The sequence below is a fragment of the Pseudoalteromonas sp. SS15 genome (assembly GCF_049257195.1).
Lineage (GTDB): Bacteria > Pseudomonadota > Gammaproteobacteria > Enterobacterales > Alteromonadaceae > Pseudoalteromonas.
Window position 1 is genome coordinate 173,015 of record NZ_JBMMUD010000001.1, and the last position, 57,671, is coordinate 230,685.

51 protein-coding genes (1 of these 51 cut by a window edge) are annotated in these 57,671 nt (G+C 38.3%); 35 read left to right on the top strand and 16 right to left on the bottom strand.

Annotated elements, in window-relative coordinates; all coding sequences use genetic code 11:
• Positions 1–194 precede the first annotated feature (194 nt).
• Positions 195–2,675 (top strand): prolyl oligopeptidase family serine peptidase, encoded by a 2,481-nt coding sequence (locus tag AAEU28_RS00770; protein ID WP_421962533.1) that lies wholly within the window; start codon positions 195–197, stop codon positions 2,673–2,675.
• 1,322 nt (positions 2,676–3,997) lie between these two features.
• On the opposite strand, the gene AAEU28_RS00775 is transcribed toward AAEU28_RS00770, so the two are convergent.
• A complete protein-coding gene (locus AAEU28_RS00775; RefSeq protein WP_421962534.1) occupies positions 3,998–5,041 on the bottom strand; it encodes an IS110 family transposase in 1,044 nt (347 codons plus the stop codon).
• A gap of 187 nt (positions 5,042–5,228) precedes the next feature.
• Here AAEU28_RS00775 and AAEU28_RS00780 point away from each other — a divergent pair, with 187 nt between their 5' ends.
• From AAEU28_RS00780 to AAEU28_RS00805, 6 genes are all read left to right on the top strand, one after another.
• Positions 5,229–5,588: a hypothetical protein gene (locus AAEU28_RS00780; RefSeq protein ID WP_421962535.1), complete on the top strand. Its 360-nt coding sequence runs from the start codon at positions 5,229–5,231 to the stop codon at positions 5,586–5,588.
• Between the two features lie 299 nt (positions 5,589–5,887).
• Complete coding sequence (locus tag AAEU28_RS00785; RefSeq protein WP_421962536.1) at positions 5,888–7,066, top strand: DUF6602 domain-containing protein; 1,179 nt, start codon at positions 5,888–5,890, stop codon at positions 7,064–7,066.
• Between the two features lie 91 nt (positions 7,067–7,157).
• Positions 7,158–7,583, top strand: a complete 426-nt coding sequence (locus AAEU28_RS00790) for a hypothetical protein (RefSeq protein WP_421962537.1) — start codon at positions 7,158–7,160, stop codon at positions 7,581–7,583.
• Between the two features lie 111 nt (positions 7,584–7,694).
• Positions 7,695–8,126 carry a hypothetical protein gene (locus AAEU28_RS00795; RefSeq protein WP_421962538.1) on the top strand — a complete coding sequence of 144 codons (432 nt, stop codon included), beginning with the start codon at positions 7,695–7,697 and terminating at the stop codon, positions 8,124–8,126.
• Positions 8,127–8,244: 118 nt separating this feature from the next.
• Positions 8,245–8,715, top strand: a complete 471-nt coding sequence (locus AAEU28_RS00800; protein WP_404396302.1) for a hypothetical protein — start codon at positions 8,245–8,247, stop codon at positions 8,713–8,715.
• A gap of 282 nt (positions 8,716–8,997) precedes the next feature.
• Positions 8,998–9,357, top strand: a complete 360-nt coding sequence (locus AAEU28_RS00805; protein WP_421962539.1) for a VOC family protein — start codon at positions 8,998–9,000, stop codon at positions 9,355–9,357.
• 92 nt (positions 9,358–9,449) lie between these two features.
• Here the strand turns inward: AAEU28_RS00805 and AAEU28_RS00810 are convergent, their stop codons facing one another.
• Positions 9,450–10,418, bottom strand: a complete 969-nt coding sequence (locus AAEU28_RS00810; RefSeq protein ID WP_421962540.1) for a dihydrodipicolinate synthase family protein — start codon at positions 10,416–10,418, stop codon at positions 9,450–9,452.
• A 358-nt stretch (positions 10,419–10,776) separates the two neighbouring features.
• Between AAEU28_RS00810 and AAEU28_RS00815 the strand changes: the two genes are divergently transcribed.
• The 4 genes from AAEU28_RS00815 (at position 10,777) to AAEU28_RS00830 (ending at position 12,141) form a co-directional block, all read left to right on the top strand.
• Complete coding sequence (locus tag AAEU28_RS00815) at positions 10,777–11,154, top strand: hypothetical protein (protein ID WP_421962541.1); 378 nt, start codon at positions 10,777–10,779, stop codon at positions 11,152–11,154.
• 22 nt (positions 11,155–11,176) lie between these two features.
• Positions 11,177–11,542 carry a DUF7674 family protein gene (locus tag AAEU28_RS00820; RefSeq protein ID WP_421962542.1) on the top strand — a complete coding sequence of 122 codons (366 nt, stop codon included), beginning with the start codon at positions 11,177–11,179 and terminating at the stop codon, positions 11,540–11,542.
• An 83-nt stretch (positions 11,543–11,625) separates the two neighbouring features.
• Entirely contained in the window at positions 11,626–11,808 is a 183-nt protein-coding gene (gene arfA / locus AAEU28_RS00825; RefSeq protein WP_421962543.1) for an alternative ribosome rescue factor ArfA, read from the top strand.
• A 42-nt stretch (positions 11,809–11,850) separates the two neighbouring features.
• Positions 11,851–12,141, top strand: a complete 291-nt coding sequence (locus tag AAEU28_RS00830) for a YciI family protein (protein WP_421962544.1) — start codon at positions 11,851–11,853, stop codon at positions 12,139–12,141.
• A 44-nt stretch (positions 12,142–12,185) separates the two neighbouring features.
• Here AAEU28_RS00830 and AAEU28_RS00835 read toward each other — a convergent pair whose 3' ends face one another.
• Complete coding sequence (locus AAEU28_RS00835; protein ID WP_421962545.1) at positions 12,186–14,300, bottom strand: winged helix-turn-helix domain-containing protein; 2,115 nt, start codon at positions 14,298–14,300, stop codon at positions 12,186–12,188.
• Between the two features lie 199 nt (positions 14,301–14,499).
• Here AAEU28_RS00835 and AAEU28_RS00840 point away from each other — a divergent pair, with 199 nt between their 5' ends.
• The 3 genes from AAEU28_RS00840 to AAEU28_RS00850 all read left to right on the top strand — a co-directional run bounded on the left by AAEU28_RS00840 (position 14,500) and on the right by AAEU28_RS00850 (position 18,731).
• Positions 14,500–15,684: a serine hydrolase domain-containing protein gene (locus tag AAEU28_RS00840; protein ID WP_421962546.1), complete on the top strand. Its 1,185-nt coding sequence runs from the start codon at positions 14,500–14,502 to the stop codon at positions 15,682–15,684.
• Between the two features lie 178 nt (positions 15,685–15,862).
• Entirely contained in the window at positions 15,863–17,764 is a 1,902-nt protein-coding gene (locus AAEU28_RS00845; RefSeq protein WP_421962547.1) for a S9 family peptidase, read from the top strand.
• 136 nt (positions 17,765–17,900) lie between these two features.
• Positions 17,901–18,731: an alpha/beta hydrolase gene (locus AAEU28_RS00850; RefSeq protein WP_421962548.1), complete on the top strand. Its 831-nt coding sequence runs from the start codon at positions 17,901–17,903 to the stop codon at positions 18,729–18,731.
• A 54-nt stretch (positions 18,732–18,785) separates the two neighbouring features.
• On the opposite strand, the gene rrtA is transcribed toward AAEU28_RS00850, so the two are convergent.
• Positions 18,786–19,382, bottom strand: coding sequence for a rhombosortase (gene rrtA / locus AAEU28_RS00855; protein ID WP_421963086.1), 597 nt, complete (start codon positions 19,380–19,382; stop codon positions 18,786–18,788).
• Between the two features lie 87 nt (positions 19,383–19,469).
• Between rrtA and ggt the strand changes: the two genes are divergently transcribed.
• From ggt to AAEU28_RS00930, 15 genes are all read left to right on the top strand, one after another.
• The gene (gene ggt, locus AAEU28_RS00860; protein WP_421962549.1) at positions 19,470–21,227 is read left to right on the top strand and encodes a gamma-glutamyltransferase; all 1,758 of its coding nucleotides are present in this window, start codon (positions 19,470–19,472) and stop codon (positions 21,225–21,227) included.
• A 166-nt stretch (positions 21,228–21,393) separates the two neighbouring features.
• Positions 21,394–23,088, top strand: a complete 1,695-nt coding sequence (locus AAEU28_RS00865; RefSeq protein WP_421962550.1) for an NAD-dependent malic enzyme — start codon at positions 21,394–21,396, stop codon at positions 23,086–23,088.
• A 288-nt stretch (positions 23,089–23,376) separates the two neighbouring features.
• Positions 23,377–24,189, top strand: a complete 813-nt coding sequence (locus AAEU28_RS00870; protein WP_421962551.1) for an ABC transporter substrate-binding protein — start codon at positions 23,377–23,379, stop codon at positions 24,187–24,189.
• Positions 24,190–24,279: 90 nt separating this feature from the next.
• Positions 24,280–24,984 (top strand): SIMPL domain-containing protein, encoded by a 705-nt coding sequence (locus AAEU28_RS00875; RefSeq protein WP_421962552.1) that lies wholly within the window; start codon positions 24,280–24,282, stop codon positions 24,982–24,984.
• 251 nt (positions 24,985–25,235) lie between these two features.
• On the top strand, positions 25,236–25,889 hold the full coding sequence (locus tag AAEU28_RS00880) for a sulfotransferase (RefSeq protein ID WP_421962553.1): 654 nt from the start codon (positions 25,236–25,238) through the stop codon (positions 25,887–25,889).
• Positions 25,890–25,943: 54 nt separating this feature from the next.
• Positions 25,944–26,516 (top strand): tRNA-(ms[2]io[6]A)-hydroxylase, encoded by a 573-nt coding sequence (locus tag AAEU28_RS00885; protein ID WP_421962554.1) that lies wholly within the window; start codon positions 25,944–25,946, stop codon positions 26,514–26,516.
• A gap of 37 nt (positions 26,517–26,553) precedes the next feature.
• Positions 26,554–27,054 carry a shikimate kinase gene (locus AAEU28_RS00890; RefSeq protein WP_421962555.1) on the top strand — a complete coding sequence of 167 codons (501 nt, stop codon included), beginning with the start codon at positions 26,554–26,556 and terminating at the stop codon, positions 27,052–27,054.
• Positions 27,055–27,265: 211 nt separating this feature from the next.
• Positions 27,266–27,679 carry a LexA family protein gene (locus tag AAEU28_RS00895; protein ID WP_390444718.1) on the top strand — a complete coding sequence of 138 codons (414 nt, stop codon included), beginning with the start codon at positions 27,266–27,268 and terminating at the stop codon, positions 27,677–27,679.
• Positions 27,667–28,926 (top strand): Y-family DNA polymerase, encoded by a 1,260-nt coding sequence (locus tag AAEU28_RS00900; RefSeq protein ID WP_421962556.1) that lies wholly within the window; start codon positions 27,667–27,669, stop codon positions 28,924–28,926. Before AAEU28_RS00895 ends, AAEU28_RS00900 begins: the two co-directional genes overlap by 13 nt.
• An 83-nt stretch (positions 28,927–29,009) precedes the next feature.
• Entirely contained in the window at positions 29,010–29,735 is a 726-nt protein-coding gene (locus AAEU28_RS00905) for a hypothetical protein (RefSeq protein WP_421962557.1), read from the top strand.
• A 298-nt stretch (positions 29,736–30,033) separates the two neighbouring features.
• Positions 30,034–30,417, top strand: coding sequence for a response regulator (locus AAEU28_RS00910; RefSeq protein WP_421962558.1), 384 nt, complete (start codon positions 30,034–30,036; stop codon positions 30,415–30,417).
• A complete protein-coding gene (locus AAEU28_RS00915) occupies positions 30,414–31,316 on the top strand; it encodes an AAA family ATPase (protein ID WP_421962559.1) in 903 nt (300 codons plus the stop codon). Before AAEU28_RS00910 ends, AAEU28_RS00915 begins: the two co-directional genes overlap by 4 nt.
• On the top strand, positions 31,316–32,254 hold the full coding sequence (locus AAEU28_RS00920; protein ID WP_421962560.1) for a DUF58 domain-containing protein: 939 nt from the start codon (positions 31,316–31,318) through the stop codon (positions 32,252–32,254). The genes AAEU28_RS00915 and AAEU28_RS00920 overlap by 1 nt, the downstream gene beginning before the upstream one ends.
• A complete protein-coding gene (locus AAEU28_RS00925; RefSeq protein WP_421962561.1) occupies positions 32,244–34,178 on the top strand; it encodes a transglutaminaseTgpA domain-containing protein in 1,935 nt (644 codons plus the stop codon). The genes AAEU28_RS00920 and AAEU28_RS00925 overlap by 11 nt, the downstream gene beginning before the upstream one ends.
• Before the next feature lies 1 nt (position 34,179).
• Complete coding sequence (locus AAEU28_RS00930) at positions 34,180–35,502, top strand: Na+/H+ antiporter family protein (protein WP_421962562.1); 1,323 nt, start codon at positions 34,180–34,182, stop codon at positions 35,500–35,502.
• Between the two features lie 287 nt (positions 35,503–35,789).
• On the opposite strand, the gene AAEU28_RS00935 is transcribed toward AAEU28_RS00930, so the two are convergent.
• Complete coding sequence (locus tag AAEU28_RS00935) at positions 35,790–36,698, bottom strand: GGDEF domain-containing protein (protein ID WP_421962563.1); 909 nt, start codon at positions 36,696–36,698, stop codon at positions 35,790–35,792.
• A gap of 393 nt (positions 36,699–37,091) precedes the next feature.
• Positions 37,092–38,105 (bottom strand): S66 family peptidase, encoded by a 1,014-nt coding sequence (locus AAEU28_RS00940; RefSeq protein WP_421962564.1) that lies wholly within the window; start codon positions 38,103–38,105, stop codon positions 37,092–37,094.
• A gap of 165 nt (positions 38,106–38,270) precedes the next feature.
• On the opposite strand from AAEU28_RS00940, the gene AAEU28_RS00945 reads away from it, so the two are divergent.
• The 6 genes from AAEU28_RS00945 to AAEU28_RS00970 all read left to right on the top strand — a co-directional run bounded on the left by AAEU28_RS00945 (position 38,271) and on the right by AAEU28_RS00970 (position 45,495).
• Entirely contained in the window at positions 38,271–38,846 is a 576-nt protein-coding gene (locus tag AAEU28_RS00945; RefSeq protein WP_421962565.1) for a PilZ domain-containing protein, read from the top strand.
• Between the two features lie 76 nt (positions 38,847–38,922).
• Positions 38,923–39,966, top strand: a complete 1,044-nt coding sequence (locus tag AAEU28_RS00950) for an agmatine deiminase family protein (protein WP_421962566.1) — start codon at positions 38,923–38,925, stop codon at positions 39,964–39,966.
• Position 39,967: 1 nt separating this feature from the next.
• Positions 39,968–40,855, top strand: coding sequence for a carbon-nitrogen hydrolase (locus AAEU28_RS00955; RefSeq protein WP_421962567.1), 888 nt, complete (start codon positions 39,968–39,970; stop codon positions 40,853–40,855).
• A gap of 63 nt (positions 40,856–40,918) precedes the next feature.
• Complete coding sequence (gene mfd, locus AAEU28_RS00960; protein ID WP_421962568.1) at positions 40,919–44,392, top strand: transcription-repair coupling factor; 3,474 nt, start codon at positions 40,919–40,921, stop codon at positions 44,390–44,392.
• Positions 44,389–45,231, top strand: a complete 843-nt coding sequence (locus AAEU28_RS00965) for a CsiV family protein (protein WP_421962569.1) — start codon at positions 44,389–44,391, stop codon at positions 45,229–45,231. The genes mfd and AAEU28_RS00965 overlap by 4 nt, the downstream gene beginning before the upstream one ends.
• A 15-nt stretch (positions 45,232–45,246) precedes the next feature.
• Positions 45,247–45,495, top strand: coding sequence for an outer membrane protein assembly factor BamE (locus AAEU28_RS00970; RefSeq protein WP_138478836.1), 249 nt, complete (start codon positions 45,247–45,249; stop codon positions 45,493–45,495).
• An 84-nt stretch (positions 45,496–45,579) separates the two neighbouring features.
• Here the strand turns inward: AAEU28_RS00970 and AAEU28_RS00975 are convergent, their stop codons facing one another.
• The 10 genes from AAEU28_RS00975 to AAEU28_RS01020 all read right to left on the bottom strand — a co-directional run.
• Entirely contained in the window at positions 45,580–46,629 is a 1,050-nt protein-coding gene (locus tag AAEU28_RS00975; RefSeq protein WP_421962570.1) for a GGDEF domain-containing protein, read from the bottom strand.
• A 242-nt stretch (positions 46,630–46,871) separates the two neighbouring features.
• Positions 46,872–48,317, bottom strand: coding sequence for a sigma-54-dependent transcriptional regulator (locus AAEU28_RS00980; protein WP_421962571.1), 1,446 nt, complete (start codon positions 48,315–48,317; stop codon positions 46,872–46,874).
• Positions 48,318–48,345: 28 nt separating this feature from the next.
• Positions 48,346–49,836, bottom strand: a complete 1,491-nt coding sequence (locus tag AAEU28_RS00985) for a SpoIIE family protein phosphatase (RefSeq protein WP_421962572.1) — start codon at positions 49,834–49,836, stop codon at positions 48,346–48,348.
• A gap of 7 nt (positions 49,837–49,843) precedes the next feature.
• Positions 49,844–50,551: a tyrosine-protein kinase family protein gene (locus AAEU28_RS00990; protein ID WP_404395077.1), complete on the bottom strand. Its 708-nt coding sequence runs from the start codon at positions 50,549–50,551 to the stop codon at positions 49,844–49,846.
• Complete coding sequence (locus AAEU28_RS00995) at positions 50,548–52,674, bottom strand: SLBB domain-containing protein (RefSeq protein WP_421962573.1); 2,127 nt, start codon at positions 52,672–52,674, stop codon at positions 50,548–50,550. Before AAEU28_RS00995 ends, AAEU28_RS00990 begins: the two co-directional genes overlap by 4 nt.
• Entirely contained in the window at positions 52,661–53,527 is an 867-nt protein-coding gene (locus AAEU28_RS01000) for an OmpA family protein (protein ID WP_421962574.1), read from the bottom strand. Before AAEU28_RS01000 ends, AAEU28_RS00995 begins: the two co-directional genes overlap by 14 nt.
• A gap of 26 nt (positions 53,528–53,553) precedes the next feature.
• Positions 53,554–53,868 carry an STAS domain-containing protein gene (locus AAEU28_RS01005; RefSeq protein ID WP_138478822.1) on the bottom strand — a complete coding sequence of 105 codons (315 nt, stop codon included), beginning with the start codon at positions 53,866–53,868 and terminating at the stop codon, positions 53,554–53,556.
• 253 nt (positions 53,869–54,121) lie between these two features.
• Positions 54,122–55,927 (bottom strand): sugar transferase, encoded by a 1,806-nt coding sequence (locus AAEU28_RS01010; RefSeq protein ID WP_421962575.1) that lies wholly within the window; start codon positions 55,925–55,927, stop codon positions 54,122–54,124.
• A 9-nt stretch (positions 55,928–55,936) separates the two neighbouring features.
• Positions 55,937–57,013: a glycosyltransferase gene (locus AAEU28_RS01015; RefSeq protein ID WP_421962576.1), complete on the bottom strand. Its 1,077-nt coding sequence runs from the start codon at positions 57,011–57,013 to the stop codon at positions 55,937–55,939.
• Positions 57,006–57,671, bottom strand: partial view of a GumC family protein gene (locus AAEU28_RS01020; RefSeq protein WP_421962577.1) — the end only. 828 nt of this gene lie beyond the right edge of the window; only the last 666 of its 1,494 coding nucleotides appear in the window; its start codon lies beyond the right edge, outside the window — the gene reads right to left on this strand; its stop codon occupies positions 57,006–57,008. The genes AAEU28_RS01015 and AAEU28_RS01020 overlap by 8 nt, the downstream gene beginning before the upstream one ends.

Sequence of the window (57,671 nt, forward strand, 5' to 3'; positions counted from 1 at the left end):
TTCATCAACGACTATGTGAGCGCAGAGAGTATTTGGCCAGCATCCTATGCTGGCCTTTTTTATGTTCATAATTCCAATGTTTTTAGTCTAAGAATTACGCACTTCCTTAATTATTGTTATTTTATCTAAAATTATTCGTATTCTATCGTCGCATTTGCTTAAATTGACCTAGTCTAACAAGTTGAAGAATAACTATGATCAAACACTCTCTAATTTCTGCTGCGGTTGCAGCGAGCCTGTTCTTAACAGGTTGTCAAACAACCTCATCGACTGACGCTGTAAAGGCTGAACCAGCTTCAAACTTCGCTCCTGTTGTTGCAACGCCTTTAGATTTTGGTGGTGAGAACATCACATTAAAGCAAGCAATGGCACACCCTGATTGGTTGGGTCGTCAACCTGAGCGCGCATTTTGGGCTGCAGATAGCCAAACTGTGATTTTCAACCGCAAGCAAGCGGGTAATGAATTACGCGATACCTTTGCTGTTACAGCTGGTAAAGCGCCTACGCAAGTTGTATTAAACCAACTTCATACAGTTGGTGCAAAAAACGCGGTTTATTCAAAAGACGGGGCAGTGCAAGCCTATACGTTTGAAGGCAATGTATTCGTTAAGAATATCAAAACGGGCGCAATCAAACAGCTTACACAGAGCTCTGATAGAGCACGCTCTTTGCAGTTTTTAAATTCTGGTGAATTAGCTTATCGCACTGGCAATAGCTTCTTCAGCGTTGATATTAATTCAGGTCTTACTAAAGAGCTTGTTAAATTACATTTAGCTGACAAACCTAAAGGTACGCAAGAGCCATCAACTTACATCGCCAAAGAGCAACACAAGCTGATTGATTTTGTAAAGCTAACGCATAAAAATGCGCTAGATAAAGAACAGCGCAAAGCGCAATTAAATGCTGAAAATGACACAATTGCGTCTAACCAATTTTATCTAGGTAAAGGTAACCGCCTTGTAGAAGCAAGCCTTTCTCCAGAAGGTGACAAACTTATCGCCGTTGTGACAAAGAGCACACCATGGCGCGCTGATACCGACATTATGCCTAACTATGTTTCACAAAACGGTGACATTGAAGCAGTACCTGCTCGTCGTCGCGTAGCTGATTCGAAACCATCTAGCTCAGATGTGATTTTCATTGATATCGCATCTAAAGCACAAACAACTTTAAGTTATGAAACACTACCTGGTTTTGATGAAGACGTTTTAGCTGCTGAAAAAGCTGAAAACGCAAAAGCTGAAGGTAGAACTTACGAATCAAAACGTGAACCACGTCACATTAATTTGATGATGGACTGGGGTTGGGATCAAAGTGCGGTACAGTGGAATACGTCAGGCTCTCAAGTTGCGGTAATGCTTGAAGCATGGGATAACAAAGACCGTTGGATAGCAACCGTTGACTTTGACAATAACGAGTTCAAATCACAACATCGTTTACACGACGATGCATGGGTGAACTACACGTACAATGACTTTGGCTGGATGAACAATTCAGATACTTTGTATTACTTGTCTGAAGAATCAGGTTATAGCCATATTTATACTAAACCTGTAAATGGCAAAGCAAAGCAACTCACTAAAGGTCAATTTGTTGTATCACACCTAACGCTAAGCAAAGATGATTCGCAAATTTACTTTAAGGCGAATGTTAAGCACCCAGGTATTTACGAAGTTTATCGCGTGAATACGCAAACAGCTGAAAAAGTAGCGCTGACAGATTTAGATGGTATGACGGATTATGAATTGAGCCAAGATGAGCAAAAACTATTGCTTAATCACTCAAAGATCATGATGCCTAATGAATTATACGTTGCAGATGCTAAGCCAAATGCACAAGTAACGCGCTTAACCAATACTGTGTCTGACGAGTTCTTAAATAAAAAGTTAATCGCACCAAAAATCGTTGCTGTGCCTTCAAGTCATACAGATCAACCAATCTATGCAAAAGTCTATTACCCGGCTGACTACGTAGAAGGTGAGACTGGCAAAACACGTAAAGCTGTTATTTTCAACCATGGTGCGGGTTACTTACAAAACTCACACATGGGGTGGTCTGGTTACTTCCGTGAGTTTATGTTCCATTCACTGTTAGCAAGCGAAGGCTATGTGGTTATGGATATGGACTATAGAGCGTCTAAAGGTTACGGCCGTGATTGGCGTACAGCCATTTACCGCCAAATGGGCACACCTGAAATTCAAGATTTAGAAGACGGTGTTAAATGGATGGCTGAAAATGTAAATGTTGATACAGGCGCAGTAGGTACCTACGGTGGTTCTTACGGTGGCTTTATGACATTTATGGCACTACTCACAAAGCCTGATTTATTCCAAGCGGGTGCAGCACTTAGACCTGTGTCTGATTGGGCTTATTATAATACGCCATACACGTCTAACATTCTTAACCACCCAGACGTAGACCCGATTGCGTATCGCCGTAGTTCTCCAATTTACTTTGCTGAAGGTTTAGAGAAACCATTACTTATCAACGCACCAATGGTTGATGATAATGTTTTCTTCCAAGACGTAGTTCGACTTGTACAACGTTTTATTGAGCTTGAAAAAGAAAACTTCGAAACAGCAATTTACCCAGTAGAACCGCATGGTTTTAGACAACCAACGGGTTGGTTAGACGAATACCGTCGTATTTATAAGTTGTTTAAAGAGCATCTTTAAAACATAAAATGAATAGTAAGGGCCTTTATAGGCCCTTTTTTATGGAATTAAAAATGTCACTGTTTATTCATACAGTCATTTAATTTTGTCCAATAACATTATTACAGCGCGTTTTGTCCAATTTTCACAGGTGAACAAAATTGGACATTATAAACTCATGTTTACAATGAACTTTTCTTGTGTGAATATTGGGACACGTAATATAGCCCGTTTTGTCGGTATTTATACAGGCACTTTGGGAGAGAATAAGCTGTTAGTTACTAATGGAATTCATCCAGTAAGGAGATAAGGTGAATCTTAAAAAGCACAAATCAGGTTTTCTAGCTGGCTTCATGTCAAGTACAGCACTTCTAGTAAGCGACTTGTTTATTTTTGGTAACTTACAACTAAATCAGTTATCTATTATTTGTTTAAGTTTAGTAAGCATAATTTGTCTTCTCGGTTTTATTTCTTCAATAAAATCAGATGTTCAAAAGGTATCGTAACTAACAAGGCCGTTAAACCAAGGACACAAAACAGCAGGCTTGTGCTCCTTCGTCGCCAATTTTAGCCTGCTATTTTGTGCCGTTTACGGCAAGCGTTATGCGTCACTTTAAATCGCTGTCTTTACAACGGTTTTTGCTTCAAGTCTTTTCTTCAAATCAGCTTTTAGGTACAGTGGCGTAATCAAATTTTATGTTGGTCTTGGCTTTTCGTTTTTCAATTTAAGCTGTGACCAGAAGGGTCATTCACCAGTCGAACGCTTCTTTGCAATTTTGAGTTTGGTGGGTGTTTTTATAAATAACAGTTTGGCTTATTGGTGCAGGCGCAAGCGCTTCTAAATTTGCGTGTCAACGCATAACACATATGAGCCTTAACTCTGTCAATAGGCATTAGTCGTCTTTTTGACCGTTTTTTCATTGACGGTCAAATTCTAAATCAATAAACAAACTCGTTTACTTCGTCTGTCGATGCGGCTGTTAAGCAAGTTGCTTACGGCAAACACATATAGAGGCTCTCTTATCACGATCTCATCGCAGCCTGTTTCTTTTCCATATCCTTGTGGTTTAACAGGGGCACTAGACATGCTTCGGTTAACCTAATCATGGCGCTATTCAAGGTGACTGGTTTAGTAATCTATCCAGTTAGTTTAAGGCTCAAGTCAGGTGTAAGCGACTTTGTTTATTGCATTAATGCACGCGTACTGAGTGTCCAATCAAAGCAAATGGGCTTAGGCGTTTAGGCATATAATGAGGTTAAAGCAATATTGGCTAATAACTCACCCAATTGATTGATACTCAACCTTATATCCAGTTAGACGTTCAGCTCACTCAGTACCGTGACTAACTCTTTAAGAATCGGGCTTCATCGAATACAGTCTCTTTTTTAAGCATGTAATAAACACAGCGGCCAAGCTTATGAGCGAGTGCAGATAACGCTTTGGCTTTACTCATTCGTTTTTGTAATTTTTCAATATACTTATTTGCATTATCACTATGGCGTAGCAGTAAAACGGCGGCTTCAGAGAAAGCCCATTTGAGATGGGCATTACCAATCTTGTTACCTTGTGAGCCATAGATTTTGCCAGCAGATTCAGCTTTACATTTGACTAATCGGCTATACGAAGCGAACTTTTGTACACTTGAGAATCGATTAATATCACCAATCTCATAGATAATGGTGAGTGCTAGGATACGTCCAATTCCATTAATCGTTTGTAAAATATTCAGGTGTACAGGGTTGTGCTGTTTAGCCATTTGCTCGATGTAATGCTCTAAAGGTTTGAGCTCTTTGTGATAGCAGTCGAGTATAGCCATGTCTAAATTAATAGAGCGCTGAACGACTGGATCAGGAAAGTAATAACGCATTTTTTCCCTGTCACAGACATTTTTTAAATTTACATTGTGGGCAGGTAAATTGTACTGACTAGCAGTATTGGCGACATGGGCTTTTAAGTCAGCACCATGGCGAACAATTTTGGTTCTACGTCGTAATAAGTCGCGGGTAGCACGCATTTCTTTGTCATAGACATAAGCGAGAGGGAAGTTACCGCCACGAATGAGTTTGGCAATTTTATAAGAATCAATCTTATCGTTTTTAGCTTTCCCACCATGAATGGCTTTCATGTATAGGGCATGGCCTAGGATGAAGTCGATAGCGTGTTGTTTGCAAAAATCAGCGACCCAATACCAGCAATGCATACATTCTACACCAACAACAATATCTCCGATGTAAGGTTTGATTAAATTAAGAAGAGCGTGAGGGTCATCTTTAATTTTTTTGTGAACAAGAATAAGTCCAGTATTATCAATGATACAGACATAAAGTAGGCGAGCGTGTAAATCGATTCCACAATAATATGGATGCATGTTATTGTAAAAGTTCATTGAGCTTTCTCCTGTAAGGTTGGTTGCCTTTTCAGCGTAACGAATAATCGCGATGCTGGGGAGGAGGCTCAATGAGTATCAAAGTCGTCAACACGGACAAAAAACTGTTGGCTGTTACGCTTCGCTTCACATTTTAGCCAACAATTTTTTGCCGGTTACAACGGCGTTATACGCACTAAGAGTAATCATGGAAGTCAGAGTTAATAACAAAAAAGAAATCCTAAAATCATTTATTGGTTGGTTGCCTTTAGCCTTAGGAGCTACTGTATTCTATGGTATGCTTTTCATATTTATTATTAAGCGGTTACTCACCGAATTTATAGATATCGACCAAGAACTAGCAGGAGAAGTAGGTTTGCTTTTGGGTGTGGTAGTTCTTGTCACCTGTATATACCTTTACCTAAACTGGATAACTAAATCACTTTCATCATATCGACTAGCCATTAGAGGTGAAATCCTGTTAGTAAAAGGAATATCAGGATGGAAAACCCTTGATAAAGAAGTCCCCATCAATTCTATTCAAAAAATATATTGGTGCAAACGCTAGCACTGTAGAAAAATTATCCTTTGGGCACAATGCAGTAAGTGAACAAGTAGCTTCAAGGTTAGTATTTTTTACTCGTGAAGGTAAGTCATTTAAATTAGACTTTGCAGCAAAAGCTTTTGATAATAAATCACTTTTTGACTTCTTAGTCACGATTAAGAGAAATGGTATTGATACCAATGTCGGCGTATAACAAGTGCCTAAACCAAAGGACGCAAAACAGCAGGCTTGCGCTCCTTCATCGCTAATTTTAGCCTGCTATTTCGCGCCGGTTAGGCAAGCGTTAAGCCTCCGAGATAGATATGGATATACGAAAAATATTTGAAGCTATAAGCCTAGAGTTATCGGCAAAATTCCAGAAAACCGTTCAAATAAAGCACAATGGCGGAAAGGGAGATAATAGAGAGGATGCTTTTGTAGACTTTCTTGAAGAGTACTTGCCAAATAAATATGGCGTAGGTCGGGGCGAGGTAATTTCACCTGAAAATGAAATTAGTGGTGAACTAGATATTGTGATCTTCGATAAAGATCATTGCCCTTTGTTTTTAAAATCTGATTCTCACTCCTTATATCCAAGAGAAAGCGTATTCGGTGCTATTAGCATGAAATCGCATCTTGATAGCGATGAGCTCAAAGATGCTTATCATAATATTGCTAGTTTAAAGAAAATAATACCCACAAAGGGGTTTACTAGCTCATCTATACCTGGAATGGATGCAGGGTTAAGCCCTGTGGTTCCTGTCACTGCAATATTTGCTTATGCCGCAAATAGAAGTCTTGAAGCTATAGCGAAACAAGTTAAGAACTTAGATAATGAGCTAGATGATATTAATCTGAGGCCTGATTTTGTTGTTGTTCTCGGGCTTGGCATCGTCGGCCCTAATGGTCAGATAAGAAACAATTTTAACATGTACAATCTGCCACAAGATCGAAATGATCTAGCGCTATTAAGAACAACTGGCAGACATACGCTTCTTCGCTTTTATATGCAACTGCTTGATGAATTAAATTCAATAACACAACCCTCTCTCAATCTTCATTCATATTTTGATATGCCTTCTAGAGTTGGAAAATACAAGGTAAGGAAGCATGATCAGCTAATGATTCAATTTGATGGAGAAGATGAAAAATCTGTTAAGCGGCTTACACTTTCAGCTATTGATAGAATCGTTGAAAACTCAAAAATGGTCACACTAGAACAACATTTCATAAACCATTTGGGTAAGCCACCATTAGGTGCTGAGCAAATATATGATCTAACTACTTGTGTGTATGAATATAACCCCGAGAACAAACCCTCAATGCAACATGCAAATATCCAGTTGAATGAGCATGGACATCCTGTGGGTGATGTAAGTACTTTTCAACCACTTTGGATTGAAATAGATGGAAAGCAATATGCAGTAGATGCAGGCAGTATCAATAAGGATGATTTTGAAGAAAATCCTGATTTCACAGTTACGGAGCTAATGTCGCAATGAGGCTTAACAAGTGCAATCAGCCGGAAAATTTACTCGCTGCGCTCCCAAATTTCCGCTGTTGCGGGCGTTATGAGCCTTATGAGATTTCAGTGTGAAATTTAAATTTGATAAAGCTAGATACAAAGTCGTAGATTCTAAAATTAGCTTAGGTTTATGTCTTTTGGTATTAATCTCTGGCGTTTTAGATCTATTGTTTGGGATGAAATTCCTATTGTTAGGCTTTGTAGTAATACCTTCAGTAGCCTACTGGAGCCACAAAGGTTTGATGTCTGAAACTTATTACGCGTCAAAAGAAGCCGAAGTTGTAGAAATAACAGAGTCAAAAGTTAAAGTACTTAATGAATTAACTGGTTATGAAGTCTCAAGGGAGCTAGCTCAAATTAAAAACGCTCAATATAAAGCTCTCTTTGGTTTCGGTGTTGTAATTATACAGTTCACAACAAGCGAGACTTTCAAGTTTCTTTGCTATAAAAATCCAGAGCAACTATTGGGCCTCTTAAGTAAAAACGGCTCATAACAAATTAATTAAACAATGGACGCAAAACAGCAGGCTTGCGCTCATTCTTCGCTTAGTTTAGCCTGCTATTTTCCGCCGTTTATTAAGGCGTTATATTTCAAGGAGAGATTGGTGAAAATTTTTACTGTCTTTATTCTTTTCTTTAGTTCCTTGCTGCAAGCAAATGATATTGTATTTCTGGGGTCACCTTTTTCAGTAGTCGAAAGCGAAAAGTCATGTGATAAATATGTAGAAAGCGGTATTTGTATGGATGTTGCTTTTGAATTGAAATATAACGTCTACGAATGGTACAACGAAAACCCTGAACCAGAAATTATTGAGTTTATAGGGTTCACTCATTCAAGTGGTTTACCTAAATTCACTTCGTTCAATTTCGCTTTAGTGCACTTGAAAAAGGTAAATGATCATTATTTGGTAAAAGACATAAAGCCTGTGGTTGAATTAACAGACGAGTATATTATTTGTGTAGATAAGCAACTGCCATATTTTAGTGAGTGTATAAATAGGCAATCAGTTGCGAGTTACTTGGATCTCAGCAACTGAAATATAACAAGTTAATTAAACAATGGACGCAAAACAGCAGGCTTGCGCTCATTCTTCGCTTAGTTTAGCCTGCTATTTTTCGCCGTTTATTAAGGCGTTATAAGTACTAGGAGAAATCGTGCATCCAAATAGAAATGCAATTGCATTTGGCGGTCTTGTTGCCACAGTATTATTTTTTGTAATCCTAATTGTCCTAGCGCTTTGGGCGTGGCCAAAGTACAAAGTTTACAAGCTCGAAATGAATGGTATTGCTGCTCTGAAAGAAGCTGAATGGAGTAAGCAAATTCTAATTGAAGAAGCTAAAGCTAGAGAACAGGCAGCTTTAATGCAAGCTAAGGCTCGAGTTACTTTGGCTCAAGCGGAAGGTGAGGCGAAGATAGTCCAGGCCAAAGCTGAAGGACAGGCTGATATTGAACGCGCGAAAGCTGCTGCTGAAGCTAATAAAATTATCGGCGAATCGCTTAAAGGTAACGAAGCTTATCTACGTTATGTTTGGATAAAAGGGCTACAAGATGGTAATGGAGAGCGCATTTACATTCCAACAGAGGCTGGACTCCCAATTTTAGAGGCTGGAAAAGCTGGAAAATAACGTACTTATAACACATATGAACCTTCTCCGGTCAAGTAAGCATAACGATTCTTTTTAGCTGCTTTTAAGCAGCTAATTTGTATCTGCAACTTTATCCTTGAGTGTTTTGGGTTTGATAACTAAATATATATTCTGAAAAACTTGATGCGTTTACCCTAGGGTTTCATAACTAGATGGTTATTATGAGTCTTTATGTATTTTTTCGCACATAAACCTCAACTCAGAGTAAAAACAAAACATTAAAGTTGTTATCTATTTTTTTAACCAAACATAAGGTGAGCTATGAACAGCCCTTTAACACTTTTAGTTGTTAAGAATATTGCGGAGTCACTTCATTTTTACATTGAGACCTTAGGGCTTAAATTACTAGAGCAATACGATGACTGTATTAAATTGAAATCAGGGGCTCATGAAATCATTATGTTTGAAGGCACAAATAAAGCGACTGAATACGCACATGGCTATAATGCAAATTCTACTTTATTATTTACTGTTGATGACTTAGACAGTCGAATTAAAGAGATGAAGTCTTTTGGTGTTCAATTTGTTCATGACTCGCCGAATGAAAATCGTTGGGGAAGATATTCTGCTTTTAAAGATCCATCAGGTATTGTGCATGAGTTATTTCAGCTTCATGTATAACTATGATTGATATAAAAATGTGGTTACCTTGAGGTATCTTTATACTATATAAAAAGCTCCAAAATAGAGCTTTATATATAATTCTATGAGCTTTACTCAGCTAAACCTAGCAATTCAAGTCTTTCTTTAGCCAGCAAATATCTTGCTCTAACATCTTCAATTTGTTCTTGAGTCAATTTCTTTCCAAGTGTGCGTAAACCGCCTTCAGCGTCATTATGGTGAACACCAAAAGCAAACTTTAAGTACTCAAGAAGTAATGGTTGTGCGTCAAGGTATGAGATAGAGTTCATTGCTTGAGAAATTTTGTTCGCTTCTGCCCATTGCCCATTATTTACATACTCTTGCATCGTAACGCTTGCTTTAGGGAAGATACAACCAACACCAGTAATACCACCGCATGCGCCTGCCAGACCTGCGTGTACAGTAACAGTGTCGACACCTGCTAGTACTTTTAATTCTTTGTTTTCTAGCATTAGTGTTTCAATGACTGATACATCAGTGGTTGAGATTTTAAGCGCTGTTACCTCCGGTAAAGCTGCAAGTCTCATTAATAATGAAGTTGACAGAGCATGGTAGCCAGCGGCATCTGGATTATTATATGGCATGATCGTAACCCCAGCTTCTTTAGCTGCAGATGCTGATAACGCGTAATAGTCATACATTTCATCATCTGATGGTGTAGCTTCGGTTTTTGGCGGCATAACCATAACAGTATCAACGCCCACTTTTGCGAGCTCTTTTACGATATCGGCTAATTCTTCTTTTGTTTCTGCCGCTGCACCACTAATTAAAGGTACATTAAATTCTTTGGCTACTTCTGAAAGAGAAGCAAGTAAAGATAAGCGTTGTTCATTTGTTAAGTAGCTATTTTCGCCAAGTGTGCCAGAGCCAACTAAACCGCCCATTCTGGTTCCTGCTTTACCTTCAACTCTTAAAATATCTGCCGCATACTTTTTTGTTGCGGCTAAGTCAATTTCTAAAGCGCCAGACTCAGACTCTTTTAGCCATGTAAAAACGGCTGGCATAACCGTATAACGCCAATCTGTACTGTTTGTTTCCATCGTAATACCTTAAAGAATAAAAAACGTATCATAAATAACATCGTATAAAATATACAATTTGATTGTAGCACCTAAATTGCACTCAGAAAAGTATGAGTTTTATTGACTTCATTTTTTAGAGCAGAGAACACACTTAGTGTGTGTTTAACGTTCGAGTGTAATTAAAATAATATAAATAAAAGCAGCAAGTTAGCTCTTGTTGTTTTTGTGTATTTTGGAAAGAAAACTTTTCTAAATGTTCATTATTAGGTACATTGATTAAAGATAGCATTCTGTATAACTATTAGATTTAGACTCATACAATCCTCTTTTACTTTGGCTTTAGGTCGAGTTGTAATTAATTTTTAAAGGAATAAAGATGAACACTTTAATTTTTTCAGCAGGTATTTTGGCGCTATTAACGGCATTGGTTCATATAATTGCAGGTCAGATTGATCCGGTCAGGCCTTTTCTTAAATCTGACTTACCCGATATACCAAAAGCAACCCTGTTAGGCTGCTGGCATATGGTATCTGTGATGCTTTTTATTTCAGCAGCAGCATTATGCTTTATTGGCTGGTTTAATTTTGTTGAATTTCAGAACCTTGTGATTTTACTTTCTGCAAGCTTTGTCTTTTTTTCTATCGTATTTATTGTGGTTGGGTGGTTCTTTTTTAAGACGCGTACATTCATAAAATTACCGCAGTGGTTACTCTTGCTATCAGTCGGTTTATTGGGCTTTTTGGGGGTAATCTAGTCTTAATTATTAGAAAGATCCCATGTCAAAAGTTGAGATACGGCGCTTTTTAAAAGATATTGGTAAACATTTTCCAGAAGCTGTTCCGTTAATGGAGCAACATGAAAAGTGGGCTTATACTTTTAGGCTCGAAGCTTTTTCTGATTTGACCAACCAAGCCTTCAATTCAGGCGATATCGATAAAGCTATATCTTATTTAAATTACATGAGTAAAAAGTTTGAGTCGGCTTCAAATATCGAAGCTGAATATATTGATGTCTATTATATTGAGCACTTGTTCTTTTCTTGTACCACCAAAGCCATTGATTTGGGGTGGCCATTGATTCCTAAAAATTTACAGCAGCTGTACATAAACTTTCATGGTCTCGCACCAAATAAAAAATTGTAAATTGATTAAATATTGATTGTTTTTATAGTTTTTTTATATACGATAGCCGAGTCGAAATTAACTCATTTTTAAAAGAGGAACAGATGAGTAAAGATAAAAAATATCAACACGATCACCATCGTGGTGAGATAAAAGACAATGCGATTAAGGCGCTTGTGACGAGCGTATTGTTTAAGAGTAAAGTCGAAAAGCCTAAAAAAGGTAAGGGCAGTTATCAACGTAGCAACAAACACAAAGGCCGAGAGCCTTATCTTAAGGCAGCCTAAGCTTTAAGATAAGGTTTTTGTTCATATAGATAAGGATTTTCTATGTTTATTGTGTCTTTGAGTTACTGTGCACCGCTTAGCGTTATTGATAAATACATTCCAGAGCATAAAACGTTTCTAGATAAGCATTATGGCAATGGCAACTTTATTTTGTCAGGCCGCAAGAACCCAAGAACGGGTGGTGTGATCATTTCTACAATTAAAAATAGAAAGCAGTTAGACAAGGTAATTGCGCAAGACCCATTCTTTATTGAAGCTCTTGCGCATTATGAAATTACAGAAATTTTACCAACCATGGCTGCGCAGCCATTGGCGTTTCTTCTCCAAGATTAATCCGATTTTTAAATAAGTATCTTAAGCACTTTGGTTTTAGGTACTTATTTAACTAGTAGTAGCTCTACCACTTCTTTGTTGGCAACTTGCCTTTTTGTCACTAACAGTTTGTTGTTCTTTATATCTGTAATATTTTCGGTGTTCTTTGTAAGTGTCGTAATAGTCTCGAAGTCTTTAGTTTGTATGTCATAACACCAAACTTGATTTAGGTTGTTTATGCCGTAAATCTTATTATCGCGGATAAAGAAACGTTTGTTATCACCGCCTTGCATATTAAGTGCGGTAATAGATTGATACTCTATCGCGCTAGAAACCCAAAACCTACCCATATGATCGGTAAGAACAATTGCGCCAGTGTCTGTTTTTGTTGCCCAGTTGACACGCTTGTCTGTTAGCTTTTGCACTACGCCTGAAGATAAGTTTACTTGAGCCAGTTTTTTCACTCCATTGAACTGTGCAAATACCAATGCCGAGTTTTTATTATCGTCCCAGTGTAATAATGCAAGTATGGGTAAGCTTGTCTTTATTGGTGTTTGTACTTTATCTAAAGAAATATTAAATAACGTGCTATTTGCGCTCATTAATATATTTTTACCATCGCTCGACCATTTCATACCAGTGACATAGCTGTCTGTTGGTAACTGACTCAGTTGCGTAGTGATACTGTGATTTGTAACCCAAACTTGTGCCTCACCTGAGCGGGCTGATTCAAAGGCAATATAACTGCCGTTTGGTTGATACACTGCATTATTTTCAGCTGTATTTGACCTTGAAATAACACTTGATGAGCCATCGTTTAAATCGACTGATATGATATCGGTATCATATACCCCTTTGATAACCAGGCCTCTATCACCATCAGGGTGAAACATTGGACTTGAGAAAGGCTTGTCAACAGGAATACTAATATTCTGGATTTCGCCATCAAACGTCATTGAAAACAGTTGCCTACCTGTACTAAAAATTAATGTGTTTTCAATTGGCGAAAAGTTAGGGCGAATAAAACGGTGGCCTGTAATTTCTGGAGGTAAATGAATTGGGTGGCTAGAAATCAGCTCGCCGTTAGGTTTAATGATATCTATATAGTACTGGCTATCTTCCTTTATACTCGTGACGGCCAGTAAATCTTGTTCTGGCGAATAGTCGTAGTGATAAACAAAGCCACTGTGGAGTACTTTGCTATGCTTTTCGTTACTTTCAAAACTGACTAGTTGCCAACGCTCAGTGTGTTTTTGCATAAGGGCAATATTGCCATTGTTTAGCCAATAAGGACGTCTAATCTCGGAGTTTTTGCATTCTAGGATTAAATCCATTTCCTGCGGTGCGTTTAAGGCTTTTTCGAAATCAAGACTCATAAGCTGATAGCATTTTTTCTGCGTAACAGGTTCACCACAGTCAACGGTTCGTATAACAATGATTTTCTTTCCGTCTTTTGAGAAGCGGTGTTGTCCATAGATATCCATATTTTTGCTGAGTTTATATTCTTGCTGTGTTTCGAGGTTTTTTGCCCAAATATCATTAATACATTCTTCTTCTGAGTAACGATGAAAAATAATGTACTTACCATCTGGGGAATAAATACTGGCTAATTCTTTGCCGTCTGTAGCGGTGAGGGCCCTGATCTGGCCAATAGAAAAAGGTTTTGATGGTTGTGCTGTGAAGTAATAAACACTTATTACTACAAGGATCAAGAATGTAAATAAAGACAAGACGTATGTGTTTTTTAAAAGTGGCTTATTAATGCTTTCTTCATAGTCATCGCATTGACCAATTTTATTAACATGACCTAAAAGTGTGTCTGCAGGATCTTGCTTTTGGAATTGTATTGCTTGCTCTTCTTTGGTGAGCCAATGTACGTTTTGCTCAAGGCTGTAACCCTGTTTTGCATGGGTTTTAATATAGGTTTGCTCTTTACCATCATCGCCTAATGCTTTTCTGAGCTGGGCGATACTGCGTTGTAATGTGTTAGGTGAGACAACTGTGCCTTTCCATACGTTATCTAATAACTCGTCCTGACTAATTACTTTGCCTTGATGTTTGGCTAAATAAGTAAGAACGGCGAGGGCTTTTGGCGGAATAATTTGTGGTTTAGTGTCTTGTGTAATTTGATTGCGCGAAAGGTCTATAAGAAATTCGCCAATTTTATATTGCTCTGCCATGCCAGCTCGAAGTGCCAATTAGAATTAAGTTATTTATGAATAGAGTACCTTTGGGTCTTTCAAAACGCAATTATCTAACTAACTGATATCTATGCTTTTAAAAATTATCAGGTAAACGTCAGTAGAAAATCATTGTCATTTCATGTGTTTTTAAATGTTTTAAGTAACTTTGTTCTAGAACTGACTAAAAGGAGGCTGTATGAGTCTTAAAACAAAATTAAGCATTACACTAATTGTTTCTATGAGCATTTTATCAAGTAATGCGGTATCGCATGAGTTTACCAAAAAACTACCGCTTGCATCTAAAAATGAACAAACCATGTCATTTTGGGATTTACCATACTTAGAAAGTGCTTATATTAGTACTCGTCCCGAAGAAAGAATGGATGGGTTAGAAGTAGGCGACCTTTCTAAAATTACCAAAAATAAAAGTCAAATTATTCAATTATCAAAAGACATTCAGTCAGGAAAGTATGGCTTGTATGACAGTTTACTTATCAGTCACAAAGATAGATTGATTTATGAATCTTATTACCGCCGTTCAAGAGTAGATTTACCTACTGGACAAGCCTCTGCGACAAAAGCCCTTACGAGTCTCATCGTTGGTATCGCAATTCAAAAGGGACATTTAACTCTAGACGATTTACATAAGCCATTAGTGAGTTTTTTCTCTGACTTAGATCCGAGCAAATTTGTGTTTGGAGTTGAAAAAATTACGCTCCACAAAGCACTGACTATGCGAGGTGGGATTAAAATTGATCAAGAAACGATTAAAGAACTTGAAAAACAACCAGACAAACTGAAAGGGCAAAAACATATACAAGCGATATTTGAAACTTCTAAAGCCATTACAGACGATTCACAAGCCTATGCATATGGAAATTTAAATGATGTGCTGGTAATGCAAGTCATTGATGCTGTAGTGCCTGGCGGTGCAGAACAATTTATTAAAACCGAGTTGCTAGATAAGTTAGGGATTAAAAATTATCAATGGAGAGAGTCTATCAGTGGCTTACCCACAGGCGGGTATGGAGCCAAATTCACATCAAGAGACATGCTAAAATGGGGAAGCCTATTACTCAATGATGGTCAGTGGCAAGGTAAGCAACTTGTTTCTAAAGCGTACTTAGATAAAGCGAATTCTGCCATTGTTGATCCGCTTGATACATGGATCCCCGACACCTTTATGTATGGCTATTTTATTTATCAGAAGGATATTGCGATAGATGATAAACAGTATAAAGCTAACTTTGCATGGGGCGGTGGCGGTCAATATGTTATTTCAGTAAAAGAGCTTGATCTGGTTGTTGTGATAAAGGGGCACGACAGAGAAGATAGAATTCTTGATGCTGCTTTGAACACGGTTTTACCCGCATTCTTATAATCTAATTAAGTATGAGGTGCTATCTAAAACTCCTCATACTTCAAAACTGCAATCGTACTCGGCTAGAGTCAGTTTTAAACAAATCAATTTAAGATAATCATTATATTATCTCATCTACTATTCACGCGTCCTCTAATTATGTACTCTTAGAACGATTTATTTTTGGAGGACATTCGCGATGATGCGAACGATTGTATCAGTCAGCTTAGGACTGGCTTTAAGTGTTGGTGCTTTTGCCAATGAGGTGATGACACCAGAAAAGTTGTGGGAACTAAAAAGAGTCAGTGCCTTAGGCCTTAATAAAGATAAAACCCACGTTATTTATAAAGTTACAACACCGAGCATTGAAAACAATAGTTTTGATAGCAAAGTTTATCAGGTTTCTTTAAATGGTGGCGATGCACAACTATTAGAAAACTACCAAGGTGTTGTGATCGACAAAAGCCTTTCACCTGATGGCACGAAAAAACTTTTCCACAAAAAAGTTCAGCTTGAAGATGTACTTGCGACAGAACGTTACAAAGAATTAGGCAAAGCCAATGCGTATGTGTTCGACGATTTAAATTACCGTCATTGGGATACTTGGAAAGACGGTAAGTATAAACATGTGTTCTACCAAGACCTTAAGACAGAAGAAAAAGTCGATATCATGAAGGGCATGCCGTTTGATAGCCCAACATCGCCGTTTGGTGGTGCCGCTGATTATACATGGGGTCCAAAGGGTGAAAACATTTATTATGTAAGCAAAAAGCTTACTGGTACTGAGTATGTAAAAAGCACTAATACTGATATTTATCGTTATAACCTTAAAAGCAAAAAGACGACCAATATCACCGAAAGTAATCTAGGTTACGACAAATACCCTGCATTCTCTGTAAAAGGCCACTTAGCTTGGCTTCAAATGGATGAAGCAGGTAACGAAGCAGATAAAAACGATATTATCGTTAAAGTTAAAAATCGTGAGCTTAACTTAACTGAGCACTGGGATGGCACAGTAAATAGTTTTAAGTGGAGTCATGATGGTAAAAGCATTTACTTTATTGCGCCTATCGATGGCACAGTTCAACTTTTCCAAGTTGCTGTGAATACAAAAGGTAAATCTAAGCCAAAAATTAAACAGCTTACTAAAGGTCAGTTTGATGTAAATGGCATTGTCGCTGTGCTAAAAGATAAACTCGTCGTTACCCGTAATAGCATGAATGCGGCACGTGAAATTTATCGCTTTGACCTACGCAGCAAAAAGCTGACTGCTCTAACCAAAGAGAACGATGCTTTCTATGCGGGTCTTGATTTACCAAACGTTGAAAAGCGTATGGTTAAAACAACAGATGGTCAAGACATGCTGACTTGGGTGATTTACCCGCCTAACTTTGATAAGAAGAAAAAGTATCCAACACTTCTTTATTTACAAGGTGGTCCACAGTCTGCACTTTCACAGTTCTATTCTTTCCGTTGGAACTTCCAAGTAATGGCTTCTCAGGGCTATATTGTTGTTGCACCTAACCGTCGTGGTATGCCAGGTCACGGTGAGCAATGGAACAGAGACATCAGTAATGATTGGGGTGGTCAGGTAATGGAAGATTACCTTGCTGCAATTGATGATGTTGCGAAAGAGTCTTACGTTGATAAGTCTCGAATTGGTGCTGTAGGCGCGAGCTACGGTGGCTATTCTGCGTTTTATTTAGCAGGTAACCATGAAGGTCGATTCAAAACCTTTATTGCACACTGTGGTATTTTCGATTTACGTAGTATGTACGGCACAACTGAAGAGCTGTTCTTCGTAAATAACGAGCTAGGCGGTGCTTATTGGGAAAATAACGCATCTACAAACAAAGCATACGGTCAATTTAACCCAATCAATCACATTGATAAGTGGGATGCTCCGATGTTTGTTATCCATGGAGCAAAAGATTACCGTGTACCACTTGAGCAAGGTATTGCCGCTTTCCAAGCTGCTAAGTTACGTGGTTTAAAGAGTCGCTTCTTACTATTCCCAGAAGAAAACCATTGGGTACTGACACCGCAAAACGGCATTGTTTGGCAGCGTGAGTTCTTTAAATGGTTAGAAGAAACACTATAACAATTTCCTTGAGTGATTTACCAAAACGCCAGAGATTAGAGCTCTGGCGTTTTTCATTCAACTTTCTTATTTATGCAGTCGCGTATAAAGTGACTTTTTGCTGCTTTAATCTTTATAAACTTATAAGGTTATTGATTTGTTTTCTTACTCGTTCAAAACATTCTATAAGCTGATTTTATGTTTTTCTTTATTGATTCTTGCTGGGTGTGGAGGCTCTGGTTCTGACGGTTCAGAAAAGCCGAGTACTCAGACACTTCAACCTTTCCAAGCTGGAGAGCGTTCAATACTTAAGCCTGTTTCTTCTTCATTTACAGGTGTTACTTATCCAATTCAGCTATATTTGCCAAAAAACATAAGTGCCAATAAAACTTACCCTGTTTTATATGTTTTAGACGCAGAGTGGCATTTTAGTAAAGTGGCCGATAGTTTGGATGAACTAGAAATTGAAGCCATTATTGTTGGCATTGAAAACTTTGTCGATGCTAGCTACAAGCACCGTGAAGATTACTCTCAATGGCCGTTAGCGCAAGATTACTTTAATTTCATTGTTAATGAGTTAGCGCCAAAATTAGAGTCGAATTATCCAATAAATCAATCTAAACGCAGCATAGTTGGACACTCTTATACCGGTTTGTTTACAGGTTTAGCCATGTTAATGGATGACCCACAAGATCCGTTTTTTAGCGCGCATGTCTCGTTCGATGGTAGCTTTTGGGCGCATACAGAAATTACCCCTTTACTTGTTTCTGATAGAGGCGTGCTTGATAGTCGTTTAAAAAGCAAAGCCATTTTGATTGCAGCTAGAGGCAAAGTAAGTAATGGCCGATATGTAGATTGGTTTCAAGAGATGCTGGAGTATGAGCAATTTAAAGAGCTCGAAATCGTAAAACTAGACTATAATGTTGATCATATCCCTGTGGTCAAACACGCAATGGATGACGCGATGAGAGCATTACTCATCGACTAGTGAGTCTATTAATTTAAAAAGGCCATATCACTCTATGGCCTTTTTAATATTTATTTAATCTGTCTTTCCTGACTTGTCGTTTAATTTGTTTCTAATTAATCCTAATCCCATTATTAGACCGCCAATTGCACCAATTAAATGTGCTTCAATGGCGACACGTGATTTGATCAATTCGCCGACTTCAGCGCTTGGTCCAGCCCATTGCTCCCAAGCGAGTTTTGCCCAAATACCAATGAACAAAAGAATGCCTGACCGCATACCCACTTGAATGTCTTTAAGTGCGCCCCAAACGATAACACCATGTAACAGGCCACTTAGCCCAGTGTAGACTTTTATATCAGGTACAAATAGCCAAATACCCAATCCTGTCCATAAAGCTAAGAAAGCGGTATGAATATAATATTGGCTTTGTGTTCTATGTTCTGCGTGTAACAGCCATATGAAACCAATACCTACAATGTTAAGTAGTAAATGTGTTGTGTTCGTGTGTACAAATTGGCCTGTAAAGATCCGCCAGATTTCACCTGCTTCGATTTTATCTCGATGAAACTCTAGTAAGTCATTGGTATTTAGGATCATTAAGGTAAAGCTTAATAATGCAAGCAGGATGGGAGGCAATATGTATTTTTTATCTAGTGGCAATTGGATCATCAATCAAAATTCTTTTTTATTTTTTGCATATTTTGCCCGTTTACTCTTATCATGCAAACCAGAACTTGAAAATTAATGACAACAACTATGACATTCAAATCTCTGCCTTTTGCGTTATCGCTTTGTTCATTGGCTTTATTAAGTGCCTGCTCTAGCCAAATCTCACCAAAACAAGAAGTAAGAGAGCCAGAAGCAGCCACTGGTTTTACAAAAAAGCAAAAGCAAATCGCCGATAATTATATGATTGCGGCTGCAAACCCTTACGCTGTTAAAGCGGGAAAGTTAATGCTCGATAAGGGCGGCAGTGCAATTGATGCGGCAATTGCCACGCAATTGGTTTTAACCTTGGTTGAGCCTCAATCTTCAGGTATTGGTGGCGGTGCTTTTATTTTGCATTACGATCAAAGTGAAAACACACTTACAACGTTAGACGGCCGCGAAACAGCACCCGCTAAAGCAACCTCTAGTTTATTCTTAGATGACAATGGTAAGGCTGTGCCTTGGATTAAGGCCGTTGTAGGTGGTCGTTCGGTGGGTGTGCCCGGTATTCTTCACGCCTTTGATAAAGCACACAAAGAACATGGTAAATTGGCTTGGGCAGAGTTATTTGAACCAGCCATTGATTTAGCAGAGCAAGGGTTTGTTGTTTCGCCACGATTAAATATGTTGTTGTCTAAAAAGTTTAATCCGGGTCTTACCCGTTTACCCGAAGCGAAAGCCTATTTTTACCCAGATGATCAACCTTTAGCAGTGGGCAGTATTCGTAAAAACCCTAAATTGGCTACGTTATATAAGAATATATCTGAGCAGGGTATTTCTGCTTTTTACACAGGCCAACATGCAAAAAATATGGTTGATGCAGTGCAAAACTCTGAAATTGCACCTGGGTTATTGTCTTTATCAGACCTGGAAAATTACCAAAGTAAATATAGAGACGCTATCTGTACGTCTTATCATGCTTACAAAGTGTGCTCTATGGCACCTCCGAGTAGTGGTGGCGTTGCTGTACTGCAAATTTTGAAATTACTCGAAGGTAAAAAGTTAAGCCAATATCAGCCTAATGACCCTAAAGCGCTGCACTTATTTACCCAAGCTTCACGCTTGGCATTTGCAGACAGAAATCATTATGTGGCTGATCCTGACTTTGTGACTGTGCCAACCGATGCACTACTTGATGATGAATATCTAGCTGAACGTGCAAAGCTGATTTCAGACACAGATAACCATAAAGTCCCAGTAGGTAAGCCGCTAAACGGCACGTTAAGTTATGCCGCTGATAACAGCTATGAACTGCCTTCAACTACCCATGTTTCAATTGTGGACCAAGCGGGCAATGCGGTCTCTATGACCAGCTCTATTGAAATGGCCTTCGGTTCGACAGTTATGGTTGATGGCTATTTGTTAAATAACCAACTAACCGACTTTGCGCTTTCTCCTAAAAAGAATGGCCAATTGCGCGCTAATCGCGTTGAAGCCAATAAACGTCCACGTAGCTCTATGTCGCCTGTTATGGTGTTCAACAAAGATGGCAGTCTACGTTTAGTCGTCGGCTCTCCGGGGGGAAGTCGTATTATTAACTATGTTGCGCAAACAGTCATTGGTGTACTAGATTGGCAGTTAGATATACAGTCTGCCATTAATCTTCCTAAAGTAACTAACCGCAATAAAGTCACGACTTTAGAAAAAGGCACTGAACTTGAAAAACACCAAGGTTATTTCGAAAGTTTAGGCCATAAAGTCTTTATTCGAGATTTGAACTCAGGTTTACACGGTATCGAACTGGTCGGAGGTCGTCTTGTAGGTGGCGCAGATCCTCGACGAGAGGGTATTGTGCTCGGTGAATGACGGCTAAACCCATAGGTTTAGTGATATTTTTAAGATATACTGCAAGGCTCTTTAATTATTTAGTTGTGTTAAAGCGCCTTTTTTATTTACAAGCAATTTTTTGCTTTCTTGCTTATTCACAGCTAAGTAATAATAAAATCAGCCAGACGTATCATTACAAGTAAATATGACTAAACAAACCGATCCAAATTATCTATATATCCCATATTCAGGTCCTAACCTGTTAGAAACGCCTTTATTAAATAAAGGTAGTGCATTTAGTCAATCAGAGCGTGAGAACTTTAACCTGAATGGTTTATTGCCACCGCGTTTCGAAACCATTGAAGAGCAGGTAGAGCGTTGTTATCAGCAGTACTCTTCATTCAAAGATAACTTAAATAAGCACATTTATCTGCGTGCAATTCAAGATAACAATGAAACTCTTTACTACCGTTTAGTCCGTGATCATTTAGAAGAAATGATGCCTATCATTTATACGCCTACGGTAGGTGATGCATGTGAAAAATTCTCTGATATTTATCGCAGCTCTCGCGGTCTATTCATTTCATATGAAGAGCGTCACAACATCGATGATATTTTACGTAATGCGACAAAAGGCAAGGTAAAAGTGATTGTTGTTACAGACGGTGAGCGTATTCTTGGTTTAGGTGACCAAGGTATCGGTGGTATGGGTATTCCAATCGGTAAACTATCTCTTTATACCGTTTGTGGCGGTATTAGCCCTGCTTACACGTTACCTGTTATGCTTGACGTGGGTACTAATAACGAGAAGTTACTTGCTGATCCTATGTATATGGGCGCACGTCATAAGCGTATCAACCAAGAGCAATACGACGAGTTTTTAGACTTATTCATCAAAGCGGTTAAACGTCGTTGGCCAAACGTGCTTCTTCAATTCGAAGATTTTGCACAACCAAATGCCATGCCTCTACTTAAGCGTTATAAAGATACGATTTGTAGCTTTAATGATGATATTCAAGGTACTGCGGCGGTTACTGTAGGCTCTTTACTTGCTGCTTGCCGTGTTAAAGACGTAAAACTGAGCGACCAAAAAGTTGTGTTTGTAGGTGCAGGCTCTGCGGGTTGCGGTATTGCTGAGCAGATAATCAGTCAAATGGTATCTGAAGGCATTTCAGATGAGCAAGCGCGTAGCCAAGTGTACATGGTTGACAGATTCGGTCTACTTACTGAAGGTATGGAAGGGCTACGTGATTTCCAAGCTGCGCTTGTGCAACAAAAAGATGCGTTAACTGATTGGCAATATAGCGGTGACTTTGCGTCATTATTAGATGTAATGCACTGTGCGAAACCAGACATTTTGATTGGTGTTTCTGGTCAGCCTGGTTTGTTCACTGAGCAAGTGATTAAAGCGATGCATGCAGGGTGTGAGCAGCCAATTATCTTCCCGTTAAGTAACCCTTCACGCCAAGTTGAAGCACATCCAAAAGATGTTATCGAGTGGACGAATGGCCAAGCGATTGTTGCAACTGGTAGCCCATTCGGTGAAGTGGAATATAATGGTGAAAAGTTCATTATTCCTCAGTGTAACAATAGCTATATTTTCCCAGGTATTGGTTTAGGCGTTATTGCAGCTAAAGCCAAGCGCATAACTGATGCAATGCTGATGGTATCAAGTGAAATGCTTGCTGAAGCGTCACCTCGTGCAAACACAGGTAAAGGCAGTTTATTACCTGCGCTGGTGGAGATTGAGCCATTAAGTAAGAAGATTGCGTTTGCTGTTGCTAAGAAAGCGATGGAAGAAGGCGTTGCATTAGAAATGTCTGATGAAGCTATTCTTAAAGCAATCGATAAAAACTACTGGTACCCTGAGTACCGTAATTACAAGCGTTGTAGTATTTAATACTTAGCTTGTAATTTAAATTGAGCCAGCAAGATTGCTGGCTTTTTTTATGTCTAATTTTTCCAAGCTTCTATACTTATAACAATCCGCAATAACACTTAATCATATTGAGGGATTAAACCTGATGATAGCTGTGTTAAAGACCTCTAATTTAGAACAACTAAATAACGAAATCTTTGCCTTGCTACCAACAAGGTTTTCTTGCCTCAAAATAGATCACTTAGTTAAGCGGATTGGTACTAACCTGAGTTCAGGTTAATTACCTTAACTATGTGGTGAGGCAAGTTGATGAAGTATGCGCTAGTGTTCTTATTGGGATTATTTAGTATCGGACTTTATGGAGCACCTTTAAAAGTGAATATCGCTTCTGACTATGTACCGAGTCCTAAAAGTAGTGCCGATATGGTTACACGTTTATTAATTGATATTTCAAAAAGACTATATCCGCAGTTAGAAATAGACTTTATGCCCGCAAGTCGCATTCGCGAGTGGCGAACTTTGAGTATGTATCCAAATACGTGTTTGTATAACAAAGTTAAAAACCCAAAACGTGAAGCCCTAGCTTATTTCTCAGCCAGACCGCTTACGGCATTTCCTGCGAATAGATTAGTTTTAAGAGATAAAAAAGGATTCTCCGCTGATGTTGCTTTAAATGATTTAGTCAAAACCGACTTTAAGATTGCCATAACGAAAGGCCGAAGTTACGGAAAAAACATTGATGATTTTATTAAGTCCCATCCACAGCTATTTGTTGTGAATGAAGGAGAAGAAAGCGCGAAGCGTCTACGCAAAATGCTCATGCAAGGTCGCTTTGATGGCATGATTGAATATACGTCAGTCATAATAAGCGAGTATGCGAAGGTACTAGGTGAAAATAAAATTAGTTTTCATCGCATAATTGATCAAGCGCCGAGTGTATTTGGTTATATTGCTTGTGCAAAAACACCGCAAGGAAAACAAGCGATTAATTTATTTAATAAAAAAATGGCCGAATCAGAGGTTCAAGAGTTGATAATTGAAGCGCATAGAGACTTATTTTCACCTCATGAGCGTGACTTTATTAGCGACTCTTTAAAAATTGCCTTTTCTATTCAGCCATAATTAATCAAGTTTTTACTTTAATAGCGCATCTTTGGTCAAATTAGGCTGTTTGTCGCTTATATTGGCTTAATACCTATAAATGGAGCAGGTATGTTTAAAAAATTACTAGCCGTATCGTCTTTACTTTTATCTTCAAGTTTTAATTACGCTTATGCAGAGCCAACAAGTCCACACTTAAGTGTGGCAGGGTACGCAGAGAAGCTTGTTCAGCCAGATCAAGTTGTTTTAAGTGTTGCAATTTCTCAGTCCAATAAAAACATTAACAAAGCAAAAGATGAAGTAGACAGTGTGATTGCGCGAGTTATTAAAGTCGCTAATACTTTTAATGTCAGTAAAAACAACATTGATGCATCGCAACTTAATATTTATCGCCAACATGAATACAACCGAGGCACGCAACAGCAAGAGTTTACGACTTTTCAGGTAACACGTAATGTTGAGATAAAGCTGACAGATGTCGATAAATATGCGCAATTTTTACAACAACTTGTTGAAGCCGGCGTCAATGAAATTGGTTTTACGCAGTTTTCTTATTCAAAAGCTGATGAAGTGCAAAATCAGCTTAAAAAGCTTGCTATAAAAGACGCTAAATCTGAAGCTAAAGAACTTGCCAGCGCATTCGATGCGAAATTAGACCGTGTTTACTCTGTAAATTTTGCAAATGCGCCATCTATGCCAACACCATATGCAAGACAGACGATGATTGAGACGGGGCAAGCTCGTAGTCAGGCTTATAATGTCTCTGATATTGTTATTTCTTCAGAAGTTTTCGTTACTTATTTAATTAAACAGTGATACCCATCCTCAATAATACTCAATTATTTTGAGGGACTAAAACTGACGCTAGCGTCTTTGAAAATTTCTTATTTAGAACAAGTAAATAGCAAAATTTCGATTTGCCTATATGGATGTAGGTACCTCAGCGAGAGCAGGACGCGTTAGCGGTGCTATCGACAAGTTTTTCTTGGCTCTAAATAGATCGCTTAATTAAGAGGATTGGTATAAATTTTTCGTTATAATGCGCGCTTACTATTGTAGGGCGCATTATGAGTAAAATCTTTATTATCGGGTTACCGAGAACGGGCACAACAAGCTTATGTGCCGCATGCATTGAACTTGGTTTCACGACAGCACATACAGCTTATACAATAGAGACATTTAATAACGCACAAGTCATTGCCGACACGCCCGTATTTAATGATTATGCGTTGCTGTCTCTAAAATATCCTGATGCTAAATTTATCTATTTAGAAAGAGACTTAGAAGTTTGGCTGCCGTCTATCTCTAAATTATTAACGCGCATGTCAGGAAACCTTTTTTCTGATAAAGGGGGTTTTAATGACACCATCAAGCGCTGTTTTTTAAACTCCTTTTCGGGATTAGATGCCGAGCATCTTGATAACTTTGAATTTCTTACTAAGTGTTACGAAACACATAAAGCCAAAGCCATTACGTTTTTTGAAGACACTCAAGCGCAGCATTTGTTTTTGAATGTTAGCCAGCCAAACAGTTTTACAAAACTGTGTGATTTTCTAGAAGTTGATGTTGCTAGCACTGAAATTACAGACATGCCTAAGCTCAACGTGAATGGTAAGGTTACGGCTTGGAATGACTTAAAGCACCCACTTAAAGTCAGCTCTACGCGCATGGGGAAAGTAGATAAAGACGCCGATTTACTTACATTTATGCAATCGGTTTAATTCATGTATGTCCTACGCTAAAATACCCGCAGTTTATATTGATTAAGAATGTTTATGTTTGAACTGAAGTACCACACCCCGTTTAATTGGACTGAAAAAGTACTCGCTGATTTTGATACCTTTTTACAAGATCACGCTGCCGCAGAGAAAAAAGCATCTGGCATGGCTATGTCTATGTTGGGGCATTACCCAGACAGAATTAAGCTTGTGAAAGCCATGACCGATTTAGCCATCGAAGAGATGATCCACTTTAAACAAGTGTTGAAATTATTAACAGAGCGTGGGGTTACCTTAGGTAACGACCAAAAAGACCCTTATATTAAAGGTATGCGCGCTTTATTTAGACAGGGCACTGATGAATTCTTAATCGATCGTCTATTAGTGGCTGCAGTGATTGAAGCGCGAGGCCACGAACGTTTTTCTTTAGTTGCGGAAGCTTTACCAGAATGCAAAGAGAAAGACTTTTATGTTGCCATTGCTAAATCAGAAGAAAAACATAAAAACCTGTTTGTAGAATTGGGCTACGAATACTTCGATAAAGACATTATTGATGCTCGCTTAGCTGAAATACTGGAAGCTGAAGCTGAGATCTGTAAAAAGATCCCATTTACAGCGGCGCTTCATTAATCAATTTATTTGTGGCTGAATCAATAAGGACTAGCGAATGAAAACGATTATTTTTGGGAACTCGGGCTCTGGAAAATCAACGCTTTCAAAGCGTTTAGCACAAGCACATTCAGCCGCACATTTAGATTTAGATACACTTGCTTGGTTGCCCACGTCACCACCAACTCGGGCACCACTTGAGTCTTCGCTCGATAAAATCAGTGAGTTTGTTCGGTCCCATTCAGATTGGGTGATTGAGGGTTGCTATAGTGATCTCATTAAACCGATCACAGAGCAGTGTCAGCATTTGGTTTTTATCGATTTAGATGTGGAGATCTGTAAAGCCAACGCTAAAGCGCGTCCTTGGGAGCCGCACAAATACCCATCAAAAGAAGCACAAGATGAAAATCTAGACATGTTATTGGCTTGGATTGAAGACTATGACACCAGAGACGATGTATTTTCAAAAGCAGCCCATACAAAACTATTCGAGACTTTCAATGGCAATAAAGTGCGTTTAGAAAGCAATCAGCAAAGTAGGGCGTTTAGCTTGAAGTAGTACGTAATAAATCAAACCTCTCAAAATAGAGCTACTTATAGTGAGAGTTGGTATAAAAACTCAGCGGCTTGGTAAACATCAAGCCGCTTTTTTTTGCCGGCTTTATTCTAAAAGCGCTTCATAGCGCCACTTGGTAACGCTGTTAAGCTTGCCGATATGACTAATTATACATATACTGTATTTATATACAGTATATGTATTTTGGTGCAGTATGAAAGTAATACCTGTTAAAGCAGCAGCGGGGATCACCGGTTTTGAGTCTCCCGCAGCCGAATATAAAGAGCTCGGTTTATCCCTTGACCAACTTATAGTTGGTGACCCTAACGCCACTTTTTTGGGCCTCGCATCTGGTGACTCGATGCAGGGCGTTGGTATTTTTGATGGTGATTTATTAATTGTAGATAGGGCGGCCGAGCCAAAACACCAAGATGTCATTGTTGCCAACTTTAACAATGAGTTTGTATGTAAAATCCTTGATATCCATAATCGACGCCTATTGTCTGCATCACCTTTGTTTAAACCTGTGTTTATCAGTGATTGTGATGTTTTTCAGCTCGAAGGTATTGTGACTGGTTCATTAAGAATGCATCGGCAAAACATGAGATTAAAACAATGTATGCGTTAATTGATGCCACCTCGTTTTATGCTTCAGCCGAAAAAGTGTTCGACTTATCAATACGTAAGCGACCCGTTGTGGTGCTCTCAAACAACGACGGCTGCATTGTTGCTGCATCTCCTGAAGTAAAAAAACTTGGCGTTCCAAAGTTTGAGCCTTACTTTAAATTAAAGCCTATTTTAGATAAGCATAATGTGGTTATTCGCTCTTCAAATTATGAGTTATACGCCGATTTAAGTGACAAAATGATGGCCATTATCAACCGTTTTAGTGATCAACATTATGTATATTCCATTGACGAGTCATTTCTAAAGTTTGATGGCTATAGTGATGTGGTGAGCTCTTGGTATGAATATGGTCATCTTATTCGTCGCACAGTCTGGCGAAAAACCAAATTACCAGTGGGGGTAGGTTTTGGGCCAACACCGACACTTGCGAAAGCCGCTAATCATGCGGCTAAGAAGTTTGTAGGCGCAACAGGCGTTGCCGTTATTGACAGTGAAAAATCTCGAAAGCAAATTTTAGCCAATATGGCAGTATCGGATATTTGGGGCGTAGGGCGCCGATTAACCAAGCAACTTAAGTTATTCGGCATCGAAAGTGCGTTAGATTTGGCTAAACAAAACCCAAAAATAATGCGAAAACAATTTAGTGTTGTGCTTGAGCGAACGATATCAGAGCTTAACGGGGTGTCATGTTTATCATGGGATGATGTAAAACAGCGCAAAAAAGAAGTATTCAGCACCCGCAGTTTTGGTGAGCGCGTTGAAAACCCATTCGCACTTAAAGCGTCATTGGTAACGCATTGTTCAATCGTAGCCAAGAAACTACGCAAACAAGGATCTTTAACGAAGCGATTAATTATCTTCGCTCATAGTTCACCACATGAAGATAATTACTATAAAAGGTCGTTTATTCAGAAACTTGCTGTGCCATCGAATGATAGTATGGTATTTGCCAAACAAGTCGAGTTGGTATTCAGCCAATTGTTCCAACCTGGTGTGCGATACTACAAAGCGGGTATTGGCGCCATTGAACTCGAAGACGATATGCACCAACAAATTGATATGTTTAATGTTTCTGGCGATAAACCTGAGCTTATGCAATGTTTAGATACAATAAATAAACGCTACGGTAGTAGTAGCTTACGTATTGGGACAGAATTACAAAGTAATCAGTGGCAAATGAAACGAGATTGGTTATCGAGAAGATATACAACGCGATGGACTGAGATCCCGCTAATAAAATGCCAATAAAACATGGTAGAAAATATCGGTTAGAAAAAACAATCTATACTCAAAGCAGTAAAGCTAACGCAAAGTGCTTATGGTGAAGGAATATGTTTAACAAATTGATATTTGCAATAGTGATATTATTAAATTCAAATTTAGCAAACAGTACAAGCAATGAAATTTCAATTGGTATTGCTGTCAAAGAAAACAAATACATTGCAGATATAAAAGAGATTGTCACACAAGCTTACAACGAATTAGATAAGACCGTTATTTGGAAAAACTTGCCAACAAGCCGATCGCTCAGGTTAACGAATAAAGGTAAGTTAGATGCAGAATTTTTGCGAGTCAATTCAGTTGCTGATGAATATGAAAATCTAATAAAGATAGATGCGCCATTAATTTATGCATCTATCAATCTGTATTGTAAAAGCCCGAAAGATTGTGAAATGGCATTACAAGGAAAAATTCCGGTTGGCTACAACATGAGTTATAAAATCTACGAACATATCTGCAGAAAAGAATATTTGTCATGTTATGGCGTTAACACTAAGGGCGATCCAAATATACTATTCAAACACAATCAACTAGACGCGATTTTATCTAACGATTTAGAAATAGCAGCAAGCTTATCAAGCTTCGAGCAAGTTTTGTTTAAGAGTAAAAAATTAGAAGATGTTACAGGGCATCACTATATAAACAAAAAACATAAAAGCTTAGCTTCAAATTTAGAAGCTCAACTCTCGAAGCGCAGTCAAAACATAAAAAACAATTCGAAATCGATTTCAGATCTGGTAAAAAATAACAAACATATAAAACAATTAGATTTTTAAAAGTTCGGTGTTTGAAAATTCAATCTATGGAGAAGAGTATTGATAAGAGTAATAAAAGCTTAAATAAATCAAAGGCAGTGTATGTTTAACCAAGATATTCAGATAATTTAACATAATATAAATTATGTGATATTACGTCGTACTTAATGCAAATATGGACTTCTCCGTTTTAAACATTAAAAACACACATTAATGTCCAATACTAGACGGTATCGGACATTTTAAAGCGCTGTTATGTATTGTTTAATCTTGGCTGTTATCTTAGTATGAAGAAAAAATTTTTAAGAAGTAAAAACATATGGAATTTGTTAGACCACTAGAACCTATTTTAATTATCGACGACTCAGTTGAAGCCCGTGAGTATTTAAGCAATATACTAGAAAACCTCGGATTTGAAGAAGTATCTGGTTCTGAAGACTTCGAGTCTGCAAAACATCTCCTTGAAAAAAATCCCCCTAACTTAATTTTCCTCGATATTGAACTACCTAATACTGATGGTTCTGGCATTTTAGAATATTTAAATGATCACTATCCTAAATCACATGTCATTATGTGTTCTGGTCACAATAGTCTGGAGTGTGTACAAAATACTTGGGAATGTGGTGCTAAAGATTTTATAGAAAAACCATTTAATGCCAAGAAAGTTGATACCGTATTAAAAAGATTAGAACTGGTTACATGAATACAAAAATAAATACGCTCCTAGAAGCGCTTTCAACCGTTATCTATGACAAACAACCACAAGTAAAATTGGCGATTTGTAGTTTACTTTGTAAAGGCCACCTACTGATTGAAGATTTACCTGGTATGGGTAAAACCACTTTATCCCATGGTTTAGCTGAAGTGTTAGGTTTAACCTATCAAAGAGTTCAATTTACCAGTGATTTACTGCCTGCTGATATAACTGGCTCAACTATATTTAATACCGATAAACAAAGCTTTGTATTTCATGAAGGCCCTGTTTTTACACAAGTTTTACTGGCTGATGAAATAAATCGAGCGAGCCCAAAAACACAAAGTGCATTACTTGAAGCCATGGAAGAAAGACAAGTAACTATGGATGGCCAGACTCATCACTTACCTGAACCTTTCTTTGTAATTGCAACACAAAACCCACTTCATCAATCAGGTACACACCCCCTGCCAGAATCTCAATTAGACCGATTTTTTATGCGTGTAAGCTTAGGTTACCCGTCTAAAGATGCTGAGAAAAAACTTATACTTGGTGATCATGGTAGAAAAACAACGCTTACACAATTGATGGAATTAAACACCCTATCAGAATTGCAATCAGCCATTGAAGAAATGGAAATCAAAGATCAAGTTGTTCAATACATACTAGATTTAGTGAGTTTCACTAGAGAGTCTGGGTTATTTAAAGATCCCCTATCACCACGTGCGAGTATTGCATTAGGAACAGCCAGTAAAGCATGGGCCATGATCCATGGCAGAGACTATGTGACTCATGATGATGTACAGGCTGTTTTTCCAGCAGTTGCTGGCCACAGGCTCAACTTAGATGCCACAGAGCAATTTAGAATCATCGACGATATATACGCACAAGTGCCGGTTCAGATGTAATGATTAAACTGCCCCAACCTGCTTGGTTTGATGCTTTGTTATTAAAAAAGCATCAAGGAGACAGTATAAAACTCAAGCATGACACCATTTATGTTTCACCATCTAAATCAGGGCTGGGATTCTTAGGAATCGCAGTCTTAAACTTTATATTAGGCATTAATTATCAAAATAATTTGATATTAGCTGTCTCTTATTTAATGTTTGTTCTTCTACTTATGTGCTTGATATATGCTTTTAGTAATTTCAATGACATGCAGATTGAAGTAGCAGCAATTAAAGATGATTTTGCAGATAAGCGACCATCGGTGACCTTCAAAATTGAAAATCAAAAACAACGTTACGATATTCAGATTGAACATGTTGAAACAAAACAAAAAAACATTTTAAAAAGAATAAAAAATAACGAGTTTCTCGACGTGTTCTTGCCTGTAAAACGTGGTAAGCATACACTCGGTCGTTTTAAAATTCTGACTCACTATCCGTTTGGGTTAGTCACTATTTGGAGCTATTTGATAAGCGAAAAACACATCTATGCCTACCCAGCACAAATCGAAACAGAGCTTCCGAAAAATAGCTTCATTATCTCCGAAAAAGGCGAAAAAGCACTCGACGATCAGGCTTTAGCTGAAGACTTTAATGAATTAAAAAGTTATCGCGAAGGTATGAGTATACATAGGATATCTTGGAGGCATTTTGCCAAGAATAAAGAGCTATTAGTCAAAGACTATCAATCCCCAAATAAATCAGCAAGCTATGGTTTTGATTTTGATAAAGTTTCAGGTACTAAAGAAGATAAACTGTCACAGCTAAGTTTTTTAATCGTGCAGGCCGAAATAGAGCAACAAAGTTACGCCCTTAAATTACCAAATCGACTCATAACGTTAAGCCAAGGAAACAGTCATAAAAAGCAATGTTTGGAGGCGTTAAGTGAAGCTTAATCAAATTGCTTGCTCTGTGATTTATCTATTACTTGCTTGGATAATGGCCAATGATCTTGGTTTCGTTATTGTGTCTTATATTACGGGCTTATTTGTAGCTTATGAGTTGAACAGAGTAATCTACAAAAAGACCATAACAGGCAGTATTGTCAATGGCAGCGCGTTGGCGGGAATTGCACTGTTAATGGGGTTTGTTGGTGTAAAAAACTCAGTCGCATTTTTTGTGTCTATGATGTTACTTGCATCATTGCTCAAAATCTATCAAGCGCAAAGCGAAAGACAGACCATGCAGGTTTTTGTGCTTAACTTTTTCACAATCCCCTGTTTATTTATTTTTTCACAAAATTTCTTTTCAGCATTGCTGGTATTTATATTAATTGGCTTTAATTTAGCCTTAATACTGATCCATCAATATGAGTTTTCACCAAAGGAAGCCGTTAAAAACGCATTCAGCAAACTGGCCTTAACAATTCCAGTAAGCGTAATGCTAGTGCTTTTTATTCCTAAATTACCTGCATTTTGGCAACTTCCAGGACCGAACTCCGCGAAAACGGGCTTATCAGAGAACGTTGATCCATTTGAAATTTCAAAATTATCCGAGTCAAATGAGTTAGTCTTTCGAGCTATTTTCCCAAAAGAGCGAAATATAGAAGGCCCTTTTTATTGGCGTGCACTTGTGCATGATGAATTTGATGGTACGCGTTGGAATATGTCGTCATTGCAAAGTGTTTCAGCCAATTATCAAGCAAGTGATAATATACATAGCTACACTATTATTGCTGAGCCCAGTCATTTAAAGTGGTTATATGCGCTCGACAAAATGACAACAGAGCAAGATTTAGTTGCTACTAATGTATTTGGTCTGCCCTATAGAAAGCGCCCCGTCAGTTCAGCATTTGAATACAAAGTTTATAATGTCGTTGACACGCAAGACTCCAGTATTACCCGTTGGCAATACAGACAAAATATTCAATTACCAAGTAATTTAAACCCACAAGCAAGAGAACTAGCTGAACAGTTTGATAAGCAAAGTACTGATACTGCAGAATTTATTGCTTTATTAAGAAACTATATATTAGAGCAAGGTTTTACTTATACCCTTAATCCACCTATCAGTCAGTCTAATAACAAAATTGATGAGTTTTTATTTAATAACAAAGCAGGTTTTTGTGGGCATTATGCTTCTACAGTGGCCATGATGATGCGAAGTGTTGGGATCCCAGCAAGGTTAGTGTCGGGCTACTTAGGTGGTGAACTGAATCCAGAAAATAACTACTTCAGCGTTTATCAATACGATGCGCATGCTTGGCTTGAATACTACGTGCCTAATCAAGGTTGGCTTGAGTTAGATCCAACAGCATGGGTATCACCTGAACGTCTAAACGGTTCTTTGTCACAGCATAGTCAATTGTCTGAAGAGTTAAAAAGTAATATCGGTATGACACTGATGGGGTTGTCTGATGTCGCAATGGTTAACTGGCTACGCTTGCAACTAGAAGCATTTGATTATCAATGGACACGTTGGGTTTTAAATTTTGATGATCAAAAGCAAAGTAGTTTTCTCAAAGATATATTTGGTGAAAAAGCTAAAATGCTGTCAGGTATTGCAGTAATCATAGGGCTTTCTCTATTATTTGGAATAGTGTATTGGTTATTACAACGCAGTTCACATCAACCAACCCCCTTACCTGTTAAACTATTACGCAAGTTACAAGTTAGGGCTTTTGGTGAATTTGATAATACTAAAACGCCAGGGCAAATCATTTCGGCTATTCAATCAAAATATCCAAAGTTAGAAGCAGAACTGAGTAATTTTTTATATGAATTCGAAAAAGTCCGGTACGGAAATAAAAGTGGATTAGCAGAGTTAAAGAAACACTATTTAGCATTAACAAAACAGTTTAAAAACAATAAAAGAGATTAGTATGAATTCAGTATTAATTGGGGTTTTACTCATGTTAGGCCTGTCTTTGGCCAGAGTGAACGTGATTGTGGCAATGACAATCAGTGCGCTTTCTGCAGGTTTGATTGCAGGTCTTGGCTTAGGTGATACATTACAAGCATTTAACAGTGGTTTATCTGGTGGCGCAGAAATCGCTTTAAGTTACGCCATGCTAGGTGCATTTGCAGTAGCGATATCAAAATCTGGTTTAACACTCATTCTAGCAGATAAATTGCTGTCAAAAGTCGACAAGGCGCACTCTAAACATATGCAAACATTAAGTATGCTGATCATGACCATCATTTTGGCATGTGCGATTGCGTCACAAAATTTGGTCCCCGTTCATATCGCATTTATACCTATTTTGATCCCGCCATTGTTGGTGGTCTTTAATAAGCTACAGCTTGATAGACGTGCTATTGCTTGTATTCTAACATTTGGACTTGCGACTTCTTATATGGTTCTGCCATATGGCTTTGGCGGTATTTATCTTTATTCTATTTTGCATAAAAACTTATCTGAAAATGGCTTAGAAATAGTAAATACAGATGTGCCTGAAGCAATGGTTATTCCAGCGCTAGGTATGCTTGTTGGCCTGATCATCGCAGTGTTTTTTAGTTATAGAAAGGACAGACACTACTCAGAGAAAGCATCAGAAAAATCATCGACCAAGATAAATGTCGAGAATCCTAAAAAGGTAATGATCATTGGCGGTATTGCCGTTGTTTGTTCATTACTGGCACAAAATGTCAGTGGCTCAATGATTTTAGGTGGCCTTGTTGGCGTTATGATTTTTAGCATATTCGGCATTGTTAAATGGGAGCAAAGCTCTGATGTCTTTAGCCAAGGTGTTGCTATGATGGCCATGATTGGCTTTATCATGATTTCAGCTCAAGGCTTCGCGTCAGTGATGAAAGCAACAGGTGATGTAGCTAGTTTGGTTAACACCACAGCAGATATAGTCGCAGGTAATAAACCTTTAGCAGCTGCAATGATTTTACTAGTTGGTTTATTAATCACTATGGGCATAGGTAGTTCATTTTCTACAGTGCCAATTATCGCAACTTTATTTGTACCACTTTGCCTCACTATTGGTTTTTCGCCAATGGCAACTGCTGCATTGGTTGGCACCGCCGGGGCTTTAGGCGACGCGGGCTCCCCTGCTTCAGATTCAACTTTAGGCCCTACATCAGGGCTCAATGCTGACGGTCAACATGACCATATAAAAGACTCAGTGATCCCAACATTTATCCACTTTAATATTCCATTGCTCATATTTGGTTGGATTGCTGCCATGGTGCTATAAAGCAAAGCATCGTTATGAACAAACATGATAAGCCGCATTCACTTCTGATGCGGCTTTTTCATAAATGGCATAAATTAAATCGGCTAGATTAACCAAGGCAGATTAAAATAAAAAGAGTACTGCTTTATGAGTGATATTTCCAAGAAGGATAAAAAAAGGCCGCTAAACGCGGCCTAAAACACATCATGGGTAAACATGAGGGATAAGTGTGAAAACAAGTTCATTGTAATCATCCCTATGTAAAATAAAACCACATTATAGCGTCTAATAGATTCGATAAAACCTGATTAGATTGCTGGCGCGATTTCTACTCTATTACGACCATGGGCTTTTGCTAGATACAAAGCCTTGTCAGCAGAAGCAATAAAGTCCTCTAAACTTTGCTTTTGTTTATAAAAAGCAATACCGAAACTCGCAGTTATATTACGTATAGCTTTACCGGTTTTCTTGCCTTTAACTGAGAGCTTTTCTATATCTTGACGAATAGCCTGACAGAAATTTAATGCCTCGCTAACACTCTTGAAATCAGCCAAAATACAGAACTCTTCACCACCATATCGGTAAGCATTAGCTTTATTTAAACAATGTCTTGAAAGCTTATTGGCAACAACTTTGAGTACATCATCCCCTTTCTGATGACCAAAATCGTCATTAAATTGTTTAAAGTGGTCAATATCTAAAAAGATAAGTGTTTTAGAAATCGGGTTGCTGCTAATAAACTGATTGATATGTACTACAATATCATCGTCGAACTTACCTCGGTTAAGTAAACCTGTAAGTTGATCTGTCACTGCTGCTTCTTGTGTACTTACAAGGGCTTGTTTTAACTCTGTAATTTCGCTATATGCAGCTTGCAATTTTTTTTGAAAAGAAAAAGCTGTTTGCTGCATAACAACTGACTCTTCAGTCAGTTTATCAACATAGCTCAATACATTATCAAAACTAGATATATCATTCTTATCGAGCGCGCTGAGATCAGATTTACACTGCAACAAAACAGAATTAAAGCTTTGGGAACTCGCAAGTGTTGAGTCTATGTCAGTTTGTACAGACTCAAGTGTACCTTGAAAATTATCGGAGATCTGATGAAAAAGCGCTAAGTCTTTGTCAGACAAGTATTTGTCAAATAAATATCTAGCTGATGAAGCTGGGCAAGTGCCATGTTCTGCGAGAATATTATCAAGCTCAATATTCAAAGCTAAATTGCTACCTAGAACATAACAATACCAAATAGCATAATTTATTGGTGTTACGGGTATTTTATATTTGACCAGGAGCGGTATTGCTTGCTTAAGACACTGGGCAGAATGAGATAACGAGGTATTAAAATCCATAGTTGAGATAACTCATAGTGGCATTCACAATCAGTGATGCGCTTTATTTTTATACAATGGCAAGAAAAAACTAACCCTTAAGTGCTAAATTAATGGAAATCCAAAACGATATCAATTTAAATTTAAGGGATTATAAGAGAAAGGGATAAAGATATTAGGGGATGAATAAAAAACTAATACTTTTAACTAGTTAAAAGGAATTTGAATATACATCCCTATAAAAGGTAAAACCCAAACCGTTGAATAATAATAATTTTATATCAACTCTTGATTTAAGATTATTTTATTTTTTACAAAATTCACCTGCGCTGCCGCACCATTCACGAGTGTGAAATTAGGAGAAACATGGCCAATATCAAGGTTTCCGAAAACCGGAATTTTTAGATCAGCAAACACTTCTTTCAAAATAATTTCTTCATTTCCAAGTGAGTTATTCGAATACTCGAATTTATTTCTTCCGACTAAAATACAACGACAATTAGAAAAGAACCCTTTAATTTTAAGACTCAAAAGTGCACGTTTATATTGTGTTGGACTTAACTCCGCATTTTCTAAATAAGCTATGATGTTTTTTGAACCCCCCATATTTTCAAAAGACAAAAACTCTGAGCCCATCGTAAGCTGGAGAGTGTCAATACATCCGCCAATTAATGAACCTTTTAGAGGCGTTTGTTCATGATTGTTAATGATGATTAATTCACTCAATGTATCTAAAGAATAAGAAGACAACGGCTTACTTTTATAATCAGGGTAATCAAATTCATGAAAAGAAGATGACTTCTGTTCAAACGAATAACCCTCTGCTGCATTAAAAAGTAAATCAAACAGCAATTTAACATAATTGCAGTTTTCATTTCCTGCAATTTGCATCAAGTTAGCACTATGAATGGTATACCAGCCTACTCGACTTGTGATAGCTGTAGTCAAAGTGCTGATGTCAGAGAAGCCAAAAATCCATTTAGGTTTCGATTTTGCAATTACGTCCCAATTGAGTAAAGGCAAAACCTCTAAAGCAAAATCTCCGCCCCATGGCGGAATAACCGCATCATACTTATCGTCAGATAGATATTTATTTAAAGAATTTGCAATGCATTGTTTTGAAATGGCCGTATCAGATAAAACATTTTCATCGATATCAAGGTTAAGACCTTTTGACTTTAAAGTCTTAATGCATTCATTAAAACGCTTTTCAAAGCTCAGAGGTACTGGTGATGAAAAGGTGCAAACTGCAATTTTACACCCTTCTTTTAATTTAGTTGGGATCTTCATTGTTTTCCTTGTTTAATTACAATATTTATAGCACTGATCTATTTAATACTCAATTTGTATGATGTGTTCTATTTCATATCATATAGACACGACCGAATACAACAAAACTAGAGATTAATAATAAACAAGGTTAAGATACTTTAAATTTAATTAAGCCGTAACCCAATGAGCAGCAACTTAAAAGAAGAATTTAGTGCCTATTTTCAAGTAGAAGAAGCAAATCAAGTCAATCTGTTTGCTGTACAAGAAAGTGAAGTACCACAAACTAAACAAGCGCTAGAACTTTCCATCCCGCCACTTTTTAGATTGGCAAATGAAGTCAATGAATTAGACGTCAATGCATTAAGACCTCTGAGAAATTTAGGAGACGTTGCTTCTGAGCTTGCTGAATATTTAAAAGCACAGTCTAGAAAAATAGACCTAATAATGAGTCATATTCTCGCAACAGAACAACCCGACGACAGCAATCAATATTGTGATAGTTATGGCGGTGGCGGTCTTAAAGTGACGAGTGCTTCCCCCTTTTCTGTGGGTCAAAACTTAAGAACCAAGATTTTTTTAAATCATGAAGCCAGTGCGATTTATTGTTATACACAAGTCATTGACGTTGAATATTTGGGTGAAAATCAATATCAGCATACTTTGGCTTTTGCACAAATAAGAGACGATGATCAAGAGTTAATGGTCAGAGCAAGTCTACATGCACAAACAAGACAACTAAAAAAGAAGCAAAATAAATAACTAACAGACAAAAATACTGACAGTTCGAGTGTAAATGATAAAATAGAGAATTATATTTCTTTTATGTCAATCGCTAATGCAATTTACACTTTTACCAGAATGGGCCGAGCAAGATGCTGTTATGCTAACTTGGCCTCATTTAGACACTGATTGGTCTGATATTTTAGACAAAGTTGAACCTGTTTACGTCGCTTTATGCCAGCAAATTTCACAAGTGGAAGATGTGGTAATTGTTGCCCACAATGAATCACTTAAAGCTCATATTTCGAACTTACTAAAAAACCATGAAGTTGACCTTACAAAAGTTCATTTTGTAGTTACCCCGTGCAATGATACCTGGGCTCGAGATCACGGCCCTATCACAACTCAAAATGCCGACGGCAAGTTATCAATAAAAGACTTCACCTTCACAGGCTGGGGCAATAAATTTGCCGCTGAACTAGATAATAAAATAAATAGTGTATTGGTCAATGAACTTGCAGCACCTGAGACTGATTATGATGTCGTCGACATGGTGCTTGAAGGTGGCGGCATTGAAATTAATGAAGCGGGTACGTTATTAACAACCACCGAGTGCTTGTTAAATGATAACCGCAACCCAGAACTGTCAAAAGATGACGTTGAAGAAATCTTAAAAGATAAATTAGGCGCTAAAGATTTCTTATGGGTCGATCATGGTTATTTAGCTGGTGACGACACCGACAGTCACATCGATACCCTAGTCAGATTTGCACCGGGAAATACCTTGGTTTATGTTGGCTGCGATGATGAAAATGATGAACATTATGCTGCTTTGACTAAAATGGCTGAACAGTTGCGCTCATTTCGAACACCTGCAGGTGAGGCTTATAAACTAATTGAGCTACCTTGGCCAAAAGCCATCTTTGATGATGAAGGCTGCCGTCTACCAGCAACTTACGCAAACTATTTAATCATGAATAAAACAGTACTCGTGCCTGTTTATAATGATGAAAAAGATGCACTTGCTCTTAAACAAATTCAGCTAGCTTACCCAGAGCATACCGTGATTGGGGTTGATTGTGTTCCAATCATTCATCAATTTGGTAGCTTACACTGTATTACCATGCAATTGCCGAAAGGCTTTTTAAAGAGGATTTAACATGTCTAACAAATTAAAAGTGGGCATTGTTCAACACAGGAACTCAAGTGACGTTACAGAAAACACCAATAAAACAGTCGCTGAAATTAGAAATGCCGCAGCGCAAGGTGCAAAACTTATTGTGCTTCAAGAGCTTCACAGAAGTCTCTATTTTTGCCAAACAGAAGATACAGAACTGTTCGATTTAGCTGAAACAATCCCTGGACCTTCGACTGAACTGTACGGTGAGCTCGCGAAAGAGCTTAAAGTTGTTATTGTAACTTCTCTATTTGAAAAGCGTGCTACGGGTTTATATCACAATACTGCTGTTGTATTAGATACTGATGGCAGCATCGCTGGGAAATACAGAAAAATGCACATTCCTGATGATCCTGGTTTTTACGAAAAGTTCTACTTTACGCCTGGAGACTTGGGCTTTGAACCAATTGAAACGTCGGTTGGAAAATTAGGTGTATTAGTATGTTGGGATCAATGGTTCCCTGAAGCTGCACGTTTAATGGCAATGGCTGGCGCTGAGTTATTAATTTACCCGACAGCGATTGGTTGGGACCCTCGCGATGATAAAGATGAGCAAATTCGTCAACGCGACGCATGGATCATCTCACAGCGTGCACATGCTGTTGCAAATGGAGTGCCTGTTATTTCAGTGAACCGTGTAGGTCATGAAGCAGATCCATCAGGTCAAAGTGAAGGCATTCAATTTTGGGGTAACTCCTTTGTAGCAGGCCCGCAAGGTGAAATGTTACTTCATGCTGATGAGCAAGAAGAACAAACCTTAACGGTAGAAATTGATCAGGCCCGTAGTGAATCTGTTCGCCGTATTTGGCCGTATCTACGTGACCGCCGTATCGACCATTACGGTGACTTACAAAAAATTTATAGAGATTAAACAGAGGTGGTGTTAAGCACCTCTATACAATCCTCAGCATTATTATAATAAATAGGAGCTTTCATGGCGTCTGCGCATTGGCAATCCATGCCTTGGGTAAAAAATAACAAAGATAAAATTAGTTGGGGCCAGTTAACAGGCAGTGGCTTAGCACTCACCATCAGTGCAAATATAGCTGATAAAAAAAACATGACGGTTATTGTCACTCCCGACACCCCTTCAGCTTTGCGCCTTGAAACAGAGTTAGACTATTTATTACAAGAACATAAGGTGATGACTTTCCCTGACTGGGAAACACTACCTTATGACCACTTCTCGCCACACCAAGATATTATTTCACAACGCCTTGAAACGCTAAATGCATTAAAACAGCAAAGTAAAACTGTTTTAATTATTCCAGTTTCGACACTTATGCTTAGAACAGCACCACCAAGTTTTATTTATGGCCAAGCACTTAAATTCAAATGTGGCGATACGGTTGATGCGCAGCAGCTAAAAGATTCATTAACAGAATCGGGTTATCGACATGTTCAACAGGTCATGGAACATGGTGAATTTGCAGTAAGGGGCTCTATTGTCGATTTATACCCAATGGGCAGTAAAACACCCTACCGTATTGATTTTTTTGATGATGAAATAGATTCAATCCGTTTATTCGATATTGAAACTCAGCGCTCTAGTGATACCGTCAAAGAAATCGACCTATTACCGGCGCATGAATTTCCAACTAATCCAGAAGATATTGAAAGATTCAGAATTGCTTATCGGGCAGAGTTTGGCGCAAGCTCTGAGCAAGACTCTATCTATATGCAGGTTAGCAAGGCAAATTGGCCAGCTGGTATCGAGTATTATTTACCCCTATTCTTTGAGTCACTTTCTACCATTTTTGATTATCTTCCAGAAGATGCGGCAATTATGCATCTTGCAGACATAGAACATGCTGCAAAAAGTTTTTGGGATGATGTTGAAAAGCGATATGAAAACCGACGCGTTGACCCTTTAAGGCCGCTATTATCGCCAGAAAAACTCTACTTACCAGTAGAGTCGTTGTATCAACAGTTTAAACACTTCGCACGAGTCAATTTAACTCAAGCCAGCTTACCAACCAAAGCCGGTAATACAAATTTAGATGCTGCCTTAATTGACGGCATCCGAATCGACCATAAAAAAGCCGACCCTTACGATGCTATTTTGAAATTTGTTGCTGATCAAAAGAAACAAAAAGCACGCATTTTATTTAGTGTGGAATCTGACGGTCGTCGAGAATCACTACTTACATTATTAAAAACAACAAATTTAAAACTTAAGCAATTCGAGCATCTCAACGATTTTATCTCTACCTCTAATGATGTCGGTATTATTGTCAGTCCACTTGAGCAAAGTATTTCACTGTCTGGCAAGCCCAAACTTAATATTATTACTGAGCAAGAATTACTTGGTATTAAGGTTTCGCAACGACGCCGAAGAAAACATAAATATGAGCAAGGGCAAGATGCTTTAATTCGTAATTTAGCCGAGTTAAAAGAAGGCCAACCGATTGTTCATTTAGATCACGGTGTGGGTAGATACCTAGGTTTACAAACCATTGATGCTGCCGGAGTTGCAACCGAGTTTGTCACCATCACCTATGCGAACGAAGCTAAACTATATGTACCCGTATCAGCTTTACACATGCTGAGTCGTTATTCTGGTGGTGAAGAAGCATCCGCGCCACTTCATAAACTAGGTTCAGATGTATGGGAAAAAGCGAAAAGACGCGCTGCTGAAAAAGTCAGAGACGTTGCCGCTGAATTACTCGATATCTATGCGAAACGTCAAAGCAAACCTGGATACAAATTTAAACTTGATGGTCAGGGCTATCGTAATTTTGCAGATAGCTTTCCATTTGAAGAAACAGATGATCAACGTAATGCCATTGAAGCTGTACTTGCTGATATGCAATCTAATCAAGCGATGGATAGATTAGTGTGTGGTGACGTAGGCTTTGGTAAAACAGAAGTGGCGATGCGTGGTGCATTTGCCGCGGTTAACGATAGCAAACAAGTTGCTGTGCTGGTACCAACCACACTACTTGCTCAACAACACTTTGAAAACTTCAAAGACCGTTTTGCAGATTTACCCGTTGAAGTCGGTGTTTTGTCGCGATTTAACAGCACAAAAGAGCAAAAAGAAACACTAGCTAAGTTAGAAAATGGCACCATAGATATCGTCATCGGTACACATAAACTGATCCAAGACAATATTAAGTTCAGTGATTTAGGCTTACTCATTGTTGACGAAGAGCACCGCTTTGGTGTACGTCAAAAAGAGAAAATTAAACAGCTCCGTGCTGACGTTGATATTTTAACCCTGACAGCCACACCAATACCAAGAACGCTTAATATGGCGATGAGTGGCATGCGCGATTTATCTATTATCGCTACACCACCGGCAAAACGCCTAGCTGTGAAAACATTTGTTCAAGAACGTAATGATGAGCTAATAAGAGAAGCCATTTTGCGTGAAATTAAACGTGGTGGCCAAGTTTACTTCTTGCACAACAATGTTGAAACCATTGAAAAGACCGCATTTGATATTTCAGAACTTGTACCTGAAGCCAGTGTCGCCATTGCCCATGGTCAAATGCGCGAGCGTGAATTAGAAAACTTGATGAGTGATTTTTATCACCAAAAGCATAATGTACTGGTGTGTACAACCATCATTGAAACGGGTATTGATATTCCGTCTGCAAATACCATTATCATGGATAGAGCTGACAAACTTGGCCTTGCACAACTGCATCAATTAAGAGGTCGTGTTGGCCGAAGCCACCACCAAGCTTATGCTTATTTGTTAACGAGAAATAGCCAATCTCTCAGTAAAGATGCAGTTAAACGTTTACAAGCCATAGAGTCACTTGAAGACTTAGGCGCTGGTTTTGCGTTGGCAACACACGATTTAGAAATTCGTGGTGCCGGTGAGCTGTTAGGTGATGATCAAAGTGGTCAAATCCAGTCTGTTGGCTTCACTCTATATATGGAAATGCTCGAACATGCTGTTCAAGCGCTACGTGATGGTAAAGAGCCAACACTTGAAAACTTGTTACAGCAGCAAACTGAAGTAGATCTTAAAATACCTGCGCTACTACCAGATGACTATATTCCAGATGTAAATATTCGACTTAGTATGTATAAGCGTATCGCCTCTATTACAAATGCCGATGAAATCGACGAAATGAAAGTTGAACTTATTGACCGTTTTGGACTGCTACCAGATGCGACTAAAAACTTGTTTGCTATACAGCAAATTAAACTTCAAGCGAACAAAATTGGTGTGAGTAAAATAGAAGCGAACATCAAAGGCGGCTACTTCGAGTTCAGTTCTGATACAAAAGTTAACCCAACGTTCATCATTGCTTTGATACAAAGTAATCCGTCAGTCTATAGAATGGAAGGTGCAAATAAGTTACGCTTCAATATAGAAGAAAAAAATGGCCAAGAAAGACTAAAATTAATCAGCGCCATGATAAATGATTTTGATAAAAAGGCATCTGCATGAAGCATAAGCTTTTAAAGCTCACAACATTGACGTTTTTAACTGCGTTTGCAGCCAATGCAAACGCAACCCGTTGGTTTGAAATTGAACTCATTGCTTTTGAGCAAAAACCAACGCCTGAGTTGCGAGAAGATTTTAAACTTGAGCGTAAACCGATTCAGGCACGAAAAAAATTGGATATGATTGAGACTGGGTTAAACAATCAAGGTCAGATCCAATGTTTGGCAGGTGAACAACAATTTGATCCCAGAGAATTAAGTCAACAAATTGTGGCAACATCCAGCTCTTGGCAATGTGATGATGATAGAAATTATCTAGAACAAATGCAGGCCTTGCCACTAACACCTTTTGCAGAGCCTCAAGAGCATATGGATTCGATGTACTTGCTTGCTGAAGAACAGTTTCAATTTGAATCAGTCTTAAATAAATTAAAGCGCAAAGGATTGAATCCTATATTACACACTGGCTGGCGCTTTCCTGAAATGAGTAGCCGACGCGCGCCAAGTATTGAAATCATAGCTGGTCAAAAAATTGCTAAACCGACTAGCTATAAAGCAATTAATAACATCAGTAATGATGGTTACATTAGCCTTCTAGATAAGCCTATTCACCTTCAAGCGATTAACGATGAGTTTAAGTGGCAAGTTGAAGGGCTAATGAAAATTCATGTCAGACATTACTTGTTCGTTACTACAGACTTAGATATCAATTTCATTGATAACGAAGGTGAATTACAACAAGCAAGAATGTCTCAATATACTCGTGTTTATAGTGGTGATATACATTACTTAGATCACCCTAGACTCGGGATAATATTTCAAATAAGAAAATATAAACATTAAGCACGAGGGGTTAATATGAAAAAACTACTACTAGTTGCAGCACTACTAACATTAGCTGGCTGTTCAAAAGTAAATAAAGAAAACTACGACAAAATCAAAGTCGGTATGGACAAAGCTGAAGTTGAAGCAATTATTGGCTCAGCAGATTCGTGTGAAGAAAAAACATTACACACAAATTGCGTCTGGGGCGGTGAAGAGAAAAACATCACAATCACACTTGTGTCAGATAAAGTGACCTTATTCTCGAGCAAAGGCTTGAAATAACTAAAAGATCTTAACAGTTCATACGAAAATCCCCACAAATGTGGGGATTTTTTGTTTTCACTCAGTATTTATAAAATCAAATGCTTAAGCTGCATCAGATATAACCCGATCTCTGCCCTGCTCTTTTGCATCGTATAAGAGTTCATCTACGCGTTTAAAAATATTCTCGGTAGTTTCACCAGAGCGATATTCAGTTACACCGATACTTGATGTTACACACAATGATTGCGCATCACTCACTGCAATTGGTGTTTCTCTTAAGCGTGTAGCAATTTCGTGTGCCAGTTTTAAAGCCTGAGCATTTGACTTATGTGGCAGGACTATTAAAAATTCTTCTCCGCCATAACGTGAAACAATATCAGTACTTCTTACCGAATTTGATAATACAGAGGCAGCCTCTTTCAGTACCTTATCACCAGCAATATGGCCAAATGTATCGTTTATACGTTTAAATCTATCTAGGTCAAACATAATAACTGAGAACTTGATTGCCTCAGATTTTAAATGTTCGATCGACCGTAATAAAACACGTCTGTTTATCAGTTTCGTTAAAGGATCAACTGTGGATTCTCTATAGAGGTGCATCAACATTGAAAGTTGCGCTATTTGCAGCCATAAGCTGATCCCAGCGAATAGTACAAATAGCCAAATATTATTAAATAGTGACCAAACATCACCTTGATAGAAAAGGCTTTGTACAATTGCAAACGGACAAAATATAAAAGCCATCAGAATGAGGCTTCCTCTAATTGTTAAAGGAAATAGTCCGACCATAGCTAAAATTAAATAAGGTAGCATTGAAAAAATAAATGGCACATCATTGAGACTATCAAAGGTCATCATTGAAGCTAAATAAAACAATGAAGGTAAGAAAAAAGACAGTGCGACCACTTTTTTAATTAATAAAGCAGAACAACATTTTTTAATAAAATAAGCCATTGCGAACAGACTGACTGACAAAACAAGTCGACTAATTAATATGGTAGTCGCTTGCTCATATTCGAAGGCATAAAAATCATAAATGGAAAAAAAAGGCACCGAAATAGCGAAGAAAATACACATTACCCAAAGTCGTTTTCTGATATAAATAGAGCGTTTTTGTGTAAAGTCGTTTGAATGATTATTTGAACCCAATAAGTCTAATAATGTGTTCTGTTCAAGGCCTAGTAGTTTCAAAACCGTATTTAACTGCCACTTCCTTTTGTTTCCATTGTTAAAGTTTATCGAATCTGTTGAATTTACCATGCCTAAAACTCATCTCATTATGTAATGAACATTATTATGATGAGATTTTAAGCTGGGCAAAAAAAGTACTGTTAATTTAGATCAAGTTTATTGCAGAATTTAGTTTAAACTTGGAGAGTAATAATCAGTCACTATTGCTCCCAAGTTTTCATTTTTCGATAAATTGTTGAAGGGCTAAGCTCTAACATGGCCGCTGCTTTGGGGATATTGTTACCACAAATTTCAATCGCTTGTTCAATATATTCTTTTTCAACAATCCACATCGGCCTGATGTCAAAATGGCTTTGCATTGTAACAGCTGGTTCATTTGGTGTAATTACAGGTGACTGAGTTTGCACTGCATCAAATGTAGGGTTAGCTCTTGATTCTGCATTAACTTGATTAGAGGGAGCAATTTGTTGGACGTTGCTATTAGTAACAGGGAAAGCAGGAAACATATGCGCGTCAATAACTTCACTATGATTCATAACTAAGGTATTGCGGATCATGTTTTCTAGCTGACGTACGTTACCAGGCCAATCATAGTTAAGCAGTTTTTGCTTTGCGTTTTCAGTTAACTTTTCAAAGAATTTGCCTTCTTCTTTTGCAATACGTTCAAACATGGCTTGAGCTATCTGCACAACGTCCTCACCGCGATCTCTAAGCGGCGGAAGCTGAATCGGGATAACATAAAGACGGTAATATAAATCTTCTCTAAAACGCCCTTCTTGTACTTCTAACCAAGGGTCACGGTTTGTTGCACATACAAATCTAACATTTACTGACTGTAAGGTTTCACTGCCTACTTTTTGGAAAGTTCCGGTTTGTATAAAACGAAGTAACTTACTTTGTAGACCAAGGTCCATTTCGCACAATTCATCGAGAAATAACGTACCGCCGTTTGCTTGGCCAGCAGCACCTTCGCGGTTTGAGGTCGCGCCCGTAAAAGCACCTTTGACGTGACCAAAAATTTCACTTTCTATTAAATCTTTAGGGATCGCTGCACAGTTTAATGCAACAAAAGGGGCTTGTTTTCGATCGCTACACTCATGAACCGCTTTAGCGCATAACTCTTTACCCGTGCCACTTTCACCTGTAATAAAAACCGTCGCTTTGGAGTTCGCCGCATTAGAAATGATTTGATAGACACTTTGCATTGCAGAAGATTTGCCTATCAACTGACAAAAACGACCGTTTTCAAACGTTGATTGATACTCTTCGACTTTTTTGCTAAGTGTTTTTAATTTTAAACCATTGTTTACCGTGATCCTAAAACGCTCTGCATCAATCGGTTTTTCGAGAAAATCGATGGCACCGTGACGAATTGCTTCTACAGCCAATTCTTTACTCGCATGGGCTGTGAGTACGATAACATCAGGGCGATTTTGCTCTGGCAACTGCGCTAAGATGTCCATGCCGCTCATATCTGGCAGCATGATATCTAAAATGATTAAATCAGGTTGATTAGCATCTAAATAATCTAATGCAGCTTGCCCTGTGCCCGCAACAAAAGTTTTTAACCCTGTAGGAATAAGGTAAGACTGATACAGTAATGCAAGGGACTCTGTATCTTCTACAATTAAAATACTCGCTGGCATAGCAACCTCCTGATTGCAAAATCATTTCCTATACTTTATTAAGAACCAGTAATGTTGAATCGTCAATCTCTTTTGTTAAATCAGGTAGGCATTTTTGCCAAAGTTGTGTTTGAAATTCAGCACTTTGTAAGCTCATCTCACTCAGCTTATTTTTAATAAATTCATCTGATGCGCTAAACTTGTCACTATTCTCGTGAAGACCATCAGTAAAAGCGACGATGTAAGCTGACGAGGGTAAAATCAAAGATTTTGAGGTGTATTGATATGCAGAATTTAACCCTATTATAGGCTCGCTTGACTCTAATGACATCACTGTGTCGTTTTGTTTATCAATGAGTAAAAAACTAGGTTGACCGATATTAATGTATTCAAGCGTGTCTTTGACAAATTTAAACCCCAGCAAAGTGAAAATTTTGTCTTTATTAATACAAATTCCGTTAATTACTGCGTCGTTCAAATCATTCACCATGCTCGATAAATCATTTGAGTTCTTTACTAGCCCATAAATAAACCCTTTTAATTCACTCGCAGTGTTTGCCGCGACTTCACCATGCCCCATGACATCGACCAAGAATACAAAGTGTTCACCTTTTTCTTTGTTGCTGTAATTTAGAACAAAATCTCCACTTCTTTCGTGTGTCGCACTGCCAAACACAGACAATGATTTATGCGAGCCTAACTCTATTAAATTATTGCTGTATGCGTTTTTAGCTTTTGCTCTGAGTGTATCTTTTTTTCGTCTTAAAACACGTTCACAAATAAGTTGAATGTCTTCTTTATTTAGTGGCTTAATTACATAATCGTCAATACCCACAGACACTGTTTGCTTGATCGTATCAATCGCATTATCAACAGACATCACTATGATCCCAAGGTTGGCTAAATGCTGATAACGATTTATTTGTTCAATAAATTTAGTTGCCAACATCTGATTTAAATTCAAGTCTATTAGCAATAAATCAACGTCATGTTTTGATATAAAAGAATGTGCTTTATATTCACAGTCGAATGCATACACGTCATAATCATCTTTTAGATAGCACTCGATTAATTTTAGGGTTGATAGTTCGTCCTCGATTATGACGACCTTGGTTTTATCTGAAGTACTGGTGAGTGTGATTCTAAAATGGTTTTGCTCTGACTCTTCAAAATATTGATATTGCGGAAAGTAGTGATTGATCAGTGCCAAGCCCATCCCGCCTTCTCTTAACTGCCCATCCTTTATCACTGCACTTCGGTCGTTTTGTTCGTCTTGAGCAAAATCAGCAAAAAATTGTGTATTATCAATGATTGTTAAGGCAACGCCCCCTTTAATATTGTCTATTACTAGGGTCATTACACCATCTTCGCCTTCTGAATGACGTATCAAATTAGATAGATACTCTGTTAATACTAGACCGGTATTATCAATGTCTTCGTTAGATACCTTCATCTGCTTCAGATAATGATGCAATATTTCTCTAACTGACTGAATTGCTGGCCAGACTAAATTAAACCTTCTATAAAACAGTGTCGACATAGTCACCTCAGACCGCTTCAAATAGCCATTTTTGTTTTTTAATCGCGGTGATTAATTTCACTTTGAGCCATGGGAAGCGATTTAATCTATGTTCTACACTTTCTATCAATCGCGGGCCTAAAGGAGGTAGAGCAAACTGGCTAACAACGACCTCAATATGCTTGAAATTGGCTTTTTTAATTTTATCGACACTGACCTGGACTTGTTCTTCATTGTTAATGCCAAGTGCCACATTCAAAATCGCCATATCTGTTGCACTTGAAATAACATGAAGCGGGATATTTTGCCGATTATTTTGCATCAAAGGTGGCATATCAAAGATGATATAAGTGAACTCCTGCTCCAGCATTAAAATCGCTTGCTGTAAAATGCCAAACTCTCTTACTTGTGCGTCTTCTTTCAACTCTTTCACCGTTAGAAAGTCAAATTGCTTTAAACGTTTTGTGTAAAGCTGACAGCTTATATCATCAAAACTCCAACCTTGGTCGTCCATCTGCTCTTCTAACCAATCAAATGACATTGGGTTATAAGAGTTTAAGTCGACTAATAACACTTTCTTGTCGATGGTTTGTAGTCTTCTTGCTAGGCAAACCGAAATTGAACTTGTGCCCTCTTCTCCAACAGGAGAAAAAACACATAAACACTTGGCTTTTTTGTCTACAATACTTTTATAGACAGCTTCAACTTCTTGATATTCTGTAGGAATTAACTTCATAGACCCACCGCTAATGCAAGTATTGTTAAGAAATCAACAATTGAACTTTTCGCTCTTTGGCCAAAGTCTTGGCCTTGATCAGGTATATATACGGTATCGCCTGCACGTAAAACAGGAATACGCATTGAGTTCGGTTCGCGTATAAACTCTTCAAGGTCGAAACGTCTTGCCTGCTCTTTACAACATGAGTGATTAATCACAACAATGTTTTCAATTAAAGCACTTCCTGTTGGCCCACCCGCTTCAGCTAACAAATCAAGTAAAGTCATAGAATCATCAAACGAGTAACGTCCGGGTGTTTTTATCGCGCCCATGACGCGAACAACATTTTCTTTTTTCCGACTTAACCAATCTCTGGATTTTTCAGGAATATAAATTGTGTCACCTGGAAGTACTTTCGGAAAAAGTGTTTCGTCACCGGTCTCAAAATAAAGTGCTAGATCAAGTTTGCTCACTCTGGCTTCATAGCCATTACGGTGAGTGATGCGAATATTTCTAATATCAGCATTACTGTTAGGCCCATCAGCTGCAGATAAAATATCAATGAAATGCAGTGACTCATCAAATGCATATCGGCCAGGGGCACCAACTTGTCCCATTACATAAATTGAAGTATCAGGATCTTGTCTTACCCATTGAGATTTATTGTCTTTAGGGTCGTGCGGTAATTCTTCAACGATAATTGTATCTCCAGCTTGAATGCTAGGTAACGGGTAACTACCATCTGGGCTATTTACATAATCGTCCATACTAAAACGCTGTAAAACTTCGCCAGCTCTAAAAATCTTAATATCGTTTACATTAGCCCCTTTAGTTGGGCCACCAGCATGAGCAAATAAATCCGTGAAATCCATTTCATCACTCCATTCATAACGACCAGGACTATTCACTGCCCCCATTACTTTTACTGCACGTTGGGGCGGTACTTTCAGCCAGCTTTTTTCATTGATATCTGTTTTTTCTGGTACAAATACCACATCACCTGGATTAATTGGTGGGATTGGAGAAGTCGCTACGCCATCGCTGTATGATTGCAAATCAAAGTAAATACTTTCACCAGATGGCTTCAAAATCCGTATTTGCCGTGTTTCAGCAAAACGAGTAGGTCCACCAGCATTTGCTAGAATATCTAAAAAACCAATTTTATCTGTTGATTCATAGGCACCTGGTTTTTGAACTTCACCCATAATATAAACGGTTCTTGCCGTGGTATTCACATCTTCAACCATAATCGGCACATAGATTGTGGTTCCACCTTCTATTCTTGGTAATAAAGATTCTTCACCCGAGTCTAAATACTGTTTTAGATCGAAAATTTCAGGCTCGCCGTTACGTATAACACGGATCTTTGTTACATCCGCATAGCGCGTTACCCCTTCTGCACGCATTAATGCATCAATAATATTCATATCTTCTTTGTAAGAAAAACTGCCGGGGCTGTGTAACTCGCCAAATAGTGTTACGGCTTTTTCATTGCCTTCAGCATCACCTGATGCAGATAGAGTTTGGGCGTCGAAATCGATTTGTACATTACCAAGCAGCGGTGAAACTGGAACAAAGACAATATCTCCCGATTTAAGCGCTGGAAGCTTATCTGGGTCGCCACTATCTAAATAAGCCTTATAATCAAAACTAATGCTTTCGTCACCGCGACGGATCTGAAGTTTATTTAGCTGAGCACCCGGTTTTAGCCCCCCAGCTTGTGAGATAACCATTTGTATATTGCCATCTTCAGGAATACTGACTTGTGATGGCTCATTGACATAACCTAGAACGGTAACCAGTAAGTCTCTTGCTCTGATTTCTACATAAAACTGCTCAAGACCTTTATATACTCCGCTTAACTGCAATTTAATCTCATTTTCAACACGTTGAATGGTTTTACCTGCCACCGTTACCTTGCCAATTTCAGGCACATTGATTTGGCCTTTTTTATCTACCTCAAATACATCAGCGAAATCTGCTTCATTGGGCATATTCAAAAATAGTTTATTGCCGACTTCTATAATCGTCGTCTTACCTTCCGTTGAGGATGTTTCTTCTGCAAAAGAAGGCAACGAAATGCTTGAAGTAATAATTAAAAGCCAAAAAGGGATCAGGCTATTTAGATTAATTTTTACCATCACTACGCTCCTTAGTCAGCTCATCCGTCCACGATGTAAGTGGTTTTAGCTGAGTTTCTGCATCGATTTGTGATTCAGCATTGAGAATATAAGCATTTACACGCCTATCTGAATGGTGGCTTACCGCGTTGTTGTCGCTTTCGCTGTAAGGGGAAAGACTCCCTTGCGTGACAGTGGTAATCGTTGCAGGATTAACACCATATACACTTAACCAATGTTTTACCTTTTCTGCCCGCTTAAAGGCGAGCTCATAATTATCAGAGTCAATGCCCTTCTTATCTGTATGACCGACAAGAAGTAACTCAATTTCAGGAACTAGTTTCAATAGATCAGCGGCTTGGGTTAGCCTTTTCATATATTTAGGTGTTACTTCGAAACTATCAAATGCAAACTGATTGTCACTGTTCAACAAAGATTTGATCTGTTTAATTATTTTGAGTGAATCATCTTTGCTCTTGTCGTTATTTGCCATAGCACACCCTGTGAGCTTTAGGACACGTTCAAAGTGGTTTTGTAATAAATTCAGTTGATGATAAAAAATTCTTAAATCAGCCTGTGCATCTGAATACATTTCAGCCGCAAGCATTCTCTTTATTCGATTAGATAACATTTCAGCTTGATATACTTGTGCAGGCATACATTTGTTAATACCACGCACTTTCAACCAATCTAATTTCATTTGAATATGTTCATATTCGTTTGCAATGTGCATCGGTGCTGATGCATACCAGGTTTCGCTATTTGTCTCATTGTCAGGGTGATACTCTTCAGCCCAACCACCTTTGCCTTGCTCGGGCCATGTACTACAGCCCGAAACCACTATCAGCATTAGTAAAATATACATCCATCTCATAGCAACTCTCCTGGTTTTAATTTTATCTACTCATCAATAAAATCAATGGTTAAGTCTACTCTTAGTAAGGTCATTAATTTTCTTGGTTGACCGTTTACTTTCAGTAATTGCATATTCACGCCACGTTGCTCAATCCGCTTGAATAAGAACACCATTGCACCAATACCGGACGAATCAATAAACTCTGTCTTATTGAAATTTAGTACAATGTTGTCCTGATGTGTATTCGCAAGTGAATCAAATTGTTCTCTGTATCTATCTACAGACATACCTGAAAAGTCACTTGGTAGTTCTACAATGATTTTGTCGTCGATTACTTCTGTTGGTAGTTGCTGATACATGATAGTTATCCTCTCGTTAGGTTTAACTTTAACTATCAAGTTGAGTGCCATACTTTAATTTATTGAAATAAATGACTTTTATTTTTGGTAGATTTTAATTTTCGCAAATTGCAATGGGTGAAACAGTAAACAATTGCAAAATGCGAGTCACTTGTGTATTAAGAATTGGATATACGCGAAAGGCTTAATCGAAAGGAAAAAAGCCAAGTAAAAACTTGGCTTGGATTTATATCAAAGCGACAATTTATATAGATTATTTCCCTTTCCCCATAAGCACGACTTGAATGGTTTTAACTAAAATGCTCATCTCAGTTCTGTACCAAGATGAAAAACTAGAAAGCGACAACGCATAAGCATAATCCCAGGCTATTTTTCTTCTTACACCTTCAATATTTTCATCGTAGCCGTTCATTACTTGCGCTAAACCAGAAATACCTGGTTTTAATTGATAAGTACGGTGCGTGAAGTAAGGTACGTTTTCTTCTAAATTTTTATAAAATACAGGACGTTCAGGACGCGGACCGATTAAAGACATTTCACCTTTTAATACATTCCATAATTGAGGTAATTCATCTAAACGTGTCTTTCTTAGAAAACGACCCACACGTGTGATCCTAGGATCGTTATCAGAAGCCCATACAGCGCCACTGCGCGCTTCTGCATCAATATACATACTTCTCAACTTATAAACGTAAATTAAGCTTACAAAGTTGTCTGTAGACTCGCCAACTCTTAGCTGTTTGTAGATGATGCCCCCTTTTGAATCTAGCTTAATGGCAATGGCTACAAGCAACAGAATAGGTGCAGTTAATACCAGACCAACTAAAGCGCCAATGACATCGATAATGCGCTTGGTAATTAAAATGCGTTTTTGCTCTGAGTTAATTTTTTTAGGCACACGAGACCAACTTTGTTTATAGACACCTTTATGAAATTGTACGATTCCGTATAAACCAACTAGATAACTAAACAACATATAATTCACAGAGTCGATTACAGGTAGCTTAAAGCTGAACAGTCCACGGATTTTAGCTAAACCAATCAAGTTCGTTATTAGTAACCCCATTGCTGCAACCGAATATAACCCCCCTACTAATACAGCCTGACTGAATAAAGAAACATAAAGCACAGCGATACAAATCGGCATGACGCCTCTTAGCCCTTTGCTAGAAGTAAAAATAAGTTTTTGCCACAGGTTGAAAGATCCGAACTTCTTAACTAGCAAGCCAAGTTGTTGCCAGTTTCCTGCACAGATACGCACACGGCGTGTATAGTCTTTGTCTAGCGCGTCTTCTTCCATCTCAACCATGTTTATGTCTTCTGAGATTGCAATCACGTGCTCTTTATCAACTGCTTGGACCGCTTGAATGAAGTCGTCATTAATGGTGCCTTCATCGAGAGGTTTTACTAGGTGACTTTTAATGGCAAGTAAAGAGCCCGAAACACCATTGACCGCGCCAAAGATACTTTCATCTAAGCGCGTTTTGTTTTGCAGTGCCCAGTAGCCGCTCTGTTCATTGTTAGCTTGGTCATATACTTGATATAAGCCTGATACAACGGCAACTTTCTTATCTGCCATCTTGCACGCGACTTCTTGAAAAGCGTTTATACTTAGCATGGCGCTCACATCTGAAAACAGCACCACATCATAATCACTGCTGTATAAGTTAATGAGATGATTGATTGCGTTTAACTTGCCTTTATTCTCATCAAACACATCAATATGACAAAATATGTTTTGTTCAGCCAGTCTATCGAGTGCTGGGGTTGCACACGCCAATGTGTCATCGGTGCAACCATCTAGCACAAGGTGAATGGCAATTTTTTCATTCGGGTAAATTTGACTGGCAATATTGATGAGCTTGTCATAAATATATGCTTGTTCATTATGAGCTGCCATGAATACCGCAATTTTTGGCTGATACGCTTTAATACAATCGCTTTGCAAATTGCGACGCTGTTTGTATTTTGCAACAACACTGAGTGCCAAAGGGTACACCCCATGGTGATAGATCACTAAGCCAATACAGATGATGAGAATGATATCCATGGTATTCATAACTTACTCCTAGCTTTTTATGCTTTCATATAAGTAGTCATAACGTTTTGTCATTTTTTTCGAACAACCAAGCTCTAAAGCATGTGCTCTGACCTTAGTGCCGTTTTGCAATGACAAACCTCTCTGTATAGCATCTGGCAAACAATGGGCCATATTTATGTTTAATAAAATACCGCTTTGTTTGCTCACAATTTCTTTAACGCCCCCGACATCAGAAGCAATGACAGGAATGTTACAGGCCATAGCTTCAAGCAAGGTAAGCGGAAGCCCTTCACGCTCTGAAAATAAACAAAACACATCAATGGCAGAATAAAACAGCGGCATAGCATCGACTTTACCTAGCCAATGAATTCTATCTTGTAGTGACTTTTCTATACCGTATTTAGTGTAAAACTCACGTTGACTGCCATCTCCCGCAAAAACAAGGTGAACGTGATCTGGCAAAGATTTAAGGCTATCAATTAGGGCTATATGGCCTTTGCCTTTCTCGACTCTTGCAGCACAGCCAACCAGTTTAATACCGCTTGGTAAACCTAAGCGACAACGTGCAAGGTACTTGGAAAAAGGTCTAAAAAGCTGAGTGTCTATGCCATTGTGCACAACATAATCTGCTTTAATAGAGGTTTGATGTGTCAGTTCAGATGCCACTGCATTCGCGTCTGTCACTATGGTAACTTTAGTCAGACTATGGACTAATTTAGTCAACAAACGTTGTTTAAAGTTATTTAAATACCAAGCATCGTGCATTGTGTGAATGTGTTTAACGTGCGGCCTGTGCATTTTGACCATAGCACCATAAAATAGAGGGCCAACATGATGACTGTGGATGGTATCAATGCCCCACTCGTCAATAAGTTTGATGAGCTTTTTAACTGTTTGGTAAGAAATACCTGGTTGTTTGTCTAAACATTCAAAATGAGAAAGCTCTTTTAATGCTGGCCACGCTGATAAAGCTCGATTAGTTGAGCCCTCAAGGGCAACTAAAGCCATTTTATTTGAGAACTTACTTTGCTGACACAATGTAAGAACCATCTTCTCTAAACCACCTACCAGTGGATGCTGAATTAGCTGTAGTACGTTATTCATAAGAACTCCTCGATGCTTCAATAATGATCTCTCGTTCAAACTCTTGATGAACTATCGGCATGACGGTCAGTACTGGTTGCTCTGTAAGATGGGCCACTGTTTTCATGTCTTTAATGCGTGTATCAAGTAGTGCATAGACAAATACAAGTGCTATGCCACAAAATAGCCCAAGGACAATACCAAGGACGACACTGATCCATAATGGGTTATTAATTGGCACGCTAGGGCTATAAGCACGTTCAATTGTCTTAACTTTATCAGGGCCTTCGTAGCGAACTAGCTGACCCGTAACCTTAGACATTTCATAACGCTCTAACATATCTTTATAGAGATTTTGTTTTACTTCTAAATCACGTTGCAATTTGCGAAGCTTTTTATCTATGTCAGTGGTACTACTTAAACGTGCTGCAATAAGTCGAATTTGCTCGTCTAACATGTCTAACTCTTGTTGATGTTGAGCCAGGCTATTTTTAGCTTCTTCGAGTGTTAATAGTTGAGAGACCAACAAAGCGTTATTTTGTTTTTCTCCATCTTGCGGCAAGGTATTGGCGATTTGCCAAAGCGAATCTAGGTCGGTTGAATCAATTGATTGATGTTTTTCGCTTATGGTTTGCTTATGCGCCTTTAGGTTTTCAAGCTCTTTTAATTTAGCCTGTAA

What these genes read in the sequence shown, in the direction of transcription:
- ggt (WP_421962549.1), top strand. Translation starts at nt 19,470, where the DNA reads ATGACATTCAAATCTCTGCCTTTTGCGTTATCGCTTTGTTCATTGGCT.
- mfd (WP_421962568.1), top strand. Translation starts at nt 40,919, where the DNA reads ATGGCGTCTGCGCATTGGCAATCCATGCCTTGGGTAAAAAATAACAAA.
- AAEU28_RS00905 (WP_421962557.1), top strand. Translation starts at nt 29,010, where the DNA reads ATGTTTAACAAATTGATATTTGCAATAGTGATATTATTAAATTCAAAT.
- AAEU28_RS01000 (WP_421962574.1), bottom strand. Translation starts at nt 53,527, where the DNA reads ATGAGATGGATGTATATTTTACTAATGCTGATAGTGGTTTCGGGCTGT.
- AAEU28_RS00775 (WP_421962534.1), bottom strand. Translation starts at nt 5,041, where the DNA reads ATGAACTTTTACAATAACATGCATCCATATTATTGTGGAATCGATTTA.
- AAEU28_RS00780 (WP_421962535.1), top strand. Translation starts at nt 5,229, where the DNA reads ATGGAAGTCAGAGTTAATAACAAAAAAGAAATCCTAAAATCATTTATT.
- AAEU28_RS00875 (WP_421962552.1), top strand. Translation starts at nt 24,280, where the DNA reads ATGTTTAAAAAATTACTAGCCGTATCGTCTTTACTTTTATCTTCAAGT.
- AAEU28_RS00840 (WP_421962546.1), top strand. Translation starts at nt 14,500, where the DNA reads ATGAGTCTTAAAACAAAATTAAGCATTACACTAATTGTTTCTATGAGC.
- AAEU28_RS00990 (WP_404395077.1), bottom strand. Translation starts at nt 50,551, where the DNA reads ATGAAGTTAATTCCTACAGAATATCAAGAAGTTGAAGCTGTCTATAAA.
- AAEU28_RS01010 (WP_421962575.1), bottom strand. Translation starts at nt 55,927, where the DNA reads ATGAATACCATGGATATCATTCTCATCATCTGTATTGGCTTAGTGATC.
- AAEU28_RS00810 (WP_421962540.1), bottom strand. Translation starts at nt 10,418, where the DNA reads ATGGAAACAAACAGTACAGATTGGCGTTATACGGTTATGCCAGCCGTT.
- AAEU28_RS00970 (WP_138478836.1), top strand. Translation starts at nt 45,247, where the DNA reads ATGAAAAAACTACTACTAGTTGCAGCACTACTAACATTAGCTGGCTGT.
- AAEU28_RS00870 (WP_421962551.1), top strand. Translation starts at nt 23,377, where the DNA reads ATGAAGTATGCGCTAGTGTTCTTATTGGGATTATTTAGTATCGGACTT.
- AAEU28_RS00910 (WP_421962558.1), top strand. Translation starts at nt 30,034, where the DNA reads ATGGAATTTGTTAGACCACTAGAACCTATTTTAATTATCGACGACTCA.
- AAEU28_RS00835 (WP_421962545.1), bottom strand. Translation starts at nt 14,300, where the DNA reads ATGGCAGAGCAATATAAAATTGGCGAATTTCTTATAGACCTTTCGCGC.
- AAEU28_RS00955 (WP_421962567.1), top strand. Translation starts at nt 39,968, where the DNA reads ATGTCTAACAAATTAAAAGTGGGCATTGTTCAACACAGGAACTCAAGT.
- AAEU28_RS00900 (WP_421962556.1), top strand. Translation starts at nt 27,667, where the DNA reads ATGTATGCGTTAATTGATGCCACCTCGTTTTATGCTTCAGCCGAAAAA.
- AAEU28_RS00895 (WP_390444718.1), top strand. Translation starts at nt 27,266, where the DNA reads ATGAAAGTAATACCTGTTAAAGCAGCAGCGGGGATCACCGGTTTTGAG.
- AAEU28_RS00880 (WP_421962553.1), top strand. Translation starts at nt 25,236, where the DNA reads ATGAGTAAAATCTTTATTATCGGGTTACCGAGAACGGGCACAACAAGC.
- AAEU28_RS00965 (WP_421962569.1), top strand. Translation starts at nt 44,389, where the DNA reads ATGAAGCATAAGCTTTTAAAGCTCACAACATTGACGTTTTTAACTGCG.
- AAEU28_RS00885 (WP_421962554.1), top strand. Translation starts at nt 25,944, where the DNA reads ATGTTTGAACTGAAGTACCACACCCCGTTTAATTGGACTGAAAAAGTA.
- AAEU28_RS00985 (WP_421962572.1), bottom strand. Translation starts at nt 49,836, where the DNA reads ATGTCGACACTGTTTTATAGAAGGTTTAATTTAGTCTGGCCAGCAATT.
- AAEU28_RS00945 (WP_421962565.1), top strand. Translation starts at nt 38,271, where the DNA reads ATGAGCAGCAACTTAAAAGAAGAATTTAGTGCCTATTTTCAAGTAGAA.
- AAEU28_RS00890 (WP_421962555.1), top strand. Translation starts at nt 26,554, where the DNA reads ATGAAAACGATTATTTTTGGGAACTCGGGCTCTGGAAAATCAACGCTT.
- AAEU28_RS00770 (WP_421962533.1), top strand. Translation starts at nt 195, where the DNA reads ATGATCAAACACTCTCTAATTTCTGCTGCGGTTGCAGCGAGCCTGTTC.
- AAEU28_RS00830 (WP_421962544.1), top strand. Translation starts at nt 11,851, where the DNA reads ATGTTTATTGTGTCTTTGAGTTACTGTGCACCGCTTAGCGTTATTGAT.
- AAEU28_RS00950 (WP_421962566.1), top strand. Translation starts at nt 38,923, where the DNA reads ATGCAATTTACACTTTTACCAGAATGGGCCGAGCAAGATGCTGTTATG.
- AAEU28_RS00995 (WP_421962573.1), bottom strand. Translation starts at nt 52,674, where the DNA reads ATGGTAAAAATTAATCTAAATAGCCTGATCCCTTTTTGGCTTTTAATT.
- AAEU28_RS00920 (WP_421962560.1), top strand. Translation starts at nt 31,316, where the DNA reads ATGATTAAACTGCCCCAACCTGCTTGGTTTGATGCTTTGTTATTAAAA.
- AAEU28_RS00865 (WP_421962550.1), top strand. Translation starts at nt 21,394, where the DNA reads ATGACTAAACAAACCGATCCAAATTATCTATATATCCCATATTCAGGT.
- AAEU28_RS01015 (WP_421962576.1), bottom strand. Translation starts at nt 57,013, where the DNA reads ATGAATAACGTACTACAGCTAATTCAGCATCCACTGGTAGGTGGTTTA.
- AAEU28_RS00980 (WP_421962571.1), bottom strand. Translation starts at nt 48,317, where the DNA reads ATGCCAGCGAGTATTTTAATTGTAGAAGATACAGAGTCCCTTGCATTA.
- AAEU28_RS00845 (WP_421962547.1), top strand. Translation starts at nt 15,863, where the DNA reads ATGATGCGAACGATTGTATCAGTCAGCTTAGGACTGGCTTTAAGTGTT.
- AAEU28_RS00815 (WP_421962541.1), top strand. Translation starts at nt 10,777, where the DNA reads ATGAACACTTTAATTTTTTCAGCAGGTATTTTGGCGCTATTAACGGCA.
- AAEU28_RS01005 (WP_138478822.1), bottom strand. Translation starts at nt 53,868, where the DNA reads ATGTATCAGCAACTACCAACAGAAGTAATCGACGACAAAATCATTGTA.
- AAEU28_RS00820 (WP_421962542.1), top strand. Translation starts at nt 11,177, where the DNA reads ATGTCAAAAGTTGAGATACGGCGCTTTTTAAAAGATATTGGTAAACAT.
- arfA (WP_421962543.1), top strand. Translation starts at nt 11,626, where the DNA reads ATGAGTAAAGATAAAAAATATCAACACGATCACCATCGTGGTGAGATA.
- rrtA (WP_421963086.1), bottom strand. Translation starts at nt 19,382, where the DNA reads ATGATCCAATTGCCACTAGATAAAAAATACATATTGCCTCCCATCCTG.
- AAEU28_RS00785 (WP_421962536.1), top strand. Translation starts at nt 5,888, where the DNA reads ATGGATATACGAAAAATATTTGAAGCTATAAGCCTAGAGTTATCGGCA.
- AAEU28_RS00805 (WP_421962539.1), top strand. Translation starts at nt 8,998, where the DNA reads ATGAACAGCCCTTTAACACTTTTAGTTGTTAAGAATATTGCGGAGTCA.
- AAEU28_RS00930 (WP_421962562.1), top strand. Translation starts at nt 34,180, where the DNA reads ATGAATTCAGTATTAATTGGGGTTTTACTCATGTTAGGCCTGTCTTTG.
- AAEU28_RS00940 (WP_421962564.1), bottom strand. Translation starts at nt 38,105, where the DNA reads ATGAAGATCCCAACTAAATTAAAAGAAGGGTGTAAAATTGCAGTTTGC.
- AAEU28_RS00915 (WP_421962559.1), top strand. Translation starts at nt 30,414, where the DNA reads ATGAATACAAAAATAAATACGCTCCTAGAAGCGCTTTCAACCGTTATC.